Genomic DNA, 55,581 nt, shown 5'->3' with positions numbered 1-55,581 from the left:
GGACGCTCACGCCCTGCCTGGTGGCCTTCCAGAAGGCGTCGGCCCCGACCCCGTTCGGCGCCACCACGCCGAGGCCGGTGACCACCGCCCGGCGGCCCTGCTGACGTGACGTCATGGAACTCACCCCGTTCTGTTGAGCACGACGGCGGACTGGAATCCGCCGAATCCGCTGCCGACCGAGAGGATGTGGCTCAGCGGCAGCTCACGCGCGGTGCGCGGCACGTAGTCGAGGTCGCACTCCGGGTCCGGCTTCTCGTAGTTGGCGGTCGGCGGCACGACGCCGTGGGCGAGCGCCAGGGTGCAGGCGACGACCTCGATGGCGCCGATCGCGCCGAGCGAGTGCCCGACCATCGACTTGATCGAGCTCATCGGCGTCCTGAAGGCGTGCTCGCCCAGCGAGCGCTTGACCGCGGCGGTCTCGTGCCGGTCGTTCTGCTTGGTGCCGGAGCCGTGCGCGTTGACGTAGTCCACCTCGGTGCGGTCCACCCGGGCGTGGTCGAGCGCGTGGTCGATCGCCCGGGACATCTCCAGCCCCTCCTTGGTGAGGCCGGTCATGTGGTAGGCGTTGCCGAAGGTGGCGAAGCCGCCGATCTCGCCGTAGATCCGGGCGCCGCGGCGGCGGGCGTGCTCCAGCTCCTCCAGCACCAGGACGGCGCCGCCCTCGCCGAGCACGAAGCCGTCCCGGTCGGCGTCGAAGGGGCGGGAGGCGTGCGCGGGGTCGTCGTTGCGCTCGCTGGTGGCCTTGATGGCGTCGAAGCAGGCGACGGTGATGGGCGAGATCGGGGAGTCGGAGGCGCCGGCGACGCAGATGTCGGCGCGTCCGTCCTCGACCGCCTGGAAGCCGTAGCCGATCGCGTCCAGGCCGGAGGTGCAGCCGGTGGAGACGGTCTGCACCGGGCCCTGGGCGCCGGTCCGCTCGGCCACCGCGGAGGCCAGCGTGCTGGGCGCGAAGGCCCGGTGCAGCTGCGGCTCGGCCTGCCGGTGGTCCACGTCCCAGCGGGCTCCGCCGGCGCTCACCAGGGCGTAGTCGTGCTCCAGCCGGGTGGTGCCGCCGACGGCCGTGCCGAGCGAGACGGCGATCCGCCACGGGTCCTCGGCGGCCAGGTCCAGCCCGGCGTCGGCGATCGCCTCGTCGGCCGCGACCATCGCGAACTGCACGTAGCGGTCGGCCCGTTGGACGTCCTCCGGGCCCAGCCCGTGGGCCGCCGGGTCGAAGTCGACCTCGGCGGCGATCCGGGAGCGGAACCCGGTGGGGTCGAAGAGCGTGATGCCCCGGGTCGCGGTGCGGCCGGCCGTCAGCAGGCCCCAGAACGCCGGGACGCCGACCCCGCCGGGTGCGACCACACCGATCCCGGTGACGGCGACGCGCCGGGTCACGAGCCCACCTTGGCGTGTTCCGGCGGCCCGGACGCCGCGGTCCCCTCGGTGCTCACGTGCCCGAGGTCGGGGCGCGGGGCGAGTGGGCCGAGGTGGAAGACCATCCGGGCCTCGGTGTCGCCGACGTTGCGGAAGCGGTGGCGCATGTTGATCGGGATCATCAGGCCCTGGTCCGGCTTGAGCGGATGGGGCTTCCCGTCCAGGTCCACCTCCAGGTCGCCGCAGACGACGAACACGAACTCCTCGGAGTACGGGTGGTAGTGCTCGCCGATCCGCTCGCCGGGCTTGACGATCGCCAGGCCCATGAAGCCGCTGGTCGCGCCGCAGCTGGTCGGGGTGAGCATGGTGCGCAGCTCGGCGCCGTGGCGGCGGTTCTCCGGTGCCTCGTGGACGCTGACGATCCGTGGGGACTGCGTGGTCATGGAGATCCTCCCGTGTGGGTGACGGAACGTCAGTTGTTGATCGGGTCGGCGGAGGTGCGGTCGGTGACCGGGTTCATGGCGCGGGCGGCGAGGAAGGCGCCGAGCCCGGCGACGGTGCGCAGGTCGCCCTGCGGGCCGAGGTCGAGCAGCCCGGCGAGCACGGCGGCCTGCCGGTCGTCGGCCACGCCGAGGGCGGCCGCCGGGTCGGCCTCGGCCGGCACCCGCAGGTCCACCAGGCGCACCACCACGTCCTCGCGGTGGAAGACGGTGGCCGCCGCGACCGGCCCGGTCGGGTCGGCGGTGGCCAGGTCGTCGTGCTCGGCCAGCAGCTCGGCCACGGCCTGGCCCCGGCCCGGACGGACCGGGTAGAGCACGGCGTGCCGGTGCAGCCGGGCGGAGGCGGGGGAGCTGGCGACCGCCTGGTGCCGGGCGGGCAGCGCGGCCCTGGCGAAGAACGCCCGGGCGGCCTGCGGGTCGCCCAGCTGGCGGGCCTCCTCCAGGTGGGGGTTGAGCGCCTCCTCGACGGCCCGCACCTCGGGCTGCATCGCCACGTGGCGCAGCGCGTCGCCGAGGTCGCCGATCACCTCGACGGCGCGGACCACCCGGTTGCCGAGCATGAACAGCGAGGTGCGGCGCAGCCTGGTGTGGTCGTCCACCTCGGCCCGGGGGGAGGCGTAGCCGGAGAGGATCCGGGCCACCTCGGGCTCGCTGCCGGGCTTGACGGTGAAGGTCAGCGCGTGGCGGACCACGCCGTCCGGCCCCGGTTCGGCCTTGGGCGGGCCGACGTGCCCGGCGGGCGCGGTGCGCGGCAGTCCGGGCGGCACCTCCATCGGGGCCCGGGTGCCGGTCGAGCCGGCCGCGGAGGTCTCGCGCAGCACGGCGTAGCGCAGCGAGCGGAAGTTGTCGCTGACGCAGCCGTGCATCGGCTTGACCATCTCCCGGTGGGCCGGGCTGTCCACCCACTTGAGGAAGGTCTCCTGGTCCTTCCACTCGCTGGTGATCAGCCACTGGCGCGGGTCGTTGATCGACTGGCACAGCTGGTCGCTGACGTGGCCGGGCACGGAGGCCACCTGGTGGCGCAGCTGCTCGTACACGTCGAGGAAGCGCTGCTGGGCGCCGTCCTGGATCTCCAGCATCAGCACCACCCGCAGCCGGGTGTCGGCCTCGTCGTGCTGCTTCGGCTGGGGTTCGGACAGAGTTGTCATGGTCCACTTTCTGCTCTGGGCCGCACGCTGCGGGCCGTGTCGGCCGTGCCCGGCGGGTGCTCCCCGGCCTGGGAGGGCGGTGCGACGGCGGTTCGGCCGGGCGAGTCGGCGCCAGGCCTGAGGTCGATCGTGGGCGGCGCGGCGGGCGCGGCGCGAGATTTGCGGGCCATCCGGGCGAAGGGGCGGCACGGACGCCCTCCGGCGGGGGATGGAAGAGCGGGGCCCCCGGCTGAGCGGGGCCGTCGGGCGGCGCCGGGCCCAGTCGCCGGGCCGCGCAATCCCCTGACAGGGTGGAGCGATTGATGAATCCGAAGGTTGACGACCGGGTGCCGGTCCTGATCGTGGGCGGCTCGCTGGTGGGGCTGTCCGCCTCACTCTTCCTCGGCCGGCTCGGGGTTGGACACCTGCTGGTCGAGAAGCACGCCGACACCTCGCACCATCCGCGCGGCCGCGGCAACAACGTCCGCACGATGGAGCTGTACCGGGTGGCCGGGATCGAGCCGGCGATCCGTGAGGCGGCCTCGATCCTGGCGCCCAACCACGGCATCCTCCAGGCGCCCTCGCTCACCGGCGCCGAGCAGGAGTGGCTGTTCCGGGACATCGACCCGGGCGGCCGGCTGGCCCGGTTCAGCCCCAGCTCCTGGTGCCTGTGCAGCCAGAACGACCTGGAGCCGGTGCTGGTGCGGGCGGCCCGCGAGCTGGGCGGCGAGCTGCGGTTCAGCACCGAGCTGGTCTCCTTCGAGCAGGACGCGAACGGCGTCACCTCGGTGCTGCGCAGCCGGGAGAGCGGCGAGGAGCGGGTGGTGCGCTCGGAGTTCCTGATCGCCGCGGACGGCCCGCGCAGCCCGGTCCGGGAGGCGCTGGGCATCGGCCAGACCGGCAAGGGCGAGCTGTTCCACAACGTCAGCATCACCTTCCGGGCCAAGCGGCTGGCCGAGGTGGTCGGCGACCGGCACTTCATCGCCTGCTACCTGACGAACCCGGAGGCGGACGGCGCGCTGCTGCCGGTGGACAACCAGGAGGAGTGGGTCTTCCACGCGCCCTGGCACCCGGAGCACGGCGAGCCGCTGGAGGCCTTCACCGACGAGCGCTGCGAGCGGCACATCCGCACCGCCGTCGGCCTGCCGGAGCTGGACGTCGAGGTCACCGGCCGGGCGCCGTGGCACGCCGCCGAGCGGGTGGCCGAGCGGTACGGCGCGGGGCGGGTCTTCCTCGCCGGGGACTCCGCCCACGAGATGTCCCCGACCGGCGCGTTCGGTTCCAACACCGGCATCCAGGACGCCCACAACCTGGCCTGGAAGATCGCCGCGGTGCTCTGCGGCTGGGCCGGGCCGCGGCTGCTGGAGACGTACGGGCAGGAGCGCCGTCCGGTCGCCCGGGTGACCGGCGAGCGCGCCTCGGCCCGCTCCGCCGAGCACAGCCACCCGGGCTACGCGGTGGTGCCGGGCGTCGGCCGGCAGGCCGGGGTGCTGGCGGTGGCGCTCGGCTACCGCTACCCGGTCGGCGCCGTGGTCGGCGCGGACCGCGACGGCCCGGTGGTCCCCGAGCAGTTCGAGTCGGCGGGCGAGCCGGGCAGCCGGGCGCCGCACCAGTGGCTGCTGCGGGCGGGGGTGCGGCTGTCCACGCTGGACCTGTACGAGCAGGCGATGGTGCTGCTCACCGGCCCCGAGGGCGGTGCCTGGCAGGCCGGGGCCCGGCGCGCGGCCGACCGGCTGGCCGTCCCGCTGGACGGCTTCCGGATCGGCGACGGCGCCGAGGACGACCTGGCCCCGGAGCCCGGCGCGGACTTCGCCGCACTGCACGGCATCGGCCCGCAGGGCGCCGTGCTGGTCCGCCCGGACGGCTTCGTCGCCTGGCGCTCGCCCGGCCCGGCGCAGGACGCGGAGGCCGAGATGCTCACGGCGCTGCGGACGGTGCTGAGTCTGTGAGCGCGCGGAAGGGCCCGCCGGTCGCACGGCCGGCGGGCCCTTCCGGGTGTGCGGGGCCGGTCAGTGGCCGCCCGCGTCGACCACCTCGATGTCGGCGACCTCGTGCTCGATCGCCTCGGCGGGCAGCGCTACCCGGATCGCCCAGAAGTAGATGACCAGCGCGAACACCGCCACCAGGGCCATGTCCCACCACATCGGGATCCGGCCGGTGCCGTCACCGAAGCCGCCCTGCCAGGAGATCAGGCCCAGGCCCACCAGGTAGACCGGCAGCCACTGGGCGGACTTCCAGCTCAGCCGCGGCGCGTTCGGCAGGCCCTTGCGGATCGCGTACGCGGCGTAGCTGCCGAGCAGGACGTAGCCGAGCACGATCGCGATGCCCAGGCGGGACAGGGTGTGCCAGCCGGCCCAGTAGATGATCAGGCTGGAGACCACGAACGCGGCCGGGGAGATCACGCCGCCCAGCGGCAGCCGGTAGGAGCGCTCGCGGTCGGGCAGCCGGCGGCGCAGGGCGCCGAAGGCCAGCGGGGCGCCGGCGTACATCAGCACGCTGGCCGAGGTGATGAAGCCGACCAGCTCCTGCCAGCTCGGGAAGGGCAGGAAGCAGACCACGCCGGTGACGAACGACATGGCCAGGCCGAACCACGGCACGCCGTTCTTGTCCAGCTGCTCGAACTTCTGCGGCGCGTAGCCGTTCTTGCTCAGGCCGTAGGAGATGCGCGAGGTGGAGGTGGTGTAGATGAGGCCGGTGCCGCCGGGGGAGACGATGGCGTCGAAGTACAGCACCCAGGCGAGCCAGCCCAGGCCGACCACGGTGGCGAGGCCGGCGAACGGACCCTCGATGCCGGGGAAGTCGAGCTTGTCCCAGCCGTTGACGAAGGAGCTGACCGGCAGCGCGCCGATGAAGGCGACCTGCAGCAGGACGTAGATCAGGGTGCCGATGGCGACCGAGCCGAGCACGGCGCGGGGGATGTCGCGCTTGGGGTTGCGGCTCTCACCGGAGATCTGGATGGCCTGCTCGAAGCCGAGCAGCGCGAAGATGATGCCGCTGGAGCTGATCGCGGCGAGCACGCCGTGGGCGCCGAACGGGGCGAAGCCGTGCGAGGTGAAGTTCGAGCCGTGGAAGTTGTTGATCGACAGCGCCAGGATCGTCAGCAGCGGGACGCCGATCTTGAGCCAGGTCGCGACCGAGTTGGTGGCCGCCAGGACCCGGACACCGAGGAAGTTGACCGCGACGAACACGCCCATCAGGAGCACCGCGACGATGAATCCGCTGGTGGTGAGGGTGCCGTTGTCGTTGAGGAAGCTCTTGGCGAACTCCCAGTGGCCCGCGTAGCCGATCATCGCCTCGACCTCGATCGGGGCGACGGTGGCGGCCTGGAGCCAGGAGAACCAGCCGAACGACATGCCGGCCAGGCCGCCGAAGGCGTAGTGCGGGTAGCGCGCGGTGCCGCCGGCGACCGGGAACATTCCGCCGAGCTCGGCGTGCACGAGTGCCAGCAGCACGATCGCCACGGCGCCGATGCCCCAGGAGACGAGGGCGGCCGGTCCGGCGACGACGACGGCGTTCTTCGCGCCGAACAGCCAGCCGGAGCCGATGATCGAGCCGACCGAGGCCCACATGAGGCCGATGAGGCCCACGTGGCGCTTGAGCGACCGGTTGGTCGTCCCGGATTCCGAGCCGGTGCTCTGTCCGGGCGGCGAGATCTGGTTGAGGGATGCCATGAACGATCTCTCTGTGGGTGGGGGCTCCGGGGTGGGCGGAGCGCGGAGAGTTGCCACACAGTAGGGCTATTCAGAGAGGTATGCACAGATCTCATTACTGAATGTTTACCTTCTTTGCCGGATATCCGTGCTGGTAGGAGGCTATCTGTTCAGTTGTCTGTTACGTTACCGGCCGGTAGGTCCAGCATTTGAGCGTGCATTGAGCTTTGCCATTCCGTTCGGCAATATTGTCGGCCGGTGGGGACATAGGAATAGCGGGTCGTGCATGGCCATACCGGACGGCCCGGGTGGGCCGGCCGGATCGCCGTCTGACGCGTCGTCAGTTCGCCAGGTCGGACGGGTCGGTGTTGGCGCCGCAGAGCAGGACGGCCACCCGCTCGCCCTCGGCCTGCCCGAGCGCGGCGAGGGCGGTGGAGGCCGCGTACTCGACGGCGATCCGGCGGTCCTCCCAGAGCTGTCGGCGCGCGCGCACGATGGCCTCGTCGTCGACCAGCACCGAGCGGACGCCCGGGTGCGCGGCGGCGTCCACGGCGAGGGCGGTGGCGCGGCGGGCCCCGAGCGCGTCCTGGGCGACGGAGTCGACCGGGACGTCCACCGGACGGCCCGCTTCCAGGGCGGCGTTCAGCGCGCGGCTGCCCGTCGGCTCCACGGCCAGCACCCGGATGCCGTGCTCGCGGGCCGCCACCGCCACCCCGGCGAACAGCCCGCCGCCGCCGACCGACACCACCACGGTGTCCAGCCCGGGCACCCCGGCCCGCATCTCCGCCAGGACCGTCCCGGCGCCGGCCGCGATCAGCGGGTGGTCGTACGCGTGCGAGGACAGCGCCCCGCTCCCGGCCGCGAACTCCTCGCAGGCGGCCAGCGCCTCCGCGTACTCCCGGCCCGTCAGCCGTACCTCCGCGCCGTACGAACGCAGCCGCGCCAGCTTCACCGGGGAGGCCGTCTCGGGCAGGAACACCGTTGCCCGGACGCCGAGTTCACGGGCCGCCCAGGCGCAGGCCAGCCCGGCGTTGCCGCCCGAGGCGATGGTCACCCCGGTGTCCGGGAGGGTGCCCGCCTCGGCGTGGGCGAGCAGGAAGTTCTGCGCGCCGCGGGCCTTGAAGCTGCCGGTGTGCTGGAGGAACTCCAGCGCCAGCCAGGTCCGTCCGTCGTCGTCCCCCGGCGCCACCGCCACCGGGCGCACCCGCCCGGCGATCCGCTTCCCGGCGGCCTCGACCTCGTCGTACGTCAGCTGGCCCATCGTGTTCCGCTCCTTCGTCGAGGGGTGCGTTCCACCGGGAGTCCCGGCCAGGGTGACGGTACGTGCCGGGCGCGGACGGGGGGAAGATCGCGGTCACCGGGGCCGGGCGGAGCGTAGGCTGACCCCGTGCGTCTTGTGATCCTCCCCCCGCCGGCCCGCTAGCGGGCGGCCCACTCCACCCACTCCGGCCCGACGGGACCTGCCCGCAGCCGGGGCGATGACTGCCGCCCGCGTTCCCCGCGGACCCTGACCGGCAACTCATCGTGGAGTACCGACGCATGACCTCGTACGCCGCCGTGCCCTTCCGGCACGGCCTCCTGTCCATCTCCGCCGCCGCCGTCGCCTGGGGCGTGGGCGGCGCCGTGTCCGCGCTGCTGATGCGCACCGGCGGGCTCGGCCCGGCGGGCGTCTCCTGCTGGCGCTTCGGCGTCGCCGCGCTCTGCCTGGCCCTGCTGCCGAGCCGCGAGACGCGAGCCGAGCGGGGTGCCCCCCGGTGGCGTTCCGCCGTGCTGACCGGGCTCGGCCTCGCGGTCAGCCAGTGCGCCTACTTCGGCTCGGTACGGTACGCGGGCCTCGGCCTGGGCACCCTGATCACCATCGGCGCCGGCCCGGTGTTCACCAGCCTCGGCGCCCACCTGCTGCTCGGCGAGCGGCTGACCCGCCGCGCGGCGGCCGCGGTGGTCCTGGCCCTGGGCGGCCTCGCCCTGCTGGTGGCCGCCCCCGCGGCGGGCCCGCGCCCGGCCCTCGGCGTCGCACTGGCCGTCCTCGCGGGCGCCGGCCAGAGCGGCCTCACCCTCTGGGCCCGGGGCGGCGGCTCGGCCCGGGCCGGCACCGGCGCCTTCGCCACCGGCCTGCTCTGCCTGCTCCCGCTCGCCGCCGTCCAGGGCGTCCACGGCCTGCTGCCGACGGGCGGGGACCCGGTCGCGACCGCGGTGTCGCTGCTCTTCCTCGGCACGGTGCCCACGCTCTTCGCCTACCGCTGGTACTTCACCGGCCTGACCACCGTGCCCAGCACGACGGCCGCGGTGCTGGTCCTGCTGGAGCCCGCGACCGCGGCGGTGATCGGCGTGCTGTTCCTCGGCGAGCCGCTGACGGCGGGCCTGCTGGCGGGCTCGGCGCTGCTGCTCGCGGCCATCGCGGCGCTGGCGCGCGAGTAGCCGGGGCGGCGGACTCCGGCGGCCACCCGGGCGGGCGTCCTGTGGTCGCCGGGGGGCCGCCGGCGTGCTGTGGTGGGCCGCATGAACAGCTCACTCCCGGCCCGGGTGGCCGCCGCGACCGCCTCCCTCCTCCTGCTCACCACCGTCGCCGGGGCCGTGGTCGCCACCGCCGGAGCGGCCGGGGCGACCGGGCGCCGGGACGTCACCGCGGAGCAGTGCCGGGGCGCGGGCGGGCACGTCGAGGGCAGCGGCTACTGCGTCGACGCGGCCGGCGACGACGCCTGGGGCCAGCCCATCGACGGCCAGGCGATCAACCCGGATCCGCGGCCCGGGGAGGAGTGAGCCCGGTACGGGCCCCGCGCCCCGGCCCCGGGTGGGGCGCGGGGCGCGGGGCCCGTGGCGGTTCGGGTCAGGGCACCGGGCGCAGGGTGACCGGTGCCGGGGTGAGGGCGCGCAGGACCAGGTCGATGCGCACCCTGGTGGCGCCCGCGCGGTGCAGGGCGGTGGCGATCGTCCGCAACTCCTCGGGGCCGGTGCAGGCGAGGCGCAGTTCGAGGTCGGCCTCACCCGCCAGGGCCAGGCCGCTCTGGACGGCCGGGAACTCGGCCGCGAGGCGGTCGAAGTCGAGCGGGACCGGGCCGTGGCTGATCCGGGCGATCGCGTGCAGCGCCCTTGCGGGCTGGGCCTGTCCGACCGGAGCGGGACCGGCCGGGACGAGCTGGAGCGGTGCGGTCACCGGTGCTGGAACTGGACGGTCGGGGTGGCGGTCGGGGTCGGGCTCGGGCTCGGGGCGCCGGGCGGCGCGGCGGGGGTGGCGGGGGCGGCGCCGGGCGGTGCGGCCGGGGACGGGGTGGCGACGGAGGGAGTGGTGACGGACGGGGCGGTAACGGAGGGAGCGGTGGCGGGCGGTGCGGTGGTGGGGGCGGCGGTGACGGACGGGGCGACCAGCCTCGGATCCACCACCAGGGCGTCGATCCCGAGCGGGGCGAGGAGGCCGCGGAGGGCGGGCTCGCCGAGTTCGGTGTGGGCCTGGTCGGGCCCGAGGAGGGCGGTGAGGGCTTCGAGGCTGGAGAATCCGACCGCGCAGCGGCGGCCGTCGCGCAGGCGGAACAGGCGGAGTGCGGTGGTGCTCCCGGTGCCGGAGGCGGTTACCGGAACGTGCCAGACGAGGCGGGCCATGCGGATGCTCCCGAGTGGGGTGGTGGTGCCTGCCGGAACTACTTCCTCGAAGCTAGGGCGACCCGGCCCGGGGGTCGCCGGTCCTGACGCACCGTTGACCGAATGGGGTCGCGCGTTGACGCACTCCTGACGTCCGGCTCACCCGGGTGGAGCAAACCACCGGTCGGGCGTTCCGCTTGCCACCCGTCCAGACCCGGACGACCGTGGAGTTCGCGCCCGCTCACACCTCGTCCCGTCCGGCTGTCACGGCCGCCGGAACGCCCCCGCCACGGGGGCCGCCGCACCCGCCGACCGGACCGGTACGCGTTCGGAGGCGGGGGGAGGTGGAGCCGGAGGCCCGTGACGAGATATCTTGACGTCAAGACGTTGGAGACGTGAAGCGGAGTACCGATGACTGACTCGACCATCATCTATACGCACACCGACGAGGCTCCGGCCCTGGCGACCTACTCGTTCCTGCCGGTGGTCCAGGCCTACGCCTCGACGGCGGGTGTGCGGGTGGAGACCCGCGACATCTCCCTGGCCGGGCGGATCATCGCGAGCTTCCCGGAGCGTCTGACCGAGGCGCAGCGGATCGGCGACGCCCTGGCCGAGCTGGGTGAGCTGGCCAAGACCCCGGCCGCCAACATCATCAAGCTGCCGAACATCTCGGCCTCGGTGCCGCAGCTCAAGGCCGCCATCGCGGAGCTGCAGGCCCAGGGCTACGCCCTGCCGGACTACCCGGACGACCCGCGGACCGACGAGGACAAGGACGTCCGCGCCCGTTACGACAAGGTCAAGGGCAGCGCCGTCAACCCGGTCCTGCGCGAGGGCAACTCGGACCGCCGGGCCCCGCAGTCGGTCAAGAACTACGCCAAGACCCACCCGCACCGCATGGGCGCCTGGTCGGCCGACTCGAAGACCAACGTCGCCACCATGGGCGAGAACGACTTCCGGTCCACCGAGAAGTCCACCGTGATCGCCGCCGACGGCGCCCTGCGCATCGAGCTGCTCGGCGAGGACGGCACCACCACCGTGCTGCGCGAGAAGGTGCCGGTGCTGGCGGGCGAGGTCGTCGACGCCTCGGTGCTGCGCGCCGCCGCCCTGAACGAGTTCCTGGCCGCGCAGGTCGCCCGGGCCAAGGCCGAGGGCGTGCTGTTCTCGGTGCACCTCAAGGCCACCATGATGAAGGTCTCCGACCCGATCATCTTCGGCCACGTGGTCCGCGCCTTCTTCCCGAAGACCTTCGCCAAGTACGGCGAGGTGCTGGTCGCCGCCGGTCTGAACCCGAACAACGGCCTCGGCGGCATCCTGGCCGGCCTCGACAACGTGCCGCACCTGGGTGCCGAGATCAAGGCCTCCTTCGAGGCCGAGCTGGCCGAGGGCCCGGCCCTGGCCATGGTCGACTCCGACAAGGGCATCACCAACCTGCACGTGCCGAGCGACGTCATCGTCGACGCCTCGATGCCGGCCATGATCCGCACCTCCGGCCACATGTGGGGCCCGGACGGCAAGGAGGCCGACACCCTCGCCGTGCTGCCGGACAGCAGCTACTCCGGCGTGTACCAGGCCGTCATCGACGACTGCCGCGCCCACGGCGCCCTGGACCCGGCGACCATCGGCTCGGTGCCGAACGTCGGCCTGATGGCCCAGAAGGCCGAGGAGTACGGCTCGCACGACAAGACCTTCGAGATCGCCGCCGCAGGCACCGTCCGCCTGGTCGACACCGAGGGCAACGTGGTGCTGGAGCAGGCCGTCCAGCCGGGCGACATCTTCCGCGCCTGCCAGACCAAGGACCTGCCGATCCAGGACTGGGTCAAGCTGGCCGTCACCCGCGCCCGCGCCACCGGCGTCCCGGCGGTGTTCTGGCTGGACGAGGACCGCGCCCACGACGCGGTGCTGATCGGCAAGGTCAAGCAGTACCTGCCGGAGCACGACACCGAGGGCCTGCAGATCGAGATCAAGTCGCCGGTCGAGGCCACCAAGTTCTCGCTGGAGCGCATCCGCCGCGGCGAGGACACCATCTCGGTGACCGGCAACGTGCTGCGCGACTACCTGACCGACCTCTTCCCGATCCTGGAGCTGGGCACCAGCGCCAAGATGCTGTCGGTCGTCCCGCTGATGGCGGGCGGCGGCCTGTTCGAGACCGGCGCCGGCGGCTCCGCCCCGAAGCACGTCCAGCAGCTGGTCAAGGAGAACTACCTGCGCTGGGACAGCCTGGGCGAGTTCTTCGCGCTGGCCGCCAGCTTCGAGCACCTGGCCGGTACCACCGGCAACGCCCGCGCCCAGGTGCTGGCCGACACCCTGGACCGCGCCACCGGCACCTTCCTCAACGAGGACAAGTCGCCGAGCCGCCGCCTCGGTGGCATCGACAACCGCGGCAGCCACTTCTACCTGGCCATGTACTGGGCCCAGGAGCTGGCCAAGCAGACCGCCGACGCCGAGCTGGCCCAGGCCTTCGCCGGCCTGGCCGCGACGCTGACCGAGCAGGAGTCGGCCATCGTCGAGGAGCTGATCGCCGTCCAGGGCGCGCCGGTCGACCTCGGCGGCTACTACCAGCCGGACGCGGCCAAGGCCGCCGCGGTGATGCGCCCGTCCAAGACCTTCAACGAGGCGCTCGCCAACCTCGGCTGAACCAGGCCGAGTCGAGCTGACGAAGGCCCCGGGTCCGATGCGGACCCGGGGCCTTCCGGCTGCCCGGGCAGCGGCGGGGGCGGGCCTTCCGGCTGCTCTGGCGCCGGCCCACGGCTCCGCGCGGGCGCCGTCCGGCCCCGGACTTCCGGGTCAGGCGCGGCCGAGCAGGGCGAGGGCGGTGCCGACGGCCTCGCGCAGCAGCAGGTACGGGCCGTGTGCCAGCGGGCCGTCCGCGCCGAGCACGGCGGCGGGGACGCCGGCCCGGCGGGCGGCCAGGGCGGAGCGGACGGTGTGGAAGCCGTTGGTGACCACCGTGCAGCGGTAGCCGGGGCGCTCGGCGGCCATCAGGGCGGCGCTGAAGCGCAGGTTCTCGGCGGTGTTCACGGCCCGCTCCTCGCGCCGGATCCGCTCGGCCGGGACGCCGCGGGCGACCAGGTAGCGGGCCATCGCGGCGGCCTCGGTGCACTCCTCGTGCGGGCCCTTCCCGCCGGTCACCAGGACCAGCGGGGCGTACCCGGCCTTCTCCTCGGCGGCGAAGCGTTCCAGCGCGGCGTCCAGCCGGGCCGCCAGCGGGCGCGCGGGCTCGCAGCCCTCCAGCGCGGCGCCCAGCACCACCAGGTAGTCGGAGCCGGCCGGCGCGGGCCGACGGCGGTGGTGCAGCGCCAGGCCGAGGAAGCCGAGCAGCCAGAGCAGGACGGACCCGCAGAGCAGGACGGCGACGATCAGCAGGACGTGCATGTCCGTTCGAACGCGTACGGCGGAACGACCGTTCCGGCCTCCGGCGCCACCGTCGTTCCGGGGCGGGCCGGGGAACGACGGAACCCCCGTTGCTCGGGTGGAACGGGGGTTCCCGGGAACGGGGGTTCCGCAGCGGGTGGCGGCGGGTGTGGGCGGGCTCAGCCGGCCTCGGCCGCCGGGGCGGCGCCGGTGACCGGGGCGACCGGAGCGGTGGGGGCGGCGGGGGCCGCACCGCCCGCGCGCCGGTCGCGCTTGTGCAGCGAGGCCAGGTAGGCGTTGTACGCCTCCAGCTCGGCGTCGCCGGTGCGCTCCTCGGAACGGTCGCGGCGGCGGGCCTGCCGCTGCTCGGAGCCCATCCACTGGTAGACCAGCGCGATCAGCACGATCGCGGTCGGGATCTCGCCGAACGCCCAGGTGATCCCGCCGGCCAGTTTCTGGTCCTCCAGCAGGTTCGTCCCCGGTGGTGCGCCCTCCACGGTGAAGGTGGTGACCAGCGGGTGCCCGGCCATCATCACCGCCACGCCGAAGAAGGCGTGGAACGGCATCCCCATGAACAGCTCGATGATCCGCATCACGTGGCCGGGGCGGTGCGGGCCCGGGTCCACGCCCATGATCGGCCAGAAGAAGGCCAGCCCGGTGAACAGGAAGTGGACCATCATGAAGATGTGCCCGAGGCGGTACTGCATCAGGAAGTCGAACAGCGGGGTGAAGTACACCCCGTACAGGCTCGCGATGAACATCGGGATGGTGAACGCCGGGTGCGAGATGATCCGGACGTACCGGCTGTGCAGCAGCGCCACCAGCAGCTCGCGCGGCCCGCGCGGACGGCCCTTGCCGGTCGGGCGCAGGGCGCGCAGCGCCAGCGTGATCGGGGCGCCCAGCAGCAGGAGGATCGGCGTCAGCATGGAGAGCACCATGTGCTGGATCATGTGCGCGCTGAACAGCACCATGCCGTAGTCGTTCAGGCCGGTGCAGGTGACCAGCAGCATGCTGGCGACACCCGCCGCCCAGCCGACCATCCGGCCGACCGGCCAGCGGTCGCCGCGCCGGTACAGCCGCACCACGCCCGCCGCGTACAGTCCCAGGACGACCAGGCCGCCGAGCAGGAACACCCAGTCGGGGGACCAGGTCCAGGCGTTCGACAAGCTGAACGGGCCTAGTCGGGTCATCCCGCCGTGGTGGTGCATTCCTGACATTCCGTCGCCCATCGGCGGGTCCTGCTTTCCGTCCTCGTGGTCCCTGGTGAGGGTCCGGTTCGCCCGTTTTGCTTGACCTACAGCCTAGGTGGGCCTTACCTCGGGCCACCCGCCGCCCCCTCCGTACGGGTGTCCCCCGCCGGGCCGCCCGCTGGCTAGACTGACCGGCCGGTCGGCAGGAAGGTTCGGAGATGGCGACGGAGGACGGACCCGTGGCGCACCCCACGGTCGCGCTGACCGGGGCGACCGGTTTCATCGGATCCGCCGTGCTGGCGGCCCTCGCGGCGCGCGGCGTCCGGGTGCGGGCGCTGGCCCGCAGACCGCCGCAGGAGGCCGCGCCCGGCACCGCCTGGGTGCCGGGCGACCTCGCCGACCCGGCGGCGCTCACGGACCTCTGCACGGGCGCCGGGGCGCTGGTGCACCTCGCCTCCCGGGTCGACGGCGGCGCCGAGGAGTGCGAGGCGGTGAACGACCGGGGCACCGCCGCCCTGATGGCGGCCGCCACCCGCGCCGGGGTGCGGCGGATCGTCCACCTCTCCACGGCGGCGGTCTACGGCGAGGGCCCGCACGCGGACGTCGACGTGGACGAGGTGCCGCCCGCGCCGGTCTCCGAGGCCAGCCGCACCCGGCTGCTCGGCGAGCGCCACGCGCTGGCGGCCGGCGGGCACGTGCTGCGCCCCGGGCTGGTGACCGGGACCGGCGACCGCTGGGTGGTGCCCGCCCTGGCCGAGCTGGTCCGCCGGGTGCCGGTCCGCTGGGAGGGCGGCAGCAGCCGGCTCTCGATGGTGGACCGCGCCGACCTGGCCCGGCTGATCACCGTGCTCGCCCTGGACGGGCACACGGCCCCGCCGGGCGTCCACCACGCCTCGCACCCCGAACCGGTCCGCGGCGGCGACCTCCTCGCCGCCCTGGCCGCCCTCGGCCTGCTGCCCGCCCCGGACGGCCCGGCCGTGCCCTGGGAGGAGTGCCGCCGGCTGCTGGCCGCCGCGCCCGGCCGGGTCTCCGAGCGCCAGTTCGGCCTGATCGCCCGCGACCACTGGTACCGCAGCGAGCGGATCTGGCGCCTCGCCGCCTGTCCGCCCGGCCCCGGCCCGCTGGCCCGCCTCCCACAGGCCGCCGGCTGGTACCGCGAGGTGCTCGGCCGGGGGCCGGCCTGACCGGCGGGGGTGTCCTGACCGGCTGAGCGGCCCGCCGGTCGCCGTGCCGGGTACGGGCGTGAGCGGCGCGCCGGCGTCCGGGGCCCGCTCAGCTCCTCGGAACGAGGGTGTTCTCGTTGGTGCGGCCGGCGGCGAAGTCGTCGATGTTGCGGGCGGTGGCGTCGATGATCTGGCCGACGGCGGTGCGCGTGAAGTAGGCCTGGTGGCTGGTGACCAGGACCTGGGGGAAGGTGACGAGGCGGGCGAGGACGTCGTCGGTGATGCCGTGGACGGAGCGGTCGGTGAAGAAGACGCCGGTCTCCTCCTCGTAGACGTCGAGGCCGACGCCGGAGAGGCGTCCGGCGCGCAGGGTCTCGACCAGGGCGGCGCTGTCGACGAGGCCGCCGCGGCTGGAGTTGATGAGGATGGCGTCGTCCTTCATGCGGGCGAGGGCGGCCGCGTCGATGAGGTGGTGGGTGGCCGGGAGGAGGGGGACGTGGAGGCTCACCAGGTCGGCGCGGGCGAGGAGTTCGGGCAGTTCGGTATAGGTCGTGCCGAGGTCGAGGCAGGCCGGGTTCTGGGCGATGTCCCAGCCGAGGAGGGTGGTGCCGAATCCGGCGGCGATGCGGGCGAAGCACTCGCCGATCTTGCCGGTGCCGATGACGCCGACGGTCATGCCGTGGATGTCGCGGCCGAGGAGGCCGTCGAGGCGGAAGTCGAACTCGCGGGTGCGGTTGGCGGCGCGGGTGAGCCGGCGGTTGACCGCCAGCGCGAGCGTCCAGGCGTGCTCGGCGACCGAGTACGGGCTGTACTGGGAGACCCGGGCGACGGTGAGGCCGAGTTCGGCGGCGGCGTCGAGGTCGATGTTGTTGAAGCCGGTGGAGCGCTGGGCGACCAGCTCGGTGCCGCCCGCCGCCAGGACGGCGAGGGTCTCGGCGTCGAGGACGGCGTTCACGCTGCTGCTGACGGCCGGGTGGCCGGCGGCGAGCGGGGCGGTGTCGCGGTTGAGGAACACGTCCAGGCAGCGCAGTGCGTGGCGGCCCGCGAACGCCTGCTCCAGCAGCGGCCGTTCGTCGGCCTGCACCCCGTACGCGAGGATCTCCATGCCCGGTCCCTCCAGTCGGCTCCTGCGGTCACGCTAGCGGGCCGGGTCGGGCGCCGCCCGCCGGGTGCGGGGAGCACGAAGCCCCCGGACCCCCGCCGGGCGTGGGGAGCACGAGGCCCCCGGACCGCGCGGTGCGGGGGCCGGGGGCCGGTGGGAGGGCGGTGGGGGGTCAGATGACCGTCTCGGCCTCGAGGTAGCGGTCCTGCGGCACGGTCTTCAGCTCGGCGACCGCCTCGGCCAGCGGCACCAGGTTGATGTTGGTGCCCTGCAGCGCGGTGATGTGCCCGAAGGCGCCCTTGTGGACGGCCTCGACGGCGTGCCAGCCGAAGCGGGTGGCGAGCACCCGGTCGTAGGCGGTCGGGGTGCCGCCGCGCTGGGTGTGGCCGAGGATCACCGGGCGGGCCTCCTTGCCGAGGCGGTGCTCCAGCTCGCGGGAGAGCTGGGTGGCGATGCCGGTGAACCGCTCGTGGCCGTAGATGTCCTTGGTGCCCTCCTCCCAGTGCATGGTGCCGGGCTCCGGCTTGGCACCCTCGGCGCAGACCACGATGGCGAACTTCTTCTGGCGGTCGAAGCGCTCGCGGACGACGTCGGTGAGCTTGTCGATGTGGAACGGGCGCTCCGGCACGACGATGGCGTGCGCGCCGGCCGCCATGCCCGCGTTCAGCGCGATCCAGCCGGTGTGCCGGCCCATGACCTCGACGACCATGACCCGCTGGTGGGACTCGGCGGTGGTCTTCAGCCGGTCCAGCGCCTCGGTGGCCACCGAGACGGCGGTGTCGAAGCCGAAGGTCACGTCCGTGGCGGCGATGTCGTTGTCGATGGTCTTCGGCACGCCGACGATCGGCAGGCCCGCGTCGCTCATCAGCTTGGCGGCCTTCAGGGTGCCCTCGCCGCCGATCGGGATGACCGCGTCCAGACCGAGGTCGGAGCAGTACTTCCTGGCCCGCTCGACGCCGTCCCGCAGGTGGCTCGGCTGGACCCGGGAGGAACCGAGGATGGTGCCGCCCTGGGCCAGGATGCCGCTCACCGAGTCCAGGGTCAGGGGGCGGTGGTGGCCCTCCAGGAATCCGCGCCACCCGTCCTCGAACCCGATGATCTCGTCGCCGTGGTCGACCACCCCCCGGTGGACCACGGAACGGATCACCGCGTTCAGGCCGGGGCAGTCACCGCCGCTGGTCAGCACTCCGATACGCATTAGCTTTGCAACTCCCGAGCAGAACCGAGGAACGGCCGGACTACAGGCTGGGACGACGAGCCGTCACCGTGACGGGGCGCTCCCGCGCCGTGGTGGCGGGGAGGTGGCCGTGGGGTGAAGGACCGGCCGATCCGGACGAAACGCCCGAAAACGGCCGCGAAGTCGAGCATACGGCCCCTGGTCCGGCCGGGCAGGAGCCGACGCGGGAGCGGCGCCGTCGGCGCCCCCGCGCGGAATTGCAGCCTGCTGCCGAGGAGGGTGTGCAGTAGGCAGCCCCATTGTGGTACGTCCGGGGCCGCCCGCGGACCGGGTGACCGCATGGCGGGCACCCGGCCGGGGCGTACGGACGTACTACTGGGGACGCGTCGCGGCCGCGATGCGCTCGGCGCGCAGCGCGTCGTACCAGGTGGTGTCGGCCGGCGGCAGGGCGCTGACGTCCAGCGCCAGCTTCAGCAGCATGTCGGCCACGGCGGGGTTGCGGGCCAGCACCGGGCCGTGCAGGTAGGTGCCGAACACGGTGTCCCGCCAGGCGCCCTCGGTGCCGTCACCGGTGCCGTTGCCCCGGCCGACGCTGACGGTGGCGAAGGGCTGCACGCCCTGGCCGAGGTGGGTGACGCCCTGGTGGTTCTCGAAGCCGGTCAGCTGCGGCAGGCCGAGCCGGGGGTCGACGTCGGCGAGCACGTCGCCGACGCAGCGGGCGCCCTCGCCGCGGGTGGTCCAGACGTCGAGCAGGCCCAGGCCCGGCTCGCGCTCGCCGAGGTCGTTGATGAACTCGTGGCCCATGATCTGGAAGCCGGCGCAGACGCCGAAGATGATCGCGCCGTTCTCGGCGGCCCGCACCAGGCCGCTGTCGGCGCGCAGCCGCTCGGCGGCCAGGCGCTGCGGGCGGTCCTCGCCGCCGCCGATCAGGTAGATGTCGCCACTGGTGGGGATCGCCTGGTCGGAGCGGACGTCGATCCGGGTCACGTTGAGGTGGCGCTGGCGGGCCCGGCGCTCCACGACCAGGGCGTTGCCCCGGTCGCCGTAGGTGCTGAGCAGGTCCGGGTAGACCCAGACCACGCGCAGGCTGCTCTCACTCATCCTCGAAGGCCTTCCGTCACGTAAAGACTGGTGTGCGGGCGCGGCATCAGCCGGCCACGACCTTCCGCAGCTGCTGGAAGGCGGTGTAGTTGGCGATGGCCTCGATCCGGCCGGGCGGGGCCATCCGGACGGCCTGCTCCAGGGTGTCCACCACGTGGAACTGGAGCCCGGCGACCTCCAGGCGGACGGCCAGGTCCAGCTTGCGCTGGCCCATCACGAAGACCGGGTGCCCGGCGAGGCGCTCGTAGTCGACGTCCCACAGCCAGGAGGTGTCGGTGCCGTCGGCGTCGAGGGCGTTGACGGAGAGGATCACCGGGGCGGGAGGGCCGTCGATCAGCGAGAAGGTCTCCAGCCAGCCGGCCGGGTTCTTGGCGAGCAGCAGGCGGATGTCCCGGCCCTGGTACTGGACCACGTCGTAGCGGCCGGCCACGGCGGCCACCGAGCGCATCCGCTCCAGGGCGACCTGCGGGGCGACGCCGAACACGGCGGCGACGGCGGCCGAACTGGTGGCGTTGGCCAGGTTGGCCCGGCCAGGCAGCTGGAGCTGGATCGGCCAGGCGCCGCGCTGCGGGTCGATCACGTGGGTGCCCTGGAGCGCCCAGTGCGGGTTGGGCCGGCGGAAGCCGCAGTCCTGGCAGAACCAGTCCTCGCCGGGGCGCTGCATCACGCCGCCACAGGCGGGGCAGGACCAGGCGTCCTCCTTCCAGGCCTGGCCGGCGGCCACCCAGACCACCTTCTTGCAGGAGGAGGCGGCCCAGGTCACCAGCGGGTCGTCGGCGTTGGCGATGACCACGGCCTCGGTGTTCTGGAGGCCCTCGCGCCACTTCTCGGCCATCATCCGGGTCTCGGCGGCGCGGTCGAGCTGGTCGCGGGAGAGGTTGAGCAGGGCGATCGCCTTGGGACGGGTGTCGCGGGCGACCGTCGCCAGGTACTTCTCGTCGACCTCGATCACGCCGAAGCGGGCGTCCGTGCCGCCCGCCAGGGCGGAGGTGATGCCGGCGGGCATGTTGGCGCCCAGGGCGTTGGAGACCACCGGGCCGGCGGCGCGCAGCGCCTCGGCGATCAGGCGGGTGGTCGTGGTCTTGCCGTTGGTCGCGCTGACCAGGACGACGTCGAGGTGGTCGGCGAGGGTGGCGAGCAGGTCGGGGTCGAGCTTGAGGGCGACCTTGCCGCCGATCACCGAGCCGCTTCCGCGCCCGGCCTTGCGCGACACGGCGGCGGCGACCCGGCCGGCGGTGACCGCGATCTTGGCGCGTGCCGGCAGCGAGGCGTCGCGTGCGCCTGTGGGCTCCGATTCGGTGCCTGCCATGCTCAGTGGTTCCTCCTTGCTGCGGCACCACCCGTGGCCGGATAACGGGCCGTCGGGCGGCGGGGACGGGGGTCAGCCTACCGACTCCGTCGCCCGACCGGACGAACCGGACCCCACGCCGCCTGCTGCGACGCGCTCGCGGGTACTGCTGAGGGCCCGTCAAGGAGGGCGGTGTACGGAGCGACCCCTTACGGCTTGACGACGCTCCGCGGGCACCGCCGGGTTCCCGGGGCGGCCGGGTAAGGATCTGGTGAAGAAATGATCAGCGGCCCGGACGGTGGACGCGACCGGCCGGATCCGCGGCGGCCAGCGTGGCGGTGATCACCAGGGTGCCGTCCTCGGCCCGGAAGTCCAGCGGCGCGCCCAGCCGTCGCATCGCGGCGATCAGGCCGCTGTTGCCGCCCTGGGTCACCGCGTACACCGTCCGGACGCCGGCCGCCCGGGCCGCCGCCGACAGCCGCCGCAGCAGCGCCAGGCCCAGCCCGCGCCGCTGCCAGGCGTCCTCGACCAGGACGGCCAGCTCGGCCTCGTCGTCGTCCCACATCAGGTGCCCGAGTGCGACGACCCGCCCGTCCGGGGCGGTCACCGCGTAGCTGCGGCCGTGCCGGGGGTCCAGCAGGTGGTCCAGGTAGCGGCCGGCGTCGCGGACCGGCCCGTGGTAGCGCCGGCGCAGCGCGGCGGGGGAGCAGCGGTCGTGCATCGCCAGCGCCGCCGCCCGGTCGGCCGGCCCGGCCGGGCGCAGCAGCAGCTCCGTCCCGTCCGGCCCGGACAGCCGGGACGGGGCCTCCGGCGCCCGGTCGGCGGGACGGGCCGCGGGTGTTGGGTGCGGCTGCGGGTGCGGCCGGACGGTCCGGTACGGGCCGCCGGTGAGCGCGGGCAGCCGGGTGGCCTGGCCCTCGGGCGCCGCGCACCTGCGGTCGGACCTGCGGAAGGGCCGGTGCCAGAGCCGTTCGGGGCGAGTGCGTGATGCCGTCATGCCGCCGACGCTACCGACGGTGCGCTTCCGCTCGGTTACGTGATCGTGAACGTCCGCATGCCCCCGCGGCCCGACCGAGGCGTCGGGCCACCGGGCCGGGCGGCGGCGGGACCGGCCCGGGACCCGCCCGGGACGGGGGCGTAACCGGCCGGGACGGCGCCGGCGCAGGTCCCGACCGGTGCCTCATGCGGCCGGGACGGCGGGCGGCCGACGGTGGATGACGTTCCCGGCGCTCCCGGTGAGCGGGAGGCCGGGCCCCGTACGTCCACGCACCGAAGGTCGTTTCCATGCGCGACACCCCGTCCGTCCGCACCACCGACACCTCCGCCCGCACCGACACCTCCACCGGCGCCGACACCTCCACCCGCACCGAGAGCGGCACCGGAACCGCCACCCCCGCCGTCCCGCACGCCCGCCGCGCTCCGGTCGGCACCGCGCTCACCGGGCTGCTGGACCGGCAGGCGCGCACCCGGCCCGGCTCGCCGGCCGTCCTCGGCGAGGGCGGCGGCCTCACCTTCCGGGAGCTGTCCGCGACCGCCCGTCGGCTGGCCGAGCGGCTGCGCCGCCTGGGCGCCGGCCCGGACGGCTGCGTCGGCCTGTACGTCGAGCCGTCCGTCGAGCTGGTCGCCGGGGCCTGGGGCGTGCTGTACGCCGGCGCCGGCTACCTGCCGCTGGCGCCCGAGTACCCCGAGGAGCGGCTCCGCTACATGATCGAGGACAGCGGTACCCGGATCGTGCTGACCCAGGCGCACCTGCGTGAGCGGCTGGCCGCGCTGGTCCCGGCCGGGACGGCGGTGGTCACCTTCGAGGACGCCCCGCCGGTGCCGGCGCCGGTGCCGGACGCCCCGCCGGTGCCGGACACGGCTCCGCTGCCGGACACGGCGCAGGAGGAGGCCGTCGGACCGGAGTCGCTGGCCTACGTGATCTACACCTCGGGCAGCACCGGCCGGCCCAAGGGCGTGATGATCGAGCACCGCTCGGTGGTCTCCCAACTGCGCTGGATGCACTCCGCCGGGTACCTCGGCCCCGAGGTCACCGTGCTGCAGAAGACCCCGATGAGCTTCGACGCGGCGCAGTGGGAGATCCTCGCCCCGGCCGTCGGCGCCCGGGTGGTGGCCGGCACGCCCGGCCTCCACCGGGACCCGGAGGCGCTGGTCGCCGCCGTCCGGCGGCACCGGGTGACCGCGCTGCAGTGCGTGCCAACCCTGCTCCGGGCGCTGCTGGACACCGAGGGCTTCACCGGCTGCACCGGCCTGACCCGGCTGTTCTCCGGCGGCGAGGCGCTCTCCCGACGGCTCGCCCGCGAGCTGGGGCAGGCCCTGCCCCAGGCGGCCCTGGTCAACCTGTACGGCCCGACCGAGTGCACCATCAACGCCACCTCGCACCTGGTCGACCCGGCCGATCCGGCCGACGGCGCCGGCTCGGTGCCGATCGGCCGTCCGGTGGCCGACACCCGCTGCTACGTCCTCGACGAGGAGCTGGTGCCGGTGGCCGCCGACGGCGTCGGCGAGCTGTACATCGGCGGCGTCCAGCTGGCCCGCGGCTACCTGAACCGCCCGGAGCTGACCGCGGAGCGGTTCGTCCGCTCCCCGTTCGCCGCCGACGAGCGGCTGTACCGCACCGGCGACCTCGTGCGGTGGAACCCGGACGGCACCCTCCAGTTCGCCGGCCGGGTGGACAACCAGGTCAAGCTGCGCGGCTACCGGATCGAACTGGACGAGATCGCCCGCGCGATCGAGGAGCACACCTGGGTGCGCCGCTCGGCCGCGGTCGTCACCGGGGACGACCGCACCGGCCACCCGAACCTGGTCGCCTGCGTGGAGCTCAACCCGCGCGAGGCCGCCCTGATGGACCAGGGCAGCCACGGCGGCCACCACCAGTCCAAGGCCAGCAAGCTCCAGGTCAGGGCCCAGCTGTCGGACCCGGGCCTGCGCGAGCCGGCCCGGCTGGCGGGCCGCGAACGGGTCGGACTGCCCGGCCGGAAGGAGACCGAGGCGCAGCGCCGGGGGACCTTCGCCCGCAAGACCTACCGCTTCTACGACGGGGGCGCGGTCACCCGGGACGACCTCACCGCCCTGCTCGCCGCGCGCCCGGCCGGCGCCTTCGGCCGCGACCTGGCACTGCTGAGCCTGCCCGAACTCGGCCGCGTCCTGCGGTGGTTCGGCCAGTTCCACAGCGAGGAGCGGCTGCTGCCGAAGTACGCCTACGCCTCGCCCGGCGCGCTGTACGCGACCCAGCTGTACCTGGAGACCGGCGGCCTGGACGGGCTCGCGGCCGGGCTGTACTACTACCACCCGGTCGAGCACGTCCTGGTCCGGATCGGCCCCGCCGAGCCCCGGGCCGAGGCGTACCTGACGCTGCACTTCTCCGGGAAGCACGGCGCCATCGAGCCGGTCTACCGGAACAACATCAGGGAGGTGCTGGAGTTCGAGACCGGCCACATGCTGGGCGTCCTGGAGGAGGTGCTGCCCGAGTACGGGCTGGACGTGCGCCCGCTCGGCCTCGACCCGGCGGTCCGGGACCGGCTGGACGTCGCCGAGGAGGACCACTACCTGGGCGGCTTCGCGGTCGTCCGGGCCGACGGCGCGGTGCGGGCCGAGGGCGCCACCGAGCTGTACGTCCAGGCCCACGAGGGCCGGGTGGACGGCCTGCCGGGCGGCCTCTACCGGTACGCCGACGGCGAGTTGACGCACGTCTCGGACGCGGTGGTGGAGTCCCGGCACGTGATCGCGATCAACCAGGCCGTCTACGCCCGGGCCGCGTTCGGCATCACCGCCGTCAGCCGCGCCGAGGAGGAGTGGCTGGAGTACATCGTGCTCGGCGCGGTGCTGCACCGCCTCCAGCGCAACGGCCTGCGCCTGGGCTTCATGTCCTCCGGATACAGCTCCAGGTCCGGCCACCCGCTGCCCGCCTCGCGCCGCATCGACGAGATCCTGACCGGCCGCGGCATCACCCCCGGGCCGTCGTACTTCTTCCTCGGCGGAAAGGTGAGCGAGGAGCAGATCCGCAGTGAGGGCATGCACGAGGACACCGTCCACATGAAGGGCCCGGCCGAGATCATCAAGGACGAACTGGCCAACCTGCTGCCCGACTACATGCTGCCCAACCGGGTGCTGGTGATGGACGCCCTGCCGCTCACCGCGAACGGCAAGGTGGACCTCAGGGCGCTGGCCGCCTCCGAGGCCGTCCGCACGGCCGACGTGCGCGGCGAGTACGTCGCCCCGGCCACCGACCACGAGCGGTGGCTGGCCGAGGCCTGGGGCAGGGCGCTGAAGTACGAGGACGTGTCGGTGACGGACGAGTTCTTCGCCGTCGGCGGGAACTCGCTGATCGCCGTCGCCCTGGTCAACCGGATCAACCGCGAGTTCGGCGTCACGCTGCCGCTCCAGGTGCTGTTCGAGTGCCCCCGGCTGGGCGACCTGGCCGCGCGCATCGAGCGGGCCCGCGGCGCGGCCGGGGCCGAGGCGACCGGTTCCCGGCTGATCCCGCTGCACCCCGGGGAGGCCGGCCGACCGGTGTTCTGCTGGCCCGGGCTGGGCGGCTACCCGATGAACCTGCGGCTGCTCGGCCGGGAGGCCGGTGCGGGCCGGGCGTTCTACGGGATCCAGGCGCACGGCATCAACCCGGGCGAGACGCCGTACCCGACCATCCGGGAGACGGCCGCCGCCGACGTCGCCGAGCTGCGCCGGGTGCAGCCGGAGGGCCCGTACACGCTGTGGGGCTTCTCCTTCGGCGCCCGGGTCGCCTTCGAGGCGGCCTGGCAGCTGGAGCAGGCCGGGCAGCGGGTGGAGCGGCTGCTGCTGATCTGCCCCGGCAACCCGAAGGTGCGCCAGGACGACGGCCGGCAGTGGGGCCGCGAGGCCTCGTACGCCAACCCGGCGTACCTGACCATCCTGTTCGGGGTGTTCACCGGCCGGATCAGCGGTCCGGAGCTGGAGCGCTGCCTGGCCGGCACGGCGGACGAGCCGGCCTTCGTCGCGGCCGTGCACCGGATGCTGCCGGAGCTGGACGAGGAGCTGATCCGGCGGATCACCGGGATCGTCGGGGAGACCTACGAGTTCGAGTACAGCTTCCGGGAGCTCGCCGAGCGGCGGCTGGACGCGCCGGTGACCGTCTTCAAGGCCGCGGGCGACGACTACTCCTTCATCGAGGGCAGCACCGGCTACTCGGCCGCCCCGCCCACCGTGGTCGACCTGGCCGCCGACCACTACGGGGTGCTGCGGGAGCACGGGGTGGCCGAGCTGGCCGCCGCGATCCGGGAGGTGGAGCGGTCGGTGCCCGGCGATCTCCCGGGCCGCTGATCGGATGATCAGGACACGCTCACGGATGGCCCATGATCCGTGAGCGGCGGCGCCCCTTCGGATAGGGATGGCTCGGCTTTCCGCCGATCCCGTCCCGATCCGAAGGGGTTCCCTGTGTTCCAGAAGTCCGTACGAGCCGTCGCCTGTTGCGTGTTGCTCCTCGTCGCCCCGGTCGCGCTCGCCCAGCCCGCCGCCGCCGTCTCCTCCTCCACCGTCACCTCGTCCTCCGACGGCAACGGCCCCAAGGCCCCGGAGGAGGCCGCCGCCTGCAAGGCCGTCACCAGCGCCCTGCTCGGCGGCTTCGGCTCGATGCTGGGCAACGCGGTGTGCGTCGTGAAGCCGGCCGACAAGGGCTGAGCCGCGCACGGCCCGTCAGCGCACGGACGCCCCCGGAGAGGGGGCGTCCGTGCGCTGACGGGGCATCCGGCGCCCGGTCCACCCCGCCGACCGTCGCGCCGCGCGCCGGTCAGGCGATCCGGGTGGGGGCGTCCTGGACGGTGTGGCCGGTGGTGGTGAGGAGGGCGGCGAGGTCCGCCGGGGTGACGGAGTGGGGGGTGCGGAGGAAGAGCTCCTCGGGGTGGAGGGAGAGCAGGGTGATCCGGTGGTCGGCGAGGGCCGCGGGGGTGTGGGCGAGCGCCGTGGTGCGGACCCGCCACACGGTCGTCGGGGGCGGCGCGTGGGGTGACCACCAGGCGTGGAACAGGGCGGTGGCGAGCAGGGCGAGGGCGGAGGCGACCAGGACGAACGGGCCGTCCGGGCCGTCCACGACGAGCTTGGCGACGAGGTCGGCGGCGGTGACGGAGAGGAAGACGGCGGCGAGTTCGACCGTGTCGCGGCGCCAGTGGTGGGCGCGGCGCGCGGCGGGCTTCGAGGGCTCCATGGCCACCACCCTGCCCGACCGGTGTTTCCCGGCCACGAACCGGCCGTGACCTGGCGGTTACGGTCCGCGCCGGGCCGTTACGGGGGGCGTTACGGGAGGAGGCCGGGCCGGTCAGGCGAGCAGATCGCGGGCCGCGGACCTCACCTCGGCGAGCAGCAGGCGGAGGTCCTCCTCCGTCGTCGTGGCGTTGAGGAGGCAGGCGCGGAGCATCTCGTGCCCGCCGAGCCGGGCGCCGGTGACGAAGACCCGGCCGCGCCGCTGGACGGCGACGGGGAGGTCGCGGTTGAGGGCGTCGCGGGCGGCCGCGTCCAGGCCCGGGGCGCGGTGGCGGAACGCCACGATCGAGGTCTGCACCTCGGCGAGCAGCTCCAGCTCCCCGTCCGCCTCGACGAGTTCACCGAGCCGGCGGGCCAGCGCGGTGCACCGGGCGATGTCCCGGGCGAGGCCGGTGCGGCCCTTGTGGGCGATGGTGGCCCAGACCTTGAGCGCCCGGAACGGGCGGGTCTGCTCGGTGCCGTACTCGGAGAACCAGCCGAGCGAGCCGGCCGCCTCGTCGCGCAGGTAGGACGGGACGAGGCTGAAGGTGCCGCGCAGCTCCTCGGTGTCGCGGACCAGCGCGCAGCCGCAGTCGACCGGGACGCCGAGCCACTTGTGCGGGTCGAGGGCCAGCGAGTCGGCGCGCTCCAGGCCGGCGTAGCGGTGGGCGATGGCCGGGTCGAGCCGGCCGAAGGCGCCGTACGCGCCGTCCACGTGCAGCCAGAGGCCCTGCTCCTCGCAGAGGTCGGCGATCGGGTCGAACGCGTCCACCGCGCCGGCGCCGACGGTGCCGGCCGAGGCGACCACCAGGAAGGGCAGCAGGCCGGCCGCGCGGTCGCGCTCGACGGCCGAGCGCAGGTCGGCGCGGTCCAGCCGGCCGTCGGGACCGGTCGCCACGGTGCGCAGGTGCCTGCTGCCGAGGCCGAGGAGCTCGGCGGCCTTGCGGACGCAGGAGTGGGTCTCGCCGGTCACGTAGCCGACCAGCGGCGGCAAGCCGGCCAGGCCCTCCTCGCGGACGTCCCGGCCGGCCCGCCGGGCGGCGCGGTTGCGGGCGGCGGCGAGGCAGACGATGGTCGCCATCGAGGTGCCGGAGGTGAGCAGGCCGCCGCCGGCCGGGTGCGGGAAGCCGACCAGCTCGGCGATCCAGCGGACCACGGCGCGCTCCAGGTGCACGTCGGCGTGGTCGCCGCCGGCCGAGCTGGGGTTCATAGCGGAGGCGGCGAGGGTGGCGAGCACCCCGGCGGGGGCGGGGGCGGAGTTGACCCAGCCGAAGAAGCGGGGGTTGCCGTTGCCCATCGGGTGGGGCAGGACGTCCCGGCCGATGGCGGCGATCAGCTCGTCGAGCGGGCGGCCCCCGGCGGGCAGCGGGGCGTCGAGCAGGGCCCGGCGGGCGGTCTCGTCCATGGGCTGCCAGACCGGGCGCCCGGGCAGCTCGGCGAGGTAGTCGGAGACCAGGTCGGCGGTGGCGTGCGCGGCCCGGCGGAAGTCGGTGCCGGGAACGTGGGCGCCGGGAAGGTCGGTGCGGGGGACGTCGGTGCCGGGGAAGTCCTCGGTGGTCATGGCGTGCTCCAGGGCGGCCGGGGGACTGGCGGGGCGAGGCGCGGCGTCCTTGGCGCACCCTGATCAGGCGATGATCGGGCGATCCTACGCAAACGGGCCCGCGCCGTGCGGTGCGGGCCCTCATGGTGAGACCGGAACGTCGGTCCGGGCACCGGGGGAGCGGGTGGTCCCCGGCGGGGTCAGTCCAGGGAGCTGGACAGGCCGCTCGCCGAGCGGCAGTAGCCCTGCATCTCCTTGTTGGTGATCTTGGCGCAGAGCCGGCCGGCCGCGCCCCCGTCGGTGTAGTTGACCGTGTAGTAGCTGACCAGGCCCTCGGCGCAGGCCTTGCGCTGCCAGCCGTCGGCGGCGGTGGCGCACTGCTCGGCCGCCCAGTCCTCGCGGTCCAGGTTGTACTTCATGGTGCGCGAGCCGACGCCGCGGCTGCAGTCCACCGCCCCGCCGCTGGCCTTGCCGTTGAGGCACCACTTGAGGGCCTCGGCGTAGACCTCGGGGTGGTTCGGGTAGTCGTGCGAGGAGAGGAAGAAGGTCGGGGCGTAGAAGAAGCAGGCGGACTGGAACAGCGCCGGCTGGTCCTTGCACGGGTAGAGCGGGTCCTGGGCGAGCTTGTCGGCGGGCAGGTTGGCCTTGGCCTGCTCGTCCTCCTCGTCCGGGCCGAAGAGCTGCATGAACAGGCCCTCGGAGCAGCGGATCCTGTTCTGGTCGGAGGGGAACTTGTTGCACAGGTCGCGCGCCTTGGCGACGTCCTGCTTGACCACGAACATGGTGCCGTGGCCGACGCCGTGGATGCAGGGCCCGGAGTTCTTGGGCGCGCAGAGCTTGAGCAGGTCCGTCTCGGGCTGGGGGGAGGCGTTGAGCATCTCCTCGACCGCGCCGTGCAGGTAGCCGGCCGCGCAGGTCTCGTGCGGGAAGGAGATGACCTTCTGGAAGTCGGCGTTGAAGCGCTTGACCGCCGCGTGGCCGAGCTCGTGCGCGATCGGGTGGCAGAAGCGCACGGTGTACGGCTTCTCTTTGCTGATCTTGTCGAGGTCGGCCAGGGCGACGCCGGGGTCGGTGGCGTCCATCTCGGCCATCAGCTTGTTGCGCAGGGTGGAGCGGGTCCACACGGCCGGGTCGCCGGTCGGGGTGGCGCTCGCGGGGCCGACCGCGGCCGGCTGGGCGCCGGTGGCGGCGGTCCCGGTGGCGGCGGGCCGGCTCGCGGTGGCCGCCGCGGGCGACCAGTCGGTGACGGCCACCGACCCCAGGCCCAGGACGCCCAGGAGCAGGGCGGTGAGAATCGCGAAGACTCGCGGCTGCATGACGGGATCCCCCGGCGGATCGAGGTGAACGTTTCGCTCCCATACTGACGGCACGTGAGCGGGTGGTCCGCGAATTCGTCCGCCGTTCGGGAGGTGTCGGCGACGCTACCGCACCGTAGGACCGCCGGGACCGGCGGGATGGTTCCGCACAATCACCCGGACGGAGTATGGGGGCGCGGGCGCCGCCGACTGCGCCGTCCGAGTGGCGGCGGCCGCCCGGAGCTCACCCGGTCGGTGTTCACAGCTCCAGCGTCACCCGGTAGTCCGTCAGCCAGGCGTCGAAGTCCAGGGCGAGGTCGACGGCGAGCCGGACGGACTGCGGGTCGGTGTCCGGGGCGAGCGCGTCGGCCAGGCGCCGCCGGTCGAGCAGGTCCAGGGCCGGGGAGGTGCCCTCGGCGGCGAGCCGGGCGAGTTCGGCGCGCAGCTTCGCCGGGTAGTGCGGGTCGGTGGTGACCGGGTACGGGCTCTTCGGCCGCTCGGCGACGGCGGTCGGCAGCACGTCCCGGACGGCCGCGCGCAGCAGGCTCTTCTCCCGTCCGTCGAAGGACTTCATCGCCCACGGGGCGTTGAAGACGTACTGCACCAGCCGGTGGTCGCAGAACGGCACCCGCACCTCCAGGCCGTTGGCCATGCTCATCCGGTCCTTGCGGTCCAGCAGGATGCAGACGAAGCGGGTCAGGTTGAGGTACGAGATCTCGCGCATCCGCCGTTCCAGCGGATCGGCCGCCGGCAGGTGCGGGACCTCGGCGATCGCCTCGCGGTAGCGCGCCCTGCGGTAGCCGTCCAGGTCGAGCTTGCGGAGCAGCTCGGCGTCCAGGAGGTGTTCGCGCGGGGTGGCTCCGCCGCCGGCGATGCCGGTGAGGCCGAGGGCCCAGGGGAAGTCCTCGACGGCGACGGTCCGCGGGTCGTGGAACCAGCGGTAGCCGCCGAACAGCTCGTCAGCGGACTCGCCGGACAGCGCGACGGTGGAGTGCCGGCGCACGCCGCGGAAGAGCAGCAGCAGCGAGGTGTCCATGTCGCCGACGCCGTTCGGCAGGTCGCGGGCGCGCAGCACGACGGAGCGCCGGGACGGGTCGGTCAGGTCGGCCGCGTTCAGTTCGACGACGCTGTGGTCGGCGCCGACGTGGTCGGCGAGCAGCCGGGCGAACGGGCCGTCCTGGGTCTGCCGGACGTCGCTGGCGTGGAAGGTCTCGCTCTGCCCGGCGAAGCCGACGGAGAAGGAGCGGACCGGGCCGGCCCCGGCGGCGCCCAGCGTCCGGGCGGCGAGGGCGGTGACGGCGCTGGAGTCCAGGCCGCCGGAGAGCAGCGAGCACAGCGGGACGTCCGCCTCCAGCTGGCGGTGCACGATGTCGTCCAGCAGGGCGCGGACGGTGGCGACGGTGGCCTCCAGGCCGTCGCGGTGCTCGCGGGCCTCCAGCGCCCAGTAGCGGCGGACCGAGAAGCCCTCGCGGCGCACCCGCACGACGTGCCCGGGCCGGACCTCGTGGATGTCCCGGTACGGGGTGAGGCCGGGGGTGCGGGTGTAGCCGAGCAGTTCGCGCAGCCCGTCCAGGTCCACCACCGGGCGGACGGCGGGGTGGGCGAGCAGGGCCTTGACCTCGGAGCCGAAGACCACGCCGTCCGGGGTGCGGTGGTAGTACAGGGGTTTGACACCCATCCGGTCGCGGACCAGCAGCAGCTCCTCCTGCCGGAGGTCCCAGACCGCGAAGGCGAACATGCCGTTGAGCCGCTCGGCCAGGTGCTCGCCCCACTCCAGGTAGGCGCGCAGCACGACCTCGGTGTCGCTGCGGGTGCGGAAGCGGTGCCCGGCCGCCTCCAGTTCCGCGCGCAGTTCGCGGTGGTTGTAGACCTCGCCGCTGTAGGTGAGCACGGCCAGCGTCCGGCCGTCGTGCTCCACCGTCATCGGCTGGACGCCGCCCGCGATGTCGATCACCGCGAGCCGCCGGTGGCCGAGCGCGGCGTGCCGTTCCAGGTGCACGCCGCCGGCGTCCGGGCCGCGCCGGAGCTGGGTGGCCGTCATGGCGTCGAGGACACCCCGCTCGGCGGTGAGGTCGCGCTCGAACGCGACCCATCCGGTGATCCCGCACATCCGCAAGCCTCCGGTCTTCCGCTTCGTGTTCAGGGGGTCACGCTACGTGCGGAGTTGGCGCCGCTTCAAGGGGCTTTCGGGAACGGGGGCGAACGGGCGGTCGTTCGACGGTCGAATGTGAAGGAATCGTGGATGTGGACTGAAAGTCGTAATGTCTGCCCGATTTCGGGCAGGAACTTTGGCTTCGATGGGCCGCCCGACCTAGGCTCCTCACTCGTGCCGAGCTCACCCCACCCTCACGAGGACCTCCTCGCCCACCTCACCCGGACCAGTCCGCTCGGGCCCCGGGAGGCGGCGCGGGTCGTGGCGGAGGTGCTGGCGTACTTCTCCGAGAGCACCGAGGAGTACGTGCGCCGCCGCCACACCGAGCTCCAGGCACGCGGTCTGACCAACGAGCGGATCTTCGCCCGGCTCGCCGAGGAGCTGCCGCAGCGCCGGGTCTCGGCGCCGGAGCTCTCGGCCCGCCAGCTGCGGCGGATCGTCTACGGCTGAGCCGCCGCTCCCGACCTTCCGAAGACTTCGAAGAGGAGACCACGCATGTGCGGAATCGTGGCCTACATCGGCCCCAAGGACGCGACCCCCTTCCTGCTGGAGGGGCTGGCGCGGCTGGAGTACCGCGGCTACGACTCGGCCGGCGTCGCCGTCACCGGGCGCAGCGGCGGGATCAAGCTGCGCAAGGTGAAGGGCCGGGTCGCGGACCTGGCCGCCGCCGTGCCGGCCCGGTTCAAGGGCACCACCGGCATCGGCCACACCCGCTGGGCCACCCACGGCGTGCCCAGCGACGCCAACGCGCACCCGCACCTGGACAACGCCGAGCGGATCGCCGTCGTCCACAACGGCATCATCGAGAACGCCGACGAGCTGCGCGCCAAGCTCGCCGCCGACGGCGCGGTGTTCCGCTCCGAGACCGACACCGAGGTGCTCGCCCACCTGATCGCCGCGAACGTCGCCGAGGGCGTCGAGCTGGAGGACGCCGTGCGTGCCGCGCTCGGCCGGGTGGTCGGCACCTACGGCATCGCGGTGCTCGACGCCGAGCAGCCGGACCGGATCGTCGTGGCCCGCAACGGCAGCCCGATCGTGCTGGGCATCGGCGAGAAGGAGATGTTCGCCGCCTCGGACGTCTCCGCGCTGGTCCGGTACACCCGCCAGGTCGTCCACCTGGAGGACGGCGAGCTGGCCACCGTCCGGGCCGACGGCTTCCGCACCTTCACCGAGGACGCCCGCACCACCCACCGTCAGCCGTCCACCGTGGACTGGGAGGTCGACTCCTACGACACCGGCGGCTTCGAGCACTTCCTGCTCAAGGAGATCCACGAGCAGCCCGGCTCGGTCGAGCGCACCCTGAGCGGCCGGCTGGACGAGCGCTTCGCCACCGCGCACCTCGGCGGCCTCAACCTGGACGCCCGCGAACTGCGCGAGATCCGCCGGGTGAAGATCCTCGGCTGCGGATCGGCCTACTACGCGGGCGAGATGGGCGCGCAGCTGATCGAGGAGCTGGCCCGCATCCCCGCCCACAGCGAGCCCGCCTCGGAGTTCCGCTACCGCAACCCGGTGATCGAGGCGGACACCCTGTACGTCGCGGTCAGCCAGTCCGGCGAGACCTACGACACGCTGGCCGCCGTCCAGGAGGTCAAGCGCAAGGGCGGCCGGGTGCTCGGCGTCGTCAACACGGTGGGCAGCGCTATCGCCCGAGAGTGTGATGGCGGTATCTACCTGCACGCCGGTCCGGAGGTGTCCGTCGCCTCCACCAAGGCGTTCACCTCCACCGTGGTCGCCTTCGCGCTGCTCGCCCTGCACTTCGGGCGCATCCACGACCTGTCGCCCGCCGACGGGCGCCGGATCGTCTCGGCGCTCCAGGCGCTGCCGGACCAGATCCGCGAGGTGCTGGAGCAGAGCGAGGCCATCGCCGCGCTCGCCGCCGAGTACGCCGACTCCACGGGCATGATGTTCATCGGCCGGGTGCGCGGCTACCCGGTCGCCCGCGAGGGCGCGCAGAAGCTCAAGGAGATCTCCTACGTGCACGCCGAGGCCTACCCGGCGAGCGAGCTCAAGCACGGCCCGCTGGCGCTGATCAGTCCCGAACTGCCCACCGTGGCACTGGTTCCGGACGACGAGCTGCTGGACAAGAACCTGACCACGCTGGGCGAGATCAAGGCCCGCTCCGGGCGGGTCATCGCCGTCGCCCACCGGCGGCCGGAGGAGAAGCTCGCGGACCACTGCATCCTGGTGCCCAAGAGCGAGCCCGAGCTGGACCCGCTGCTGCTCAACATCCCGCTCCAGCTGCTGGCCTACCACGCCGCCGTCGCCCTCGGCCGCGACGTGGACAAGCCGCGCAACCTGGCGAAGAGCGTGACGGTGGAGTAGGCCCTCGGGGCGGTCGCCCGCGAGGTCGCTTCGCGGGTCATCTCGCGGGGTCGCTTCGCGGGGTCGGGTGCCCGCAATGGACCCGTGGGTCCCGGTCGCTGTGCGGACGGCCGGGGCCCGCGGGTCCGTCGCGGGTTTCGCGGGCTCTGCGGGTTCTGTGGCAGGGCCGGGCGGTGCTGCGGCGGAACGGCTCGCGGCCCTCAGAACACCGAGCACCCGGAGAGGGTGGTCAGGGTGTCCAGGGCGGCGACCGCGGCGACGGAGTTGCCGGCCTGGTCCAGGCGCGGGCCCCAGGCGCAGACGGCGGCGCGGCCCGGGAGTATGGCGAGGATGCCGCCGCCGACGCCGCTCTTGCCCGGCAGGCCCACGCGGAAGGCGAACTCGCCGGCGGCGTCGTAGGTGCCGCAGGTGAGCAGGACGGCGTTGATCCGCTTGGTCTCGCTGCGGGACATCAGCCGGGTGCCGTCGGCGCGCACCCCGTAGCGGGCGAGGAAGGATCCGGCCAGCACCAGGTCGCGGCAGCTGGTGGCGACGGCGCAGTGGGCGTAGTAGTGCTCCAGGACGGTCTCGACCGGGTTCTCCAGATTACCGTGGCTGGCGATGAAGTGGGCCAGCGCGGCGTTGCGGTGGCCGTGTTCGGCCTCCGAGGCGGCGACCACCGGGTCGGTGTCGAGCAGCGGGTTGCCGGACTCCCGGCGCAGGAACTCCCGTACCGCGCCCGAGGCGTCGCCGGTCATCGTCTGCAGGCGGTCGGTGACCACCAGGGCGCCCGCGTTGATGAACGGGTTGCGCGGGATGCCGTGCTCGGTCTCCAGCTGCACCAGGGAGTTGAACGGGTTGCCGGACGGCTCGCGGCCGACGCCCTGCCAGAGGGCGTCGCCGCCGTAGGCCACCGCCAGGGCCAGCGAGAACAGCTTGGAGACGCTCTGGACGGAGAACGGCCGCTCCCAGTCCCCGACCCCGTGCAGCTCCCCGTCGACGGTGGCGACGGCCATGCCGAAGGCCTCCGGGTCGGCGGTGGCGAGGGCCGGGATGTAGTCGGCGACCCGGCCCCGGCCCGTGGTCGCCCGGGCGGCCGCCTCGGCGGCCTCCAGCAGGACCGGCCAGTCCAGGATCTCCCCACCGGGCACACCGTTCAACGCTTCTCCTCCACCGGCACCGACTGGGGACATGACCGGGACCGGACGCGCGGTGCGGGTGCGTCCGGTCCGACCAGGATTATCCGTGTTTCGGGTGGCGGGTTCGGAAGGGGGTGGGTGGTCGGGCTCGTCCGGTGTCGTGCGGCGTCGTGCCGCGTCGTGCCGCGTCGCGTCGGTGCATCGCGTCGGCGGTGCCGCTCCGCCGGTGTCGGCGGTGCGGCGGCCGGTGCCGGGCGGGCGTTCTACGGCGCGTTGGTGGGGGCCTGGACGGGCGGGCCGGTGAGCAGGGTGCCGGAGTCGGAGTACAGCCAGCCGTTGGGGACGCAGCCGTGCAGCCCCTTGATCTGCTGCATCATCACCGGCGCCGGGGCGCCCGGGGCGGGGCAGTCGACGTGGCCGTTGCCGAGGATGTGGCCGACCTCATGGTTGACGGCGAGCGCGTGGTACAGCTCGGGGCGGCCCTGGTAGAACTCGGACAGCTCGGTCCAGCGCTTGAGGTTGACGACCACCTGGTGGGTGACGCCGCAGTTCACCCAGCCGCCGGTGTCCAGCCCGTACTGGCCGCAGATCCGGTCGGTGGACTTCGGGGTGGCCAGGTAGACGGTGAAGTCCACCGGGTCGGCGGGCATCCGCTGGAACGCGACCGTACCGCCGGCCGCCCAGCCGTGGGTGACGTCGCCCAGGATCGCGTCCACCTCGGCGGCGAACTGCGCCGGGCTCTCCGCGATCCCGTCCTCCACCCGGACCTTGTAGCGGTACAGGTGCTCGCCGGTGCCGAAGCGGGCGGAGCCGCCGGGGGCGGTGGTGAACGCCAGCCGGTCCCCGTCCCCGCCGCTCCACGGCTGCCACCAGAGCAGGCCGGCGGTCAGCGCCGCGACCAGTGCGAGGGCGAGCCCGCCGTGCCAGGGCTTCCAGCGGCGCAGCCGCGCCAGGGCCCTCAACGGTCCGCTCCCGCCGCGTCCAGGTGGCCGTACACCCTGCGCATCCGCCGGTGGTGGGCGGGGAGCGTCAGGGAGGAGGGGCGGAGGTCGCGGAGGGCTTGGAAGGAGCGGAGCGCCCGGACGACGGCCAGGTCCGGCAGCCGGGAGCCGGTGGCGCGCACCCGGGCGAGCTGCTCCGGGCTGCCGTACGACCGCACGACCCCGGCGGCCCGGGACCGCACGGCGGGCGGGACGCGCCACCTCCTGGCCTCGTCGAAGCGCTCCCAGGCGGACAGTGGCAGGAGGGTGCGGATCGCGTCCAGGCAGAGCTCCTCCTGCGCGTCCAGGTACGTGCGGACGGCTTCGGCCAACTGTGCCAGGGGTCGGGCCAGTTGCTCCAGGGGGCCGGTGAGGCCGACCCGGACGCGGGCGACCGGCACCGCCAGGCCCGCACGCTGCGCCGCCAGCGCGGCGAGCCCGGGCCGGAGGTGGGGCGCGGCCCCGGAGAGCATGGGCAGCAGCACGTCCTCCTCGGCTTCCTGGTGGTGGTACAGGAGGTCCAGCATCAGCGCGACGTGGGCGGCGATCCCGGCCCGCAGCGCCTCCGCGCCGGGTGCGCGGCAGGCCTCGGCGAGGCGGGCGAACTCGCCGCGCAGGGCGGCGTGGGCCATCAGCAGGCCGGTGGTGTCCGGTCGGGCGTGGGCCGGGGCCAGGGTGGACATGGTGGAGGTGCTCCAGGACGGGATCGGCGGCCGGGGCGGCCGATCGTCGGCCGGGCGGTCGCCCGGTCGTTCGAAACGGTGGTACCTGGAGGAACGGTACGGGGTGCGGCGGTGGTTCAGGACGTGGCGTGCGCCACGGCGCGGGCGGCCGTCGGACGGGAGGCCCGGACGGTTCCCGGAACCGCTCGATGGTGTCACCCGGGCGGCGTGTCCCTGGGCGGCGCGGCCGGATTCGGGTGTCGTAGGGCTGGTCGATCCCCGTCCGGGTCGACCTGTCCCATCCGGCCGGTCATCGGAGGCGCCGCCATGTCCACCACCGCTGTATTCACCGTCGACGGCATGAGCTGCGGCCACTGCGAGAGGACGGTCAGCGCCGGACTCGCCGAGCTGCCGGGCGTCACCGACGTCAGCGCCGACGCGCCGAGCGGCCGGGTCACCGTGGCCTCCGCGCAGCCGCTGGACGACGCCCTGGTCCGCGGTGTGGTCGACGGGGCCGGGTTCACCTTCGTCGGGAGGGCCTGAGTACTGAGTACGGCCGGGGGCCCGTCCGGTCGTCGGACGGGCCCCGCGATCGGGCTGCGCGGGCGGGCCGTGGGTACGGGTCAGCCCATGCTCTTCGCGCCGTCCAGGGACTCGCGGATGATGTCGGCGTGACCGGCGTGCTGGGCGGTCTCGTTGGCGATGTGCAGCAGCACCCGGCGGGCCGACCACTCGGCGTCCGCCTCGAACCAGGGGGCCTTCGGCAGCGGCTGGGTGGCGTCCAGGTCGGGGAGGGTCGCCACCAGCTCGTCGGTGTGCCGGGCCACCTCGGCGTAGTCCGCGAGGACGCCGGCCAGCGTCTCGCCGGGCAGCATGCGGAACTCGTCCGCGCGGCGGGCGAGGTCCTCCTCGGTCCAGGTGGTGAAGTCGGGCATCGCGGACGGGCCCTTCACGATGAACTCCGCCCAGAGCCGCTCGACGTTGGTCACGTGCTTGATCAGGCCGCCCAGGCACAGCTCGCTCGCACAGGTCCGCAGGCCGGCCTGCTCGTCGGTGAGGTCACGGGTGGTGAAGCGCAGGAAGTGCCGCTGCTTCTCCAGGGACACCAGGAGGTCGGCGCGCTCGCCGGTGAGGTTCTGGGGGGTGGTGGTCGGGGTCATCGTCATGGCCTTTCGGTCGGTTCCTGCTCCCTCGGACAAGAACAACGTTACGGACCATTGCGGTCACTTCCTGTCCTGAATCCCGTGGAGAATCGACGGCATGGCGAACACCAGCACCCGGACGCTGCGACTGCTCTCCCTGCTCCAGACCCACCGGTACTGGCCGGGCGAGGAACTGGCCGACCGGCTCGGCGTCTCCGTCCGCACCCTGCGCCGGGACGTCGACCGGCTGCGCGAACTCGGCTACCCCGTCGAGGCGCAGCGCGGCGTCGACGGCGGCTACCAGCTGGCCGCGGGCGCCGCGCTGCCGCCGCTGGTGATCGACGACGAGGAGGCGGTGGCCCTCGCGGTGGGCCTGCAGGCGGCGGCCGAGAGCCCGGTGGAGGGCGTCGCCGAGGCCTCGGTGCGGGTGCTGGCGAAGGTGGTCCAGGTGATGCCGGCCCGGTTGCGCCGAAGGGTCGAGGCGCTGCGCGCGATGACCGTCCCGGTGGACTGGGGGGCCCAGGCGGGCGCCGGCGTCGACCCGGACGTCCTGACAGTGGTGGCGCTCGCCTGCCGGGACGGCGAGCGGGCGCGGTTCTCGTACACGGCCGCCGACGGGCGCGGGACGGAGCGGCACGTCGAACCGCACCGGCTGGTCTGCCTGAACCGCCGCTGGTACCTGGTCGCGTACGACCTCGACCGGGCCGACTGGCGCAGCTTCCGCCTCGACCGCCTCACCGCCCCGTCCGGAAGCGGCACCCGCTTCGCCCCGCGCACCCTCCCGGCCGCCGACGCGGCGGAGTTCGTCCGCGCGGGCCTCCACGGCGTCCCCCGGCCGCACCAGGTGGAGGCCCTCATCGAGGCCCCGGCGGACCACGTCCGGGCCCGCGTCGGCCGCTGGGCCACCGTGGAACCCGTCACCCCGCACCGCTGCCACCTGCGGATGACCGCCGATTCCCTGGACTGGCCCGCCATGGCCCTGGGCTCGATCGGCGCCGAGTTCCGCGTAGTCGCCCCGGACGCCCTCCGGGCCCTGCTCACGGACTGGAGCGCCCGCTTCGGTCGGGCCGCGGGGGAGTAGGAAGTCGGCCGGGCCGACTTCTGGCGTTGTGCCCCCATTCGCTTCGTGTGTGCTCGGCGCGGCTGGATGGGGTGGTGGAGTGGGAAGTCGGCCCGGTGGGAGAGGGTCGGGTGTGTGCCTGTTTTGGCTTGGTGAGGGGAATTCACGCCGGAAGTCGAGCGTGCTGACTTCTGGCGCGGGGATTGGTGGATTCGTTCCGGGGCGGACTTGGCGCGGGCCCAGTGGGTGGGTTGATGGGAGTGGGAAGTCGGCCTGGTCGACTTCTGGCGTGAGTGGCCTGGTTTGGCTGGTCTGTGCTCGGTTCGGCTGGGTGGGGTGGCGGAGTGGGAAGTCGGCTCGGCCGACTTCTGGTGTTGATGGGTGGAGAAGGCCGGGTGTGATTGCCTGTTTTGGCTTGGGTGGGGGATTTCGCGCCGGAAGTCGAGCGTGCTGACTTCCTCCAGGGCAGGGGCTGGTGGGTGTGTTCCGGGCCACGCATGGCCTTGGGTTTGGGCTGTGGGGGAGTGGGAAGTCGGCCTGGTCGATTTCTGATGGGGGACCGGTGAGAGAAGGCCGGGAGTGCGTGGTGGTCTCGGTTGGGGGTGCGCCAGAGGTAGAGCCCGCCGATTTCCGGCTCGGGGCTTGGTGGGTGTGGTTCGGGGTGGGTGGGTTGTCGGCGGGGTGGGCCGGGTGTTGGTGGTTGTGCCGCTGCGGGGGATTAGGTGTCGGTGGGGGCTTGGTGGGTGCGGCTGTTCTGGCTTTGGCGGGGGGGATTCCGCGTTGGAGGGCGAGCCCGCGGGGTGGGGTGCGTCAGGGGGCGATCGCTTCGAGGGTGGTGCGGAGGTGGGTGAGGACGGTGGGGAGGGTGGGGAGTGGGGGTGTGGCGAGGGCGAGGCGGAGGGCGTTGGGGTGGTGGGGGGTGGTGGCGAAGGCGTCGGCGGTGGAGATCAGGATGCCCTCGGCGGCCAGGGCGGCGGCCGCGTGGTCGGCGCGTTGGTGGGGTTCGAGGGTGAGCCAGAGGACGTAGGAGGTGGGGTGGGCGGTGGTGGTCAGGCCGGCCAGGGCGGTGCGGGCGATCGACTGGCGGGCGGCGGCGTCCGTGCGGCGTTCCCGTTCCAGGCGGGCGACCGTGCCGTCGGTGAGCCAGCCGGTGGCGAGGGCCGTGATCAGGCCGGGGGCGCCCCAGGCGGCGGTGCGCAGGCTGGTGGTGGCGGCCCGGAGCAGGTGGTCGGGCAGGACGGCGAAGCCGAACCGCAGGCCCGGTGCGACGCTCTTGGACAGGCCGGCCAGGTAACAGGTGCGCTCCGGGGCCAGGGTCCGTAGGGGCGGGGGAGGTGCGGCCTCCAGGAAGGCGTAGGTGCCGTCCTCGATCAGGGTGAAGCCGTGGTCGGCGGCGAGCTGGACCAGGCGCTCGCGCCGTGCCGTGGAGAGCACCCAGCCGAGCGGGTTGTGGACGGTCGGCTGGGTGTACACCGCCCGCACCGGCCGGGTGCGGCAGAGCCGGTCGAGTGCGTCGAGGTCCGGGCCCGCGGCGGTGGCCGGGACGGGGGCGAGGTCCAGCCCGTGGGCGGTGGCCAGCAGCTTGATGCCCGGGTAGCCGAGCGCGTCCACGGCGAGGACGTCCCCGGGGCGGGTGAGCGTGCGCAGGACGCAGTCCAGGGCCTGCTGCGCCCCGCTGGTGAGCAGGACGTTCTCGGGCGCGGTGTCGATCCCGCGGTCCAGCAGGTGGGTGGCCACCGCGGCGCGGTCGTGCCGGTGGCCGCCCGGCGGGTGCTGGCGCAGCAGGGCCTCGGCGTCGCCGGAGGAGGCGAGCGCGCGCAGGGCCTGCCGCAGCTGGTCGCCCTGCCCGGGGGAGAGCGGCTGGTTGAAGGAGAGGTCGGCGACCCGGGGCACCGGGAGGGTGCGCGACGGTTCGAGGCCGTCGTAGCCGGTGCGCAGCCGGACGAAGGTGCCGCGGCCCCGCTCGCCCACCACCAGGCCGGCGGCGGCCAGTTCGGCGTAGACCCGGGTGGCTGTGGCGAGGGCGATCCGCCGTTCGCGGGCGAGGGCGCGGTGGGTCGGCAGGCGGGTGCCAGCCGGGAGAGCGCCGGCGCGGATGGCGGCCGCGTACTCGTCGACGACGGCCTTGTAGGCGGGCGGTCGCACGGGCACCTGCCGTTCCTGGGAGTGGGGCCGCGCTCCGGGGCGTGTGGGGTGTACGGGGCGTACGGCCGTGTGTCGGAGTGTATCCAGGACAATAAGTGGATTGTCCTGGACGGGTGTTCCTAGCCTCGTCGCATCCAGCAGCGAGGCCAGGAACGGAGTACGCCCCCATGACCGTCCGCAGCGAGCGGGACCGGCACGTCGTCACCCTCACCATCGACCGGCAGGAGAAGCTCAACGCCCTCGACTACCCGACGATCGACGTGCTGCTCGCCGAACTCGACCGGATCGACGCCGACGACACCGTCCGCGCCGTGATCCTCACCGGTGCCGGTGGACGGGCGTTCAGCGCGGGCGCCGACATCCCGTCGCTGGCGGCCAGCATCGCGGGCGGGCCCGAGCGGGCGCTGCGCGAGTTCGTCCGGCGCGGGCACACCCTCACCCGGCGGATCGAGGAGTTCCCCAAGCCCGTCATCGTGGCCGTCAACGGCCTTGCGTACGGCGGTGGTTGCGAGATCGCCGAGGCCGCCCCGCTGGCCGTCGCGGCCGAGCACGCGACCTTCGCCAAGCCCGAGATCTCGCTCGGCTTCCCGCCGCCCTTCGGCGGCTCGCAGCGGTTGCCGCGGCATGTCGGGCGCAAGCGAGGCCTGGAGCTGATCCTCACCGGCGACCCGGTCCCGGCCGCCCGCGCCGCCGAGATCGGCCTGGTCAACTCGGTCGTTCCGGCAAACGAACTGCTGGACGCGGCAAGGCACCTGGCGGAGCGGATCGTCCGGCACGCGCCGACCGCGGTGGCCGCCTGCCTGCGGGCGGTGACCCGGGGCGTCAACCTGCCGATCGACGAGGGGCTCGCGGTGGAGGCGGCGGCCTTCGCGGCGACCGTGCCGACCGACGGGGTGCGGGACGGGATCCGGCGGTTCCTGGAGCGCCCGTCCGCCGGTTCGACGCCGGGCTCGTCCTCTTGAAGCGCTGAAACGCTGAGGCCACTGAGGCTGCTGAGGCCGCTGGATTCGCCGGGGCCGTACGGGAAAAGCCGTTGCCCGCGAGGGTCGGGGGAGTGACGATGGCCGGATGTCGGATCTGCTTGCGCGCGTGACCGCCTTCCGCGCCGCCTTCGCCCGCCGCCAGGCGGCCGAGCTCATCGAAAAGCCCGAATTCCCCGGCGTGTTCGCAGTCCGGGACGCCGAGTTCGCCCTCTCCGAGGAGCACAACCAGCTGATCGTGGACGGCCCGGGCACCGACCCGGCGGCGCTGCCCGAGCTGGCCGCCCGGTGGCTGGGGCGTCGCCGCCGGTACTCCGTCACCGTGTTGGACCCGGAGGTCGGCGAGCGCGTCACCCCGGTGCTGGCGGCGGCCGGGTGGGAGCGGGAGGAAATCGTGATCCTGGCCCGGCCCACGGACGGCTGCCAGCGTCCCGAACCGGCCGCACTCCCGGTGGAGTTGACCGGGATACGGGAGGCAGTGCTGCGCCAGCAGCGGGAGTGGAGCGAGGACGGGGAGGTCGCCCGGCAGCTCACCGACCGCCGCACCGCCCGGCTGCGCGGTGCCGAGCGGGTGCGCGGTGCCGAGCGGGTGCGCTTCCTGGCGGCGCGGACGCCGACCGGCGAAGTCGCGGCCTGGAGCGACCTCTACCTCGAACCGGCCGCCGGACTCGCCCAGATGGAGGACGGGGTGACCGGTTCGCGGCACCGCGGCGCGGGGCACGGTGACACCCTGCTGGCGACGGGGCTGGCGCTGGCGGCCGAGGCCGGCATACCGCAGCTGTTCCTGCTCGCGGACGCGGCGGACTGGCCGCGCGAGTGGTACGGCCGCCGGGGCTTCGTGGAGATCGGGCGCAACCCGTCCTTCAGGAGCCGGTAAGGGCCGGGGCGTACGGCGTCGGCCCGGCCTGGCCCGGGAAGCGAGGGGTCACGGCGCCCGGGCCGGAGCCGCCTCAGACGGCCTCCGGGCCGACGGCCGGCGGGGCCGCACGGCCGCAGTGGGCGGCGACGGTGTCGGCGAAGGCGCGGGCGAGCGGGCCCAGGTTCTCCCAGTCCCGGACGGCCCAGCCGGCGGTGAGGGCGGGCAGATCGGGCAGCGGAAGCAGCCGCAGGCCGGGGTGGCCGGGGCCCTGCCACTGCGGGAGCGCGGGGACGACGGCGTGGCCGAGGCCGAGTTCGGCGAGCAGGATCGCGGTGTCCCAGTCCGCGACGCTGGTCTCGAAGACCGGCCGGACGCCCGACTTCCCGAGCCAGGCCTCGACCTGGGAGCGGGAGACGGAGTTCTGCGGCAGCCCGATCAGCCGGGCGTCCTGGAGGTCGGCGGGCGAGATCCGGGCCCGGGCGGCGAGCGGGTCGCCCGCCGCGACCGCGAGCACCCAGGGCAGGTCGACCACAGGCCGCTGGTCGATGCCCCGAGCCGGGACGCCGAGGGTGATCCAGGCGAGGTCGACCCGGCCGGCGTTGAGCGACTCCAGACAGCTGCGGCTGGAGACCTCTGTCTGGAACTCCAGGCTGACCCGGGGGAATCGCCGCCGGAAGTCCACCACGGCCGCGGACATGAAGTGCCGGATGCTGGTGGCCCCGGTGGTGATCCGGACGGACCCGCCCTCGCCGCGGGTGAGTTCGGCGATCCGGTGCAGCGCGTGGTCGATGCCGCCGAGGCCGGCGGCGATCGCCGTGCGCAGCAGGCTCCCCGCCCTGGTGGGGACGACGCCGCGCGGGTGGCGCTCGATCAGGGCGATCCCGACCTCCCGTTCGAGCCGCTTCACGTGCTGGCTGACGGCGGACTGGCTGCAGTTCAGGTCCCGGGCGACGGCGCTGAGCGAGCCGGCCCGGCAGACCGCGGCGAAGACGCGGAGGTCGTCAAGGGTCACGGCGATCCAAGGTATCGCTTGGGGGTGCCCCAGTAAATCGGCGGATTGACTTGGGTGTTCCGGGGGATCGATCATCGGTCCAGGGCCCAGGGCGGCAACCCGCCCGCTGCCCTCGTCGGCGTTCCGGACGCTGTGGCGGGGGTGCGGGCGGGTGTCGACCCGCATCGAGCGCGAGCGCGACGAGCGCGCGCGACTAGCAAGAACGATGACGTACGGAAGAGGGGGAACGGGCATGCGGTACGCCGATGGTCCGGGTGCGCAGTGCGAGGTGTTCGTCGGGGCGCCGGTGGAACGGGTGTGGGAGCTGGTGACGGACATCGGTCTGCCCACCCGGCTCAGCCCGGAGCTCCAGCGGGTCGCCTGGCTGGACGGCGCGGACGGCCCCGCGGTGGGCGCCCGCTTCGAGGGGCACAACAGCCGTGCGGACATGCCCGACTGGCGGACGGTCTCCGAGATCACCGAGCTGACCGGGACGGTGGGACAGGCCGGATCAGGTGGGCCGGACGGGGCGGACGGGCGGAGGGTCTTCGCCTGGGGCGTGATGGACGCCGACGGCCGTTACGGCGAGCCGGTGTCCGACCTCGCCGGGGCGCTGGCCCGGTGGCGCTTCGAGCTGACCCCGGAGGACGGCGGCACCCGGCTGCGCCAGTCGGTGGTGATCGGCCCGGGCCGCAGCGGCGCCAGCCTGGTCATCGACGCCAAGCCGGAGCTGGAGGAGAAGATCGTCGACTTCCGGCTGAACGAGCTGCGCACCGGTATGACGGCCACCCTCGAAGGCATCAAGGCGCTGGCGGAGCAGGCCTCCTGACACGTCCGCGCCCGGTCGGGCCTCCCCCTTCCGTGCGCGTCGTACACGTCGAACGCGGTGCACGGGTCGTACGGCGGGAGCCCGACCGGGTGGCCCCGGTCAGCCGGTCAGCCGGCCGGGCGGCCGGGCGCCGGGGCGGCGCAGCGCCGAGCGGGCCGGCAGCACGCCGGCGAACAGGGCCAGCAGCAGGCAGACACCGACGGTCAGCGCGATGGTCGACCAGGGCAGGGCGAGGTCGACCCGGGTGCCGAGCCGGGCGGAGAAGCCGGAGCGGACGGCCACCAGGGTGCCCACCGCGATCAGCAGGCCGAGCGCGGCGCCGATCCCCACCGCCAGGGTCGACTCGGCGGCGACCATCCGCAGCACCTGGCGGCGGGTCGCGCCGGACAGCCGCAGCACGGCGAAGACCGCGGCCCGCTGGGCGGTGGCCATCAGCAGGGTGTTGGCGACGGCCAGGCAGGTGTAGCCGAGCGACATTCCGATCAGAATGACCAGGAATATCCGGACCAGGGCGTCGTCGTCCGAGTCGGTGCGGGCGGCGTACTGGGCGCTGCTCAACGCCTGGGCACCGAGCGGGGCGAGGGCGGCCGGCGGGGTGGTGCCGGTGGTGTAGACGACCGAGGTGAGCGCCGAGGGGTCGTGGGCCCGGACGGTGCGGGTGGTCAGCAGCACGCTCGCCGTGGCGGATCCGTCGGTGATCTCGGCGACGGCCGTGACGTCCACGGTGTCGCCGTCCTCGAAGGTGACCGGGACGCGGCGGCCGGTGGTCCAGCCCAGCCAGGCGGCCGTCCCGGCCTTGACCACCATGGTGTTCTCGCCGGTCAGGCCGTCCAGGGAGCCGGGGGTGGCGGTCATCCGGGCGCGGGCCCTGCGGAACGCGTCCTCGCTCATCCCCACCGCGCCGACGTGGCCTTCACCAAGCTCGACCTGCCGCCGGCCCCGGACGACCACCGCCGGGTGCTGGCGGTGCTGACCTACCCGGGATCCTGAGGCCGCGCCCGGGCAGCCCGGGTGGGTCGTCCCCGCCCGTGGGGCTGCCCCGGCTGGTCGGGTCGGCTCAGCGGCCCCCGCCGGGGGTGGGGTTGCGGGCCTCCGCCGCGCGCAGCGTCTCGGCGACGGCGTGGAAGCCGCGGCGTTCGGCGTGGGCGCGAGCGGTGACGCCGTCGGCGTCGGCGAGGTGCGGGTCGGCTCCGTGGGCGAGCAGGACGTCGACGACCTCGCGGTGGGCCGGGCCGCCGTCGCCGAGCAGGACGGCCTCCAGCAAGGCCGTCCAGCCGAGGTCGTTGACGTGGTCGACGTCGATGGCGGTCTCGGTGAGGACCGCGCGGACGTAGGCGACGTGGCCGCGCTCGGCGGCGGGGATGACCGACACCCCGCCGTAGCGGTTGCGGCGGGTGAGGTCCGGGCCGCCGGGGAGCAGGGCGCGCAGCATCGGGACGCTGCCGGTGATGCCGGTGACCAGCCAGGGGCTGTTCAGCCGCGCGTCCTGGGCGTTGACGTCCGCACCGGCCTCGACCAGCAGCCGGGCGACGGCGACCCGGTCGGCGAAGGCGGCCCGCAGCAGCGGGGTACGGCCCTCGGCGTCGCGGGCCCCGACGGTCGCGCCCGCCGTCAGGGCCGCGCGGGCGGCGTCGACGTCGCCGCGGTCGGCGGCGTCCAGCAGGGCCTGGTCGGCGGGGGAGAGCGGGCGGGCGGCCATGGCGGGGGCTCCTCGGCGGGGGTGTGGTCGGACGGCGCGGTTCCTCGGCGGGCGGTCGGCCGCGTGAGGGTCCCAGCCTGCCGTCGGGGCCGGCAGGACGGCGTCGGCGGGGCGGTCGTCCTTGTCCCGCGCAACGGACGACGGCCGGGTCATCCGATCGGATGACCCGGCCGTGGGCGTTCGGCGGGAGAGTGGAGAGCCCGGCCACCCGGGTGTTCCCGGCGGCCGGCCGCGGTGCGGTCGGCCGCTACGGCGCGGCAGGTCGCTGCGGCGCGGTCGGTCGCTGCGGCGCGGTCGTCACCAGGACACCGGGTAGCGGACCGGGTGCCCGCCGATCCGGCCGGGCAGCAGGCCGATGACGACCAGCAGACCAGTGGCCAGCGCGAGCAGCGGGAGGAAGGGAACGGGGTGCGGCCCCTCCAGGACGACGATCACGGCGGTGGCCGCGGCCGGGGAGTGCGAGAGGTGGGTGAGCATCATCGCGCCCAGCGCGAGCCCGGCGGCGACGGCCGCGCCCCAGGTGGTGCTTCCGGTGACGGCCAGGGTGGCGTAGCCGATCAGGGCCGACATCAGCTGACCGCCGACCAGGTTGCGCGGCTGCGAGATCGGCAGGCCGGGCGCGCCGTGCACCAGGGCGGCGCTGGCGGCCAGCGGCGGGATCAGCAGCGGTTGGTCGAGCAGGACGCCCACCCCGACCAGCAGGAGCAGGGTGCCTATGGCGAAGACGGTGGCCCGCAGGGCGTGCAGCGGGTGCGGGCCGGGCGTGGCGGTGGGCGGTGGTGTGGACATGCGTGAGCGGCTCCGGGCGGGGGACGGGGACCCGGAGATGATAAACAGACTGTTGAATGAAAGGTAGGACGTTTTGCCTGTCGGACAAATTCCGTCCACGGAACCGGAGCACCCCATGACCACGCCTTCCGGCACCACGGGCCCGGCTGCCACGGCTGCCGCCACCACGGGTCCGGCTGTCGCGGCTGCCGTCGCCCCGCCGTCCGTCACGGTCTTCCGGGACGTCCGGCCGTACGGCGCCGACCGGGCCGTCGACCTGATCGCCGTGGACGGTCTGCTGGCCGAGCGGGTGCCCGACGGGGTGGTGCCGGAGGTGGTCGAGGGCGGCGGCCGGATCGCGCTGCCCACTCTGGTGGACGCCCACATCCACCCCGACAAGACCGCCTGGGGCGAACCCTGGTACAGCCGCCGTCCGGCCGGCTCGCTGCCCGAGTACGTCCAGGGCGACGTCGACCTCCACCGGCACCAGCGGACCCCGGTCGCCGACCGCGCCCACCGGCTGCTGAGCCACGCCGTGACGCGCGGCACCCGGGCCGTGCGGGCCCACGTGGACGTGGCGCCCGCGTTCGGACTGGCCGGGGTGACCGGGCTCGCCGAGGTGCGGGAGCGCCTGGCCGGCGTGCTGGACGTCCAACTGGTGGCCTTCCCGCAGCACGGGGTCCGGCGGACGCCCGGCGCGGGCGCGCTGCTCGCGCGGGCGGCGGCGCGCGGGCTGGTCGACGCCATCGGCGGCATCGACCCGGCGGGCTTCGACGGCGTCCCGGCCGAGGGAACGGACGGCGAGGGGCCCGCCCAGCTGGAGCTGCTGTTCGGCCTGGCCGAGCAGCACGGGCTGCGCCTCGACATCCACCTGCACGACACGGGTGAGCGCGGCCTCGGCCCGCTGCGCGACATCGCCGCGCGGACCAGGGCGGCCGGACTGGCCGGACGGGTGGTCGTCAGCCACGCCTTCTGCGTCCCGGAACTGACCGGCGCCCCGCTCGCCGACCTCGCCGCCGAGCTGGCCGAGTCCGGCGTCGGCCTCACCACCGTGGCGCCCTCGGCCCACCAGGTGCTGCCGTTCCGCACGCTGCGGGCGCACGGGGTGCGGGTCGGGCTCGGCTCGGACGGCGTGCGCGACTCGTGGAGTCCGTACGGCAACGCCGACCTGCTGCACCGCGCCCACCTGCTCGGCTGGACCACCGACGCCCGCACGGACGAGCAGCTCGCCGACTGCTTCGCCCTGGCGGCCGACGGCGGCGCCGAACTGCTGGACCTGCCGGCCGCCACCCTGGAGCCGGGCTCGCCGGCCGACTTCATGCTGGTGACGGGCGAGTGCCTGCCGCAGGTGGTGGTCGACCTGCCGACGCGGGAACTGGTGGTCCGCGCGGGCCGCGTGGTCGCGCGGGACGGCCGGTTCACGGGCTGACGGGCGCGGGCCCGCGCCCTGCCCGTGCCGACGTGCGGAAAGGGGGCCTCGACGTTTTGAGGGGGGAGTCCGGCTGGAGCGCGCCGAGGGCGCCCTCGGCCGCCGGCACCGACAGGGCTCAGAGCCCGCGGGCCTCGGTGGTCCGGTGGAGGTGGACCAGGACGTCGTAGGCCGGGCCGATGGCCAGGGTGGGCAGCGGGTCCTGCTGGAACGCCGACCCGGCGTCGTAGGTCGGGCGGGCGGTGGCGAGCCAGGCGCGGGTGGCCGGCGGGGCGTCGCGCAGGTCCACGAAGTAGTCGCGGTGGCGGACCCGGTCGAGGGTGTGCTCGTTCATGTCGGGGGTGGCCGGGGGAACGGTGACCTTCTTCCACGCGGGGGAGAACGGGTCGTCCTTGGTGAGGAAGGACCCGCGGTCGAAGGTGAAGCCGACGGCGACGTAGTCCGTGCCGAGGGCGTCGCGCAGGTAGGTGCCCTGGGTCCTGGGGTAGAGCTCGGGGTGGGTGGTCCCGTACCCGACGTGGCCGTTGTGCGCGGACAGCAGCACCTTCCCGCCGGTGCGGCGCTGCCACCAGAGGACGTTGTCGGACATCGCCCGGTCGCGGAGGTTCTGCATCGCGGCGACGTCGGCGGCGTCCTCGCGGTCCATGCCGGCGAAGGTGAAGGTCCGGGCGATGCTCCGGGCGTTCTGCACCGCCCACTCGTACGCCTCGCCGCCGCCGGCCCGGCCGTCCCCGCCCGTGGCCGCGGCGACCAGCTGCAGCGCCTGCTCGGCCGCGGCGGCGTTCTGCCGCCGTTCGGCGAGCGGGCGCGTGGTCATGTAGCCGATCACGTCGTCGACCCGGCGCAGCCCGGCGTACAGCCGCTCCAGGTGCGGCAGCGACCCGGGGGCGGCCTCGCGCAGGTAGGAGGCAACTCCGTCGAAGAGCCGGCCGTCGACGGCGGGGAAGTCCAGGTCGTCGCCGAGGAAGTGGACCGGGCGCCGCGGGTGTTCGCGGTTGTGGTCGCGCATCCAGCCGATCAGGTCGGCGAACTCCCGGCGCTCCCAAGGGGTCCCGCCCAGCGCCTCCTTGACCAGCCGTTGGGCGTCGCCGCCGGTGCGGCCCTGGACGTAGTCGTCGATCCGCAGGCCGGCGGACCAGCTCGTCTCCAACGCGAAGGTGGTGAAGCCCTTCTCCTCGACCAGGTGGCGCAGGACCCGGTGCTTCATGGCGAAGAACTCGTGGGCGCCGTGCGAGGCCTCGCCGAGCCCCACCACCGTCGCGTCGCCCACCATCGCGCCCAGCGGCCGCAGATCGGTGGTCCGGCCCTCGGGCTCGGTGGACCGCAACGGGTGGGCCAGGGCGTCCAGTTCGCGGACCACGGTGGACGCCGGGCGGTCCGGCGCCGCCGTGTCATCGGGCTGGTCCGCGCGGGCGGCCGGGGCGAGCAGGGCGGTGGTCGCGACGGCCGCCGTGGCGGCCAGCAGGGCGCGTCGGCCGATGGGCTTGCCGTGCCCCTCGCTGCGTACGGTCATTCCGGGGGTGCTCCTCAGGTCGTCACTTCGTCGAGCCGTCAAGGGGCTCGGCCGCCGGACGGTTCGGGCGGCCTGCGGCGGTGCGGGCGGCCGGATGGTCCGACGGTACGAACGGTTCGCCGGCGAACGCCGGTCCACGAATCGTCGATCACCGGGGAGCCTCGACGCACTGAGGGCCGCCGCCGGAACGGCCGGGGGGATAACCCCCGGGCGGCCCCGCGTCCCGGGCTGGGCGGGTGGGGGTGAGGTCGGCCGGGCGGGTCGGGCCGGGATGCGGGACCGCCGTACGGAATCGGCAGGTGCGCGGGACCGGGCGACGGCCGCGTCCCCGTTCAGGAGCAGCCGGGCGGGCCCGCCGGGCGTTCAGGTGATCCGGCCGGGACAGGAGGTGGTTCCGGGCGACGCTGCGAGGTGGGTGGAGCGGCGGTTGGCGGGCGCCTGCCGTGACCCCCGGGGGCGGGTGGGGGCCGATCGGCCAGTCCGAGTCGAGGACGCCGGTGTGCGCTCGTGTCCCAGAGGCCCCGACGGGCGGGGGTGCGCCGGGCGTCGGCCGGGCCGGATTGCTACGGTCCGGCCGGTTCGGGGGAGCGGGTGGGACCGGATGGCCAATGAAAGGGGCAAGAGGAACGAATCCTCCTGCCACTATCAAGCTATAGCGTGACCCGGGGCTTGCGGCAAGCCCCCCGTCGTGCCGCAGAATCCCGGCCGTAAGGCCATGACCTGCGGAAACGGGAGACGAGAAATGCGCGTGTTGATGACGTCGTGGGGATCGCGCGGGGATGTCGAGCCGCTGGCGGGGCTGGCGGCGGCGCTGCGGGGGCTCGGTGCGGACGTGCGGGTGTGCGCGCCGCCGGACGAGGAGTTCGTGGCGCTGCTGGCGCGGGTCGGGGTGCCGCTGGTGCCGCTCGGGCCGTCGGTGCACTCGGTGGTCGCCGGTCCGAAGCCGCCGACGATGGAGGACGCCTTCCGGCTCGCCCGTGAGCTGGTCGCCGCGCGGTTCGAGGCGCTGACCGCGGCGGCCGAGGGCTGCGACGTGCTGCTGGCGACCGGTCTGATGCCGGCCGGGGCGCGGGACGTCGCCGAGAAGTTCGGCCTCCACTACGTGTTGGCCTGCTTCCACATCTTCGGACTGCCTTCGCGGCACCACCGGCCCGGACGGCGGCCGGGCACGCCGTCCCCGGAGGACGAGACCGACTACGAGAAGCTGTGGGAGCAGGACGCCCAGCGCGTGAACGGTCTGTACGGGGAGGCGCTCAACAGCCACCGGGCGGCGATCGGCCTGCCGCCGGTGGAGAACGTCCGCGACCACGTCTTCACCGAGCGGCCGTGGCTGGCGGCGGACCCGACGCTGTGCCCGTCCGAGGGCATGACGGAGCTCGACGTGGTGCCGACCGGGGCGTGGATCCTGCCCGACGACCGCCCGCTCCCGGCCGACCTGGAAGCGTTCCTGGACGCCGGTGAACCGCCCGTGTACGTGGGCTTCGGCAGCATGGCCGCGTACGCCCCGGAGGACATCGCGCGGGTGGCCGTCGAAGCGGGTCGCGCGGTCGGCCGCCGGGTGCTCCTGGCCCGCGGCTGGGCCGGGCTCGCCCCGATCGACGACCGCGAGGACTGCCACGTCGTCGGTGAGGTGAACCAGCAGGCCCTGTTCCGCCGGGTGGCCGCCGTCGTCCACCACGGCGGCGCGGGCACCACCACGACCGCGGCCGTGGCGGGCGTGCCCCAGGTGGTCGTCCCGCGGATCGCGGACCAGCCGTACTGGGCCGGCCGGGTGGCCGAGTTGGGCATCGGCGTGGCCCACCTCGACCCCACGCCGACCGTCGAGTCGCTCTCCGCGGCGTTCACCACGGCCCTGGCGCCCGAGACCCGGGCCCGGGCGGAGGCCGTGGCGGGCGGCATCCGCACCGACGGGGCGACGGTGGCCGCGAAGCTGCTGTTCGAGGCCGTGGGCCAGGAGGTGCCGGGCCAGGAGGTGCCGACGGTGGCCGGGTGAGTACCCGGTGAGTCGTGCGGTGCCTTGTGCCGGTGACGGTGGCGGTGCCGGTGGGGTGCCGTGCCGGTGTCGGTTCCGGGTGAACAGCGGCGTGGGCCGGGTGAGTTCGGCTTCGGATAGGTCTCCTTCCGATCGGTCAGGGGTGGTCGTCGGCCCGCGCGCGCCCGGTTCCGGCACCGATCAGGTGACCGGCGGTCGGGTGTCTGCCGGGTCGGTTAGGGTGCCCACCGGCGCGCCGGTCACCGCAGGCCAGGCGCGAGGGGAGGGCGGCATGACCGACGGCACGCACGGGGGATCGGGACAGGACGGCGACGGCATCCAGTGGTTCGCGGAGATCGGCCGACCGGGTGCCGGCCGATCGCCAAGGGGCGGCCCCGACCCGGACGGTGAGCCCGGCGGCGTCGTCTTCGCCCGGGGGATCACGCCCGAGGAACTCGCCCGCCGGATGGGCGCCGACCCGACCACCGCGACCGCACCGATCAGCGACGCCGAGATCCGGGGCCTGGACATCGAGGTCTACCGCCCCGGTGACGACGGCGACGGCGTGATCCGGGTCGGTACGTGCGCCGGCTGGTCGTTCGCGATCGAGTACGGGGACTCCACCGGCGGGGAACTGCTCACCGAGATAGCGCGGGACGGAGCCGAGGTGGTGCACTTCCGCCCGATGCCGGAGCAGCGGCCGGCGCTGCTCGACTACGCCAGGGACGGCGCCGTGCTGTGCGGCTTCGGCCTCGGTGAGGAGCGCTGGCGCTGGGGCCAGGAGCCGGACCTGCTGGTGCCGGACCTCGTCGCCGCCGGAGTCCTGGAGGCCGACGGCGTGACCTCCTGTGCCTCCGGCCGGGAGGCTGACGGGGCCGCCCGACGCCGCACCCTCGGCGCCGTCGAGCGGCGTTTCGGGCTGAGCCTGCCCCGGGCCGCCCTCGGCGCGCTGCGCCTGCCGGCGTACGCGGTGCGGGGAACCCCGGGCATGGTGCTGCGCTGAGGAGGTGCGCCGGCGGCCCGTGGCGACCAGGCAGAGGGAAGACAGGCACAGGAACGACAGGCACAGGAACGACAGGCACAGGAACGACAGGGACAGCAGCGGCAGGCGAGGGATCGTCACGGCAGTCTCCTTCCGGGCCCCATCGACGGGGCCCTGATGGCTGTCATCCTGGCGTCCCGCCAGCCCGTCGCACATGTGCCGATCGGGAGGTTCCCGTGGTGCGCTCCCGGTTTCCACCCTGCTGATCGGCAGGGTGGAAACCGGGAGCGGGCGGGAGAGCGACCGAGGCCGGGCCGCGCGGATCGGCCCGCACCCGTTCGGCCGGTGGCAGCCGGTTCGGCGCACGCCCCCGTCCGGAGGTCTCCGTACGGCACCGGAGGGCTCCGGCCCCTAGGGTCTGAGTGCGTCGGCGAACCGAGCGCCGGGCGCAGGCGCAGCCCCTGTCGCACGCCGGGGTGCCCGGCCGACCGAGAGGTGGACCCACCCCATGCACACCGTCGTCCGCGGCGCCGGAGCGCTCGGCCTGACCGTCCTGCTGCTCACCGCCGCCACCGGCTGCCAGGGCGACGGCTCCTCCGCCGCCGAGCCCGCGCCGACCTCCCCGGCCACCGGCACCGGCACAGGGGCCGGCACCGCCGCCGCGGCCGGACTGGCCGCCCAACAACTGGACTGGCACGCCTGCGCCGCCCCCTCCAGCGCCCAGGGCACCGGCACCGCGCCCGCCGCCGACTGGCAGTGCGCCACCCTCAAGGCCCCGCTGGACCACGGCAAGCCGGACGGCACGACGATCGACCTCGCGCTGATCCGCAGCCGGGCCAAGGACGAACAGCACCGGATCGGCTCGCTGCTGTTCAACTTCGGCGGCCCCGGCGCCTCCGGCGTGGCCACCCTGCCCGCCTTCGCCGCGACCTACGCTTCCCTCAACTCCCGCTACGACTTGGTGGGTTTCGACCCGCGCGGGGTCGGCGCCAGCGCCGGGGTCAGATGCCTGGACGACCGGGCGATGGACGCCGCCACCGCCGCCGAGAGCACCCCCGAGACCCCCGACGAGGTGAAGGCGCTGGACGACGGCAACGCCCGCTTCGCCGCCGCCTGCGAGCGCAACTCCGGTGCGGTGCTGCCGTACGTGGACACCGAGAGCGCCGCGCGCGACCTGGACCTGATGCGGCAGGTGCTGGGCGACCGGAAGCTGTCCTACTTCGGCATCAGCTACGGCACCCAGCTCGGCGGCGTCTACGCGCACCTGTTCCCGCAGCAGGTCGGCCGGGTGGTGCTGGACTCGGTGGTCGACCCGACGAAGGACCCGCAGCAGTCCGCGCTCGGTCAGGCCCAGGGCTTCCAACTCGCCCTCGGCGACTTCATGAAGGCCTGCGCCGCCCAGGCCGGGACCGCCTGCCCGACCGGCGCGGGCGGCGACGCGGGCACCGCCAAGGTCGTGGAACTGGTGCAGAAGCTGGAGCGGTCGCCGCTGCCCACCAAGCAGGGACGGCAGCTCACCGAGAGCCTGGCGGTCACCGGCATCGCGGGCGCCCTGTACAGCCAGGAGACCTGGCCCGCGCTGGCCGCCGGGCTCAGCGAGGCCATGGAGCAGGGGACCGGCGACACGCTGCTCCGGCTCGCCGACGGGCTGAACGGGCGCGACCCGCAGGGGCACTACACCAACCTGAACGCCGCGAACCGGGCGATCAGCTGCGTGGACGCCCAGCAGCGCTACTCCGACCAGGACGTGCAGCAGCAGTTGCCGCGGTTCCGCGCCGCCTCCCCGGTGTTCGGGGCCCTCACCGCCTGGGGCCTGACCGGCTGCACCGGCTGGCCCGTCCCCGGCAAGGCCGCCCACCCGGAGGTGGCCGCGCCGGGCGCCGCCCCGGTCCTGGTGGTCGGCACCACCGGTGACCCGGCTACCCCGGTCGAGGGCGCCCGCACGATGGCGCAGCAGCTCGGCGCGGGCGTCGGCGTGACCGTCACCCTGCAGGGCGAGGGGCACGGCGGCTACAACACCGGCAACCCGTGCCTGAAGCAGACCGTGGACGCCTACCTGCTGGACGGCACGGTGCCGGCGGACGGGACGACCTGCGGCTGAGCGGCCGGCCGGTGGTCCCGGTGGACCCGGTGGGCAGCGGGGCAGCTCGGGCGGACAGCCGGACAGCCGGACAGCCAGCCGGTCCGGATGGAGAAGTGGCCCACTGGGTCAGCCATTGATTGGCACTGGAGAGTGGGCCACTCGACCACTAGCTGTACTGACCACAGAGGTTAGTGACGGGGTTCACGACCTGGTGATCTTGAAATGAGTGAGGGCCTTCTGGCTCGGTGTGGATTGCGACATCTGCA

Annotated in this window: 47 protein-coding genes (1 of these 47 only partly in view); 18 read left to right on the top strand and 29 right to left on the bottom strand. The window is 74.3% G+C overall.

What is annotated here, in order from left to right:
* The 4 genes in view from ACIQI7_RS29700 to ACIQI7_RS29685 are tightly spaced (at most 29 nt apart) and all read right to left on the bottom strand, a layout consistent with a single transcriptional unit that may run on beyond the window.
* Nucleotides 1-115, bottom strand: the beginning of a protein-coding gene (locus ACIQI7_RS29700) for a beta-ketoacyl synthase N-terminal-like domain-containing protein (RefSeq protein WP_401115818.1). Its footprint begins 1,124 nt before the window's first position; only the first 115 of its 1,239 coding nucleotides appear in the window; it begins with the start codon at nt 113-115; its stop codon lies beyond the left edge, outside the window.
* Between the two features lie 5 nt (nt 116-120).
* Entirely contained in the window at nt 121-1,377 is a 1,257-nt protein-coding gene (locus ACIQI7_RS29695) for a beta-ketoacyl-[acyl-carrier-protein] synthase family protein (protein WP_401115815.1), read from the bottom strand.
* The gene (locus tag ACIQI7_RS29690) at nt 1,374-1,799 is read right to left on the bottom strand and encodes a cupin domain-containing protein (RefSeq protein WP_387759150.1); all 426 of its coding nucleotides are present in this window, start codon (nt 1,797-1,799) and stop codon (nt 1,374-1,376) included. The genes ACIQI7_RS29695 and ACIQI7_RS29690 overlap by 4 nt, the downstream gene beginning before the upstream one ends.
* Nucleotides 1,800-1,828: 29 nt before the next feature.
* A complete protein-coding gene (locus ACIQI7_RS29685; protein ID WP_401115811.1) occupies nt 1,829-3,004 on the bottom strand; it encodes a SchA/CurD-like domain-containing protein in 1,176 nt (391 codons plus the stop codon).
* A 302-nt stretch (nt 3,005-3,306) separates the two neighbouring features.
* Here ACIQI7_RS29685 and ACIQI7_RS29680 point away from each other — a divergent pair, with 302 nt between their 5' ends.
* A complete protein-coding gene (locus tag ACIQI7_RS29680; protein ID WP_401115808.1) occupies nt 3,307-4,932 on the top strand; it encodes an FAD-dependent oxidoreductase in 1,626 nt (541 codons plus the stop codon).
* A gap of 60 nt (nt 4,933-4,992) precedes the next feature.
* Here the strand turns inward: ACIQI7_RS29680 and ACIQI7_RS29675 are convergent, their stop codons facing one another.
* The gene (locus ACIQI7_RS29675; protein WP_401115805.1) at nt 4,993-6,654 is read right to left on the bottom strand and encodes an APC family permease; all 1,662 of its coding nucleotides are present in this window, start codon (nt 6,652-6,654) and stop codon (nt 4,993-4,995) included.
* 319 nt (nt 6,655-6,973) lie between these two features.
* Nucleotides 6,974-7,894: a serine/threonine dehydratase gene (locus tag ACIQI7_RS29670; RefSeq protein WP_401115802.1), complete on the bottom strand. Its 921-nt coding sequence runs from the start codon at nt 7,892-7,894 to the stop codon at nt 6,974-6,976.
* 278 nt (nt 7,895-8,172) lie between these two features.
* On the opposite strand from ACIQI7_RS29670, the gene ACIQI7_RS29665 reads away from it, so the two are divergent.
* Both ACIQI7_RS29665 and ACIQI7_RS29660 read left to right on the top strand, forming a co-directional pair.
* Entirely contained in the window at nt 8,173-9,051 is an 879-nt protein-coding gene (locus ACIQI7_RS29665) for a DMT family transporter (protein WP_401115799.1), read from the top strand.
* Between the two features lie 81 nt (nt 9,052-9,132).
* On the top strand, nt 9,133-9,393 hold the full coding sequence (locus ACIQI7_RS29660; protein WP_401115796.1) for a hypothetical protein: 261 nt from the start codon (nt 9,133-9,135) through the stop codon (nt 9,391-9,393).
* Nucleotides 9,394-9,460: 67 nt separating this feature from the next.
* Here ACIQI7_RS29660 and ACIQI7_RS29655 read toward each other — a convergent pair whose 3' ends face one another.
* Both ACIQI7_RS29655 and ACIQI7_RS29650 read right to left on the bottom strand, forming a co-directional pair.
* Complete coding sequence (locus tag ACIQI7_RS29655) at nt 9,461-9,787, bottom strand: hypothetical protein (RefSeq protein WP_401115793.1); 327 nt, start codon at nt 9,785-9,787, stop codon at nt 9,461-9,463.
* Nucleotides 9,784-10,230, bottom strand: a complete 447-nt coding sequence (locus ACIQI7_RS29650; protein WP_401115790.1) for an SAV_915 family protein — start codon at nt 10,228-10,230, stop codon at nt 9,784-9,786. Before ACIQI7_RS29650 ends, ACIQI7_RS29655 begins: the two co-directional genes overlap by 4 nt.
* Nucleotides 10,231-10,620: 390 nt before the next feature.
* On the opposite strand from ACIQI7_RS29650, the gene ACIQI7_RS29645 reads away from it, so the two are divergent.
* Nucleotides 10,621-12,843 carry an NADP-dependent isocitrate dehydrogenase gene (locus tag ACIQI7_RS29645; RefSeq protein ID WP_401115787.1) on the top strand — a complete coding sequence of 741 codons (2,223 nt, stop codon included), beginning with the start codon at nt 10,621-10,623 and terminating at the stop codon, nt 12,841-12,843.
* 150 nt (nt 12,844-12,993) lie between these two features.
* Here ACIQI7_RS29645 and ACIQI7_RS29640 read toward each other — a convergent pair whose 3' ends face one another.
* Both ACIQI7_RS29640 and ACIQI7_RS29635 read right to left on the bottom strand, forming a co-directional pair.
* The gene (locus tag ACIQI7_RS29640; protein WP_401115784.1) at nt 12,994-13,581 is read right to left on the bottom strand and encodes a YdcF family protein; all 588 of its coding nucleotides are present in this window, start codon (nt 13,579-13,581) and stop codon (nt 12,994-12,996) included.
* 158 nt (nt 13,582-13,739) lie between these two features.
* A complete protein-coding gene (locus ACIQI7_RS29635) occupies nt 13,740-14,768 on the bottom strand; it encodes a cytochrome c oxidase assembly protein (protein ID WP_401115781.1) in 1,029 nt (342 codons plus the stop codon).
* A 221-nt stretch (nt 14,769-14,989) separates the two neighbouring features.
* Here ACIQI7_RS29635 and ACIQI7_RS29630 point away from each other — a divergent pair, with 221 nt between their 5' ends.
* Nucleotides 14,990-15,934 (top strand): NAD-dependent epimerase/dehydratase family protein, encoded by a 945-nt coding sequence (locus tag ACIQI7_RS29630; RefSeq protein ID WP_401115778.1) that lies wholly within the window; start codon nt 14,990-14,992, stop codon nt 15,932-15,934.
* 88 nt (nt 15,935-16,022) lie between these two features.
* Here the strand turns inward: ACIQI7_RS29630 and ACIQI7_RS29625 are convergent, their stop codons facing one another.
* The 5 genes from ACIQI7_RS29625 to ACIQI7_RS29605 all read right to left on the bottom strand — a co-directional run bounded on the left by ACIQI7_RS29625 (nt 16,023) and on the right by ACIQI7_RS29605 (nt 21,578).
* Nucleotides 16,023-17,018: a 2-hydroxyacid dehydrogenase gene (locus ACIQI7_RS29625; protein WP_401115775.1), complete on the bottom strand. Its 996-nt coding sequence runs from the start codon at nt 17,016-17,018 to the stop codon at nt 16,023-16,025.
* A gap of 169 nt (nt 17,019-17,187) precedes the next feature.
* Entirely contained in the window at nt 17,188-18,213 is a 1,026-nt protein-coding gene (locus tag ACIQI7_RS29620) for a 6-phosphofructokinase (protein WP_387759175.1), read from the bottom strand.
* A 351-nt stretch (nt 18,214-18,564) separates the two neighbouring features.
* Nucleotides 18,565-19,293: a type 1 glutamine amidotransferase gene (locus ACIQI7_RS29615; protein WP_387759176.1), complete on the bottom strand. Its 729-nt coding sequence runs from the start codon at nt 19,291-19,293 to the stop codon at nt 18,565-18,567.
* A 46-nt stretch (nt 19,294-19,339) separates the two neighbouring features.
* Nucleotides 19,340-20,602, bottom strand: coding sequence for a MurT ligase domain-containing protein (locus tag ACIQI7_RS29610; RefSeq protein ID WP_401115770.1), 1,263 nt, complete (start codon nt 20,600-20,602; stop codon nt 19,340-19,342).
* A gap of 262 nt (nt 20,603-20,864) precedes the next feature.
* Nucleotides 20,865-21,578 carry a GNAT family N-acetyltransferase gene (locus ACIQI7_RS29605; RefSeq protein ID WP_401115767.1) on the bottom strand — a complete coding sequence of 238 codons (714 nt, stop codon included), beginning with the start codon at nt 21,576-21,578 and terminating at the stop codon, nt 20,865-20,867.
* A 287-nt stretch (nt 21,579-21,865) separates the two neighbouring features.
* Between ACIQI7_RS29605 and ACIQI7_RS29600 the strand changes: the two genes are divergently transcribed.
* Together ACIQI7_RS29600 and ACIQI7_RS29595 are read left to right on the top strand one after the other, a co-directional pair.
* Nucleotides 21,866-25,879, top strand: a complete 4,014-nt coding sequence (locus tag ACIQI7_RS29600; RefSeq protein WP_401115764.1) for an amino acid adenylation domain-containing protein — start codon at nt 21,866-21,868, stop codon at nt 25,877-25,879.
* 114 nt (nt 25,880-25,993) lie between these two features.
* Nucleotides 25,994-26,236 (top strand): hypothetical protein, encoded by a 243-nt coding sequence (locus ACIQI7_RS29595; protein ID WP_401115761.1) that lies wholly within the window; start codon nt 25,994-25,996, stop codon nt 26,234-26,236.
* A gap of 109 nt (nt 26,237-26,345) precedes the next feature.
* Here the strand turns inward: ACIQI7_RS29595 and ACIQI7_RS29590 are convergent, their stop codons facing one another.
* From ACIQI7_RS29590 to asnB, 4 genes are all read right to left on the bottom strand, one after another.
* Entirely contained in the window at nt 26,346-26,759 is a 414-nt protein-coding gene (locus ACIQI7_RS29590; RefSeq protein ID WP_401115758.1) for a hypothetical protein, read from the bottom strand.
* A 111-nt stretch (nt 26,760-26,870) separates the two neighbouring features.
* Nucleotides 26,871-28,355 (bottom strand): pyridoxal phosphate-dependent decarboxylase family protein, encoded by a 1,485-nt coding sequence (locus ACIQI7_RS29585; protein ID WP_401115755.1) that lies wholly within the window; start codon nt 28,353-28,355, stop codon nt 26,871-26,873.
* Between the two features lie 179 nt (nt 28,356-28,534).
* Complete coding sequence (locus ACIQI7_RS29580) at nt 28,535-29,650, bottom strand: hypothetical protein (RefSeq protein ID WP_401115752.1); 1,116 nt, start codon at nt 29,648-29,650, stop codon at nt 28,535-28,537.
* A 238-nt stretch (nt 29,651-29,888) separates the two neighbouring features.
* A complete protein-coding gene (gene asnB, locus ACIQI7_RS29575; protein WP_401115749.1) occupies nt 29,889-31,739 on the bottom strand; it encodes an asparagine synthase (glutamine-hydrolyzing) in 1,851 nt (616 codons plus the stop codon).
* Between the two features lie 216 nt (nt 31,740-31,955).
* Here asnB and ACIQI7_RS29570 point away from each other — a divergent pair, with 216 nt between their 5' ends.
* Together ACIQI7_RS29570 and glmS are read left to right on the top strand one after the other, a co-directional pair.
* Entirely contained in the window at nt 31,956-32,231 is a 276-nt protein-coding gene (locus tag ACIQI7_RS29570) for a hypothetical protein (protein WP_355254796.1), read from the top strand.
* Between the two features lie 45 nt (nt 32,232-32,276).
* Nucleotides 32,277-34,103 (top strand): glutamine--fructose-6-phosphate transaminase (isomerizing), encoded by a 1,827-nt coding sequence (gene glmS, locus ACIQI7_RS29565; RefSeq protein ID WP_401115745.1) that lies wholly within the window; start codon nt 32,277-32,279, stop codon nt 34,101-34,103.
* Nucleotides 34,104-34,303: 200 nt separating this feature from the next.
* Here glmS and ACIQI7_RS29560 read toward each other — a convergent pair whose 3' ends face one another.
* From ACIQI7_RS29560 to ACIQI7_RS29550, 3 genes are all read right to left on the bottom strand, one after another.
* A complete protein-coding gene (locus ACIQI7_RS29560; protein WP_401116109.1) occupies nt 34,304-35,215 on the bottom strand; it encodes a glutaminase in 912 nt (303 codons plus the stop codon).
* Nucleotides 35,216-35,484: 269 nt separating this feature from the next.
* On the bottom strand, nt 35,485-36,183 hold the full coding sequence (locus tag ACIQI7_RS29555; protein WP_401115742.1) for a DUF3152 domain-containing protein: 699 nt from the start codon (nt 36,181-36,183) through the stop codon (nt 35,485-35,487).
* Complete coding sequence (locus tag ACIQI7_RS29550; RefSeq protein ID WP_401115739.1) at nt 36,180-36,884, bottom strand: hemerythrin domain-containing protein; 705 nt, start codon at nt 36,882-36,884, stop codon at nt 36,180-36,182. Before ACIQI7_RS29550 ends, ACIQI7_RS29555 begins: the two co-directional genes overlap by 4 nt.
* A 306-nt stretch (nt 36,885-37,190) precedes the next feature.
* On the opposite strand from ACIQI7_RS29550, the gene ACIQI7_RS29545 reads away from it, so the two are divergent.
* Nucleotides 37,191-37,406, top strand: a complete 216-nt coding sequence (locus ACIQI7_RS29545; RefSeq protein ID WP_387759196.1) for a heavy-metal-associated domain-containing protein — start codon at nt 37,191-37,193, stop codon at nt 37,404-37,406.
* A gap of 80 nt (nt 37,407-37,486) precedes the next feature.
* On the opposite strand, the gene ACIQI7_RS29540 is transcribed toward ACIQI7_RS29545, so the two are convergent.
* Complete coding sequence (locus ACIQI7_RS29540) at nt 37,487-38,029, bottom strand: DinB family protein (RefSeq protein ID WP_401115735.1); 543 nt, start codon at nt 38,027-38,029, stop codon at nt 37,487-37,489.
* Nucleotides 38,030-38,123: 94 nt separating this feature from the next.
* On the opposite strand from ACIQI7_RS29540, the gene ACIQI7_RS29535 reads away from it, so the two are divergent.
* Nucleotides 38,124-39,086, top strand: coding sequence for a helix-turn-helix transcriptional regulator (locus ACIQI7_RS29535; protein WP_401115732.1), 963 nt, complete (start codon nt 38,124-38,126; stop codon nt 39,084-39,086).
* Between the two features lie 789 nt (nt 39,087-39,875).
* Here ACIQI7_RS29535 and ACIQI7_RS29530 read toward each other — a convergent pair.
* Nucleotides 39,876-41,216, bottom strand: coding sequence for a PLP-dependent aminotransferase family protein (locus tag ACIQI7_RS29530; protein WP_401115729.1), 1,341 nt, complete (start codon nt 41,214-41,216; stop codon nt 39,876-39,878).
* Nucleotides 41,217-41,377: 161 nt separating this feature from the next.
* On the opposite strand from ACIQI7_RS29530, the gene ACIQI7_RS29525 reads away from it, so the two are divergent.
* Nucleotides 41,378-42,172 (top strand): crotonase/enoyl-CoA hydratase family protein, encoded by a 795-nt coding sequence (locus tag ACIQI7_RS29525; protein ID WP_401115726.1) that lies wholly within the window; start codon nt 41,378-41,380, stop codon nt 42,170-42,172.
* A 106-nt stretch (nt 42,173-42,278) separates the two neighbouring features.
* On the top strand, nt 42,279-43,067 hold the full coding sequence (locus ACIQI7_RS29520) for an N-acetyltransferase (RefSeq protein ID WP_401115723.1): 789 nt from the start codon (nt 42,279-42,281) through the stop codon (nt 43,065-43,067).
* A gap of 73 nt (nt 43,068-43,140) precedes the next feature.
* On the opposite strand, the gene ACIQI7_RS29515 is transcribed toward ACIQI7_RS29520, so the two are convergent.
* Complete coding sequence (locus ACIQI7_RS29515; RefSeq protein WP_401115720.1) at nt 43,141-44,061, bottom strand: LysR family transcriptional regulator; 921 nt, start codon at nt 44,059-44,061, stop codon at nt 43,141-43,143.
* 232 nt (nt 44,062-44,293) lie between these two features.
* Here ACIQI7_RS29515 and ACIQI7_RS29510 point away from each other — a divergent pair, with 232 nt between their 5' ends.
* Nucleotides 44,294-44,869: an SRPBCC family protein gene (locus ACIQI7_RS29510; RefSeq protein WP_401115717.1), complete on the top strand. Its 576-nt coding sequence runs from the start codon at nt 44,294-44,296 to the stop codon at nt 44,867-44,869.
* Nucleotides 44,870-44,968: 99 nt separating this feature from the next.
* On the opposite strand, the gene ACIQI7_RS29505 is transcribed toward ACIQI7_RS29510, so the two are convergent.
* The 3 genes from ACIQI7_RS29505 to ACIQI7_RS29495 all read right to left on the bottom strand — a co-directional run bounded on the left by ACIQI7_RS29505 (nt 44,969) and on the right by ACIQI7_RS29495 (nt 47,357).
* Nucleotides 44,969-45,760 carry an ABC transporter permease gene (locus ACIQI7_RS29505; RefSeq protein WP_401115714.1) on the bottom strand — a complete coding sequence of 264 codons (792 nt, stop codon included), beginning with the start codon at nt 45,758-45,760 and terminating at the stop codon, nt 44,969-44,971.
* 166 nt (nt 45,761-45,926) lie between these two features.
* Nucleotides 45,927-46,568 (bottom strand): ankyrin repeat domain-containing protein, encoded by a 642-nt coding sequence (locus tag ACIQI7_RS29500; RefSeq protein WP_401115711.1) that lies wholly within the window; start codon nt 46,566-46,568, stop codon nt 45,927-45,929.
* Nucleotides 46,569-46,865: 297 nt separating this feature from the next.
* On the bottom strand, nt 46,866-47,357 hold the full coding sequence (locus ACIQI7_RS29495) for an HPP family protein (RefSeq protein ID WP_401115708.1): 492 nt from the start codon (nt 47,355-47,357) through the stop codon (nt 46,866-46,868).
* 115 nt (nt 47,358-47,472) lie between these two features.
* Here ACIQI7_RS29495 and ACIQI7_RS29490 point away from each other — a divergent pair, with 115 nt between their 5' ends.
* Nucleotides 47,473-48,765 carry an amidohydrolase gene (locus ACIQI7_RS29490; RefSeq protein WP_401115705.1) on the top strand — a complete coding sequence of 431 codons (1,293 nt, stop codon included), beginning with the start codon at nt 47,473-47,475 and terminating at the stop codon, nt 48,763-48,765.
* Nucleotides 48,766-48,883: 118 nt separating this feature from the next.
* On the opposite strand, the gene ACIQI7_RS29485 is transcribed toward ACIQI7_RS29490, so the two are convergent.
* Nucleotides 48,884-50,278 carry an erythromycin esterase family protein gene (locus ACIQI7_RS29485; protein WP_401115702.1) on the bottom strand — a complete coding sequence of 465 codons (1,395 nt, stop codon included), beginning with the start codon at nt 50,276-50,278 and terminating at the stop codon, nt 48,884-48,886.
* A 742-nt stretch (nt 50,279-51,020) separates the two neighbouring features.
* Here ACIQI7_RS29485 and ACIQI7_RS29480 point away from each other — a divergent pair.
* From ACIQI7_RS29480 to ACIQI7_RS29470, 3 genes are all read left to right on the top strand, one after another.
* Nucleotides 51,021-52,271 carry a glycosyltransferase gene (locus ACIQI7_RS29480; protein ID WP_401115699.1) on the top strand — a complete coding sequence of 417 codons (1,251 nt, stop codon included), beginning with the start codon at nt 51,021-51,023 and terminating at the stop codon, nt 52,269-52,271.
* 271 nt (nt 52,272-52,542) lie between these two features.
* Nucleotides 52,543-53,253: a DUF6461 domain-containing protein gene (locus ACIQI7_RS29475; protein WP_401115696.1), complete on the top strand. Its 711-nt coding sequence runs from the start codon at nt 52,543-52,545 to the stop codon at nt 53,251-53,253.
* Nucleotides 53,254-53,740: 487 nt separating this feature from the next.
* Nucleotides 53,741-55,333: an alpha/beta hydrolase gene (locus ACIQI7_RS29470; RefSeq protein ID WP_401115693.1), complete on the top strand. Its 1,593-nt coding sequence runs from the start codon at nt 53,741-53,743 to the stop codon at nt 55,331-55,333.
* Nucleotides 55,334-55,581 lie beyond the last annotated feature (248 nt).

The organism is Kitasatospora sp. NPDC092039 (assembly GCF_044756065.1).
In the GTDB taxonomy this organism is placed as follows: domain Bacteria; phylum Actinomycetota; class Actinomycetes; order Streptomycetales; family Streptomycetaceae; genus Kitasatospora.
Note: the sequence above shows the minus strand (reverse complement) of the source record. Positions and strands in the feature narration are given on the sequence as shown.

Excerpts from the sequence above, each read along its gene's own strand:
- ACIQI7_RS29690 (WP_387759150.1), bottom strand. The coding sequence starts at position 1,799 with ATGACCACGCAGTCCCCACGGATCGTCAGCGTCCACGAGGCACCGGAG.
- ACIQI7_RS29685 (WP_401115811.1), bottom strand. The coding sequence starts at position 3,004 with ATGACAACTCTGTCCGAACCCCAGCCGAAGCAGCACGACGAGGCCGAC.
- ACIQI7_RS29680 (WP_401115808.1), top strand. The coding sequence starts at position 3,307 with ATGAATCCGAAGGTTGACGACCGGGTGCCGGTCCTGATCGTGGGCGGC.
- ACIQI7_RS29675 (WP_401115805.1), bottom strand. The coding sequence starts at position 6,654 with ATGGCATCCCTCAACCAGATCTCGCCGCCCGGACAGAGCACCGGCTCG.
- ACIQI7_RS29670 (WP_401115802.1), bottom strand. The coding sequence starts at position 7,894 with ATGGGCCAGCTGACGTACGACGAGGTCGAGGCCGCCGGGAAGCGGATC.
- ACIQI7_RS29665 (WP_401115799.1), top strand. The coding sequence starts at position 8,173 with ATGACCTCGTACGCCGCCGTGCCCTTCCGGCACGGCCTCCTGTCCATC.
- ACIQI7_RS29660 (WP_401115796.1), top strand. The coding sequence starts at position 9,133 with ATGAACAGCTCACTCCCGGCCCGGGTGGCCGCCGCGACCGCCTCCCTC.
- ACIQI7_RS29650 (WP_401115790.1), bottom strand. The coding sequence starts at position 10,230 with ATGGCCCGCCTCGTCTGGCACGTTCCGGTAACCGCCTCCGGCACCGGG.
- ACIQI7_RS29645 (WP_401115787.1), top strand. The coding sequence starts at position 10,621 with ATGACTGACTCGACCATCATCTATACGCACACCGACGAGGCTCCGGCC.
- ACIQI7_RS29640 (WP_401115784.1), bottom strand. The coding sequence starts at position 13,581 with ATGCACGTCCTGCTGATCGTCGCCGTCCTGCTCTGCGGGTCCGTCCTG.
- ACIQI7_RS29635 (WP_401115781.1), bottom strand. The coding sequence starts at position 14,768 with ATGCACCACCACGGCGGGATGACCCGACTAGGCCCGTTCAGCTTGTCG.
- ACIQI7_RS29625 (WP_401115775.1), bottom strand. The coding sequence starts at position 17,018 with ATGGAGATCCTCGCGTACGGGGTGCAGGCCGACGAACGGCCGCTGCTG.
- ACIQI7_RS29620 (WP_387759175.1), bottom strand. The coding sequence starts at position 18,213 with ATGCGTATCGGAGTGCTGACCAGCGGCGGTGACTGCCCCGGCCTGAAC.
- ACIQI7_RS29615 (WP_387759176.1), bottom strand. The coding sequence starts at position 19,293 with ATGAGTGAGAGCAGCCTGCGCGTGGTCTGGGTCTACCCGGACCTGCTC.
- ACIQI7_RS29610 (WP_401115770.1), bottom strand. The coding sequence starts at position 20,602 with ATGGCAGGCACCGAATCGGAGCCCACAGGCGCACGCGACGCCTCGCTG.
- ACIQI7_RS29605 (WP_401115767.1), bottom strand. The coding sequence starts at position 21,578 with ATGACGGCATCACGCACTCGCCCCGAACGGCTCTGGCACCGGCCCTTC.
- ACIQI7_RS29600 (WP_401115764.1), top strand. The coding sequence starts at position 21,866 with ATGCGCGACACCCCGTCCGTCCGCACCACCGACACCTCCGCCCGCACC.
- ACIQI7_RS29590 (WP_401115758.1), bottom strand. The coding sequence starts at position 26,759 with ATGGAGCCCTCGAAGCCCGCCGCGCGCCGCGCCCACCACTGGCGCCGC.
- ACIQI7_RS29585 (WP_401115755.1), bottom strand. The coding sequence starts at position 28,355 with ATGACCACCGAGGACTTCCCCGGCACCGACGTCCCCCGCACCGACCTT.
- ACIQI7_RS29580 (WP_401115752.1), bottom strand. The coding sequence starts at position 29,650 with ATGCAGCCGCGAGTCTTCGCGATTCTCACCGCCCTGCTCCTGGGCGTC.
- asnB (WP_401115749.1), bottom strand. The coding sequence starts at position 31,739 with ATGTGCGGGATCACCGGATGGGTCGCGTTCGAGCGCGACCTCACCGCC.
- glmS (WP_401115745.1), top strand. The coding sequence starts at position 32,277 with ATGTGCGGAATCGTGGCCTACATCGGCCCCAAGGACGCGACCCCCTTC.
- ACIQI7_RS29550 (WP_401115739.1), bottom strand. The coding sequence starts at position 36,884 with ATGTCCACCCTGGCCCCGGCCCACGCCCGACCGGACACCACCGGCCTG.
- ACIQI7_RS29545 (WP_387759196.1), top strand. The coding sequence starts at position 37,191 with ATGTCCACCACCGCTGTATTCACCGTCGACGGCATGAGCTGCGGCCAC.
- ACIQI7_RS29540 (WP_401115735.1), bottom strand. The coding sequence starts at position 38,029 with ATGACGATGACCCCGACCACCACCCCCCAGAACCTCACCGGCGAGCGC.
- ACIQI7_RS29535 (WP_401115732.1), top strand. The coding sequence starts at position 38,124 with ATGGCGAACACCAGCACCCGGACGCTGCGACTGCTCTCCCTGCTCCAG.
- ACIQI7_RS29525 (WP_401115726.1), top strand. The coding sequence starts at position 41,378 with ATGACCGTCCGCAGCGAGCGGGACCGGCACGTCGTCACCCTCACCATC.
- ACIQI7_RS29520 (WP_401115723.1), top strand. The coding sequence starts at position 42,279 with ATGTCGGATCTGCTTGCGCGCGTGACCGCCTTCCGCGCCGCCTTCGCC.
- ACIQI7_RS29510 (WP_401115717.1), top strand. The coding sequence starts at position 44,294 with ATGCGGTACGCCGATGGTCCGGGTGCGCAGTGCGAGGTGTTCGTCGGG.
- ACIQI7_RS29505 (WP_401115714.1), bottom strand. The coding sequence starts at position 45,760 with ATGAGCGAGGACGCGTTCCGCAGGGCCCGCGCCCGGATGACCGCCACC.
- ACIQI7_RS29500 (WP_401115711.1), bottom strand. The coding sequence starts at position 46,568 with ATGGCCGCCCGCCCGCTCTCCCCCGCCGACCAGGCCCTGCTGGACGCC.
- ACIQI7_RS29495 (WP_401115708.1), bottom strand. The coding sequence starts at position 47,357 with ATGTCCACACCACCGCCCACCGCCACGCCCGGCCCGCACCCGCTGCAC.
- ACIQI7_RS29490 (WP_401115705.1), top strand. The coding sequence starts at position 47,473 with ATGACCACGCCTTCCGGCACCACGGGCCCGGCTGCCACGGCTGCCGCC.
- ACIQI7_RS29485 (WP_401115702.1), bottom strand. The coding sequence starts at position 50,278 with ATGACCGTACGCAGCGAGGGGCACGGCAAGCCCATCGGCCGACGCGCC.
- ACIQI7_RS29480 (WP_401115699.1), top strand. The coding sequence starts at position 51,021 with ATGCGCGTGTTGATGACGTCGTGGGGATCGCGCGGGGATGTCGAGCCG.
- ACIQI7_RS29475 (WP_401115696.1), top strand. The coding sequence starts at position 52,543 with ATGACCGACGGCACGCACGGGGGATCGGGACAGGACGGCGACGGCATC.
- ACIQI7_RS29470 (WP_401115693.1), top strand. The coding sequence starts at position 53,741 with ATGCACACCGTCGTCCGCGGCGCCGGAGCGCTCGGCCTGACCGTCCTG.